Origin of the sequence: Kaistella yonginensis, from assembly GCF_030409525.1 — a bacterium.
In the GTDB taxonomy this organism is placed as follows: domain Bacteria; phylum Bacteroidota; class Bacteroidia; order Flavobacteriales; family Weeksellaceae; genus Kaistella; species Kaistella yonginensis.
In genome coordinates this window covers 115344-173014 of sequence record NZ_JAUFQB010000007.1, presented here as the reverse complement: position 1 = coordinate 173014, position 57671 = coordinate 115344, and the positions used below count along the sequence as shown (strand labels likewise).

Annotated in this window: 52 protein-coding genes (2 of these 52 cut by a window edge); 33 read left to right on the top strand and 19 right to left on the bottom strand. The window is 36.0% G+C overall.

Annotated elements, in window-relative coordinates:
- The 7 genes from QWY78_RS02965 to QWY78_RS02935 form a co-directional block, all read left to right on the top strand.
- On the top strand, positions 1-80 hold the 3' portion of the coding sequence (locus QWY78_RS02965) for a VapE domain-containing protein (protein ID WP_290216429.1). The gene continues 2101 nt to the left of window position 1, outside the view; the window shows 80 of its 2181 coding nt (coding positions 2102-2181); its start codon lies beyond the left edge, outside the window; it ends in the stop codon at positions 78-80.
- 346 nt (positions 81-426) lie between these two features.
- Positions 427-4956, top strand: a complete 4530-nt coding sequence (locus tag QWY78_RS02960) for a sacsin N-terminal ATP-binding-like domain-containing protein (RefSeq protein ID WP_290216427.1) — start codon at positions 427-429, stop codon at positions 4954-4956.
- Between the two features lie 115 nt (positions 4957-5071).
- Positions 5072-7081: a type I restriction-modification system subunit M gene (locus tag QWY78_RS02955; protein WP_290216425.1), complete on the top strand. Its 2010-nt coding sequence runs from the start codon at positions 5072-5074 to the stop codon at positions 7079-7081.
- Positions 7082-7083: 2 nt separating this feature from the next.
- The gene (locus QWY78_RS02950; protein WP_290216424.1) at positions 7084-8361 is read left to right on the top strand and encodes a restriction endonuclease subunit S; all 1278 of its coding nucleotides are present in this window, start codon (positions 7084-7086) and stop codon (positions 8359-8361) included.
- Positions 8362-8367: 6 nt separating this feature from the next.
- Positions 8368-10026: an AAA family ATPase gene (locus tag QWY78_RS02945; protein WP_290216421.1), complete on the top strand. Its 1659-nt coding sequence runs from the start codon at positions 8368-8370 to the stop codon at positions 10024-10026.
- Entirely contained in the window at positions 10010-10729 is a 720-nt protein-coding gene (locus QWY78_RS02940) for a retron system putative HNH endonuclease (RefSeq protein WP_290216419.1), read from the top strand. Before QWY78_RS02945 ends, QWY78_RS02940 begins: the two co-directional genes overlap by 17 nt.
- Positions 10726-13746 (top strand): type I restriction endonuclease subunit R, encoded by a 3021-nt coding sequence (locus QWY78_RS02935; RefSeq protein WP_290216417.1) that lies wholly within the window; start codon positions 10726-10728, stop codon positions 13744-13746. The genes QWY78_RS02940 and QWY78_RS02935 overlap by 4 nt, the downstream gene beginning before the upstream one ends.
- Before the next feature lie 15 nt (positions 13747-13761).
- Here the strand turns inward: QWY78_RS02935 and QWY78_RS02930 are convergent, their stop codons facing one another.
- The gene (locus tag QWY78_RS02930; RefSeq protein ID WP_435389036.1) at positions 13762-14061 is read right to left on the bottom strand and encodes an AAA domain-containing protein; all 300 of its coding nucleotides are present in this window, start codon (positions 14059-14061) and stop codon (positions 13762-13764) included.
- Positions 14062-14426: 365 nt separating this feature from the next.
- Here QWY78_RS02930 and QWY78_RS02925 point away from each other — a divergent pair, with 365 nt between their 5' ends.
- Complete coding sequence (locus QWY78_RS02925; protein WP_290216415.1) at positions 14427-15536, top strand: Fic family protein; 1110 nt, start codon at positions 14427-14429, stop codon at positions 15534-15536.
- Positions 15537-15897: 361 nt separating this feature from the next.
- Here the strand turns inward: QWY78_RS02925 and QWY78_RS02920 are convergent, their stop codons facing one another.
- Positions 15898-16173 (bottom strand): hypothetical protein, encoded by a 276-nt coding sequence (locus tag QWY78_RS02920; protein WP_290216413.1) that lies wholly within the window; start codon positions 16171-16173, stop codon positions 15898-15900.
- A gap of 286 nt (positions 16174-16459) precedes the next feature.
- On the opposite strand from QWY78_RS02920, the gene QWY78_RS02915 reads away from it, so the two are divergent.
- Genes QWY78_RS02915 through QWY78_RS02905 form a run of 3 tightly spaced genes read left to right on the top strand, consistent with a single transcriptional unit; the run spans position 16460 to position 18445 of the window.
- Positions 16460-16750 carry a hypothetical protein gene (locus QWY78_RS02915; protein ID WP_290216411.1) on the top strand — a complete coding sequence of 97 codons (291 nt, stop codon included), beginning with the start codon at positions 16460-16462 and terminating at the stop codon, positions 16748-16750.
- A complete protein-coding gene (locus tag QWY78_RS02910; RefSeq protein WP_290216409.1) occupies positions 16751-17299 on the top strand; it encodes a YqiA/YcfP family alpha/beta fold hydrolase in 549 nt (182 codons plus the stop codon).
- A 24-nt stretch (positions 17300-17323) separates the two neighbouring features.
- A complete protein-coding gene (locus QWY78_RS02905) occupies positions 17324-18445 on the top strand; it encodes a PDDEXK-like family protein (protein WP_290216407.1) in 1122 nt (373 codons plus the stop codon).
- A 61-nt stretch (positions 18446-18506) separates the two neighbouring features.
- On the opposite strand, the gene QWY78_RS02900 is transcribed toward QWY78_RS02905, so the two are convergent.
- A complete protein-coding gene (locus QWY78_RS02900; RefSeq protein ID WP_290216406.1) occupies positions 18507-18860 on the bottom strand; it encodes a DUF2493 domain-containing protein in 354 nt (117 codons plus the stop codon).
- Between the two features lie 109 nt (positions 18861-18969).
- Here QWY78_RS02900 and QWY78_RS02895 point away from each other — a divergent pair, with 109 nt between their 5' ends.
- The 3 genes from QWY78_RS02895 to QWY78_RS02885 all read left to right on the top strand — a co-directional run bounded on the left by QWY78_RS02895 (position 18970) and on the right by QWY78_RS02885 (position 20831).
- Positions 18970-19905 (top strand): helix-turn-helix transcriptional regulator, encoded by a 936-nt coding sequence (locus QWY78_RS02895; protein ID WP_290216404.1) that lies wholly within the window; start codon positions 18970-18972, stop codon positions 19903-19905.
- A 115-nt stretch (positions 19906-20020) separates the two neighbouring features.
- Positions 20021-20503: a hypothetical protein gene (locus QWY78_RS02890; protein WP_290216401.1), complete on the top strand. Its 483-nt coding sequence runs from the start codon at positions 20021-20023 to the stop codon at positions 20501-20503.
- Positions 20493-20831, top strand: a complete 339-nt coding sequence (locus tag QWY78_RS02885; RefSeq protein WP_290216400.1) for a cyclic-phosphate processing receiver domain-containing protein — start codon at positions 20493-20495, stop codon at positions 20829-20831. Before QWY78_RS02890 ends, QWY78_RS02885 begins: the two co-directional genes overlap by 11 nt.
- Before the next feature lie 705 nt (positions 20832-21536).
- On the opposite strand, the gene QWY78_RS02880 is transcribed toward QWY78_RS02885, so the two are convergent.
- The 4 genes from QWY78_RS02880 to QWY78_RS02865 form a co-directional block, all read right to left on the bottom strand.
- On the bottom strand, positions 21537-21800 hold the full coding sequence (locus QWY78_RS02880) for a hypothetical protein (RefSeq protein WP_290216398.1): 264 nt from the start codon (positions 21798-21800) through the stop codon (positions 21537-21539).
- A complete protein-coding gene (locus QWY78_RS02875) occupies positions 21790-22056 on the bottom strand; it encodes a hypothetical protein (RefSeq protein WP_290216396.1) in 267 nt (88 codons plus the stop codon). The genes QWY78_RS02880 and QWY78_RS02875 overlap by 11 nt, the downstream gene beginning before the upstream one ends.
- Before the next feature lie 9 nt (positions 22057-22065).
- Positions 22066-22518: a DUF5675 family protein gene (locus tag QWY78_RS02870; protein ID WP_290216394.1), complete on the bottom strand. Its 453-nt coding sequence runs from the start codon at positions 22516-22518 to the stop codon at positions 22066-22068.
- A 90-nt stretch (positions 22519-22608) separates the two neighbouring features.
- Positions 22609-23412 (bottom strand): hypothetical protein, encoded by an 804-nt coding sequence (locus QWY78_RS02865; RefSeq protein ID WP_290216392.1) that lies wholly within the window; start codon positions 23410-23412, stop codon positions 22609-22611.
- Between the two features lie 108 nt (positions 23413-23520).
- Between QWY78_RS02865 and QWY78_RS02860 the strand changes: the two genes are divergently transcribed.
- Both QWY78_RS02860 and QWY78_RS02855 read left to right on the top strand, forming a co-directional pair.
- Positions 23521-24078, top strand: a complete 558-nt coding sequence (locus tag QWY78_RS02860; RefSeq protein ID WP_290216390.1) for a thermonuclease family protein — start codon at positions 23521-23523, stop codon at positions 24076-24078.
- A 123-nt stretch (positions 24079-24201) separates the two neighbouring features.
- Positions 24202-25236 (top strand): acyl-CoA reductase, encoded by a 1035-nt coding sequence (locus tag QWY78_RS02855; protein ID WP_290216389.1) that lies wholly within the window; start codon positions 24202-24204, stop codon positions 25234-25236.
- A gap of 4 nt (positions 25237-25240) precedes the next feature.
- Here QWY78_RS02855 and QWY78_RS02850 read toward each other — a convergent pair whose 3' ends face one another.
- Positions 25241-25555, bottom strand: a complete 315-nt coding sequence (locus QWY78_RS02850) for a DUF4286 family protein (protein WP_290216387.1) — start codon at positions 25553-25555, stop codon at positions 25241-25243.
- Between the two features lie 146 nt (positions 25556-25701).
- On the opposite strand from QWY78_RS02850, the gene gyrA reads away from it, so the two are divergent.
- The 3 genes from gyrA to QWY78_RS02835 all read left to right on the top strand — a co-directional run bounded on the left by gyrA (position 25702) and on the right by QWY78_RS02835 (position 31814).
- The gene (gene gyrA, locus QWY78_RS02845) at positions 25702-28296 is read left to right on the top strand and encodes a DNA gyrase subunit A (RefSeq protein ID WP_290216386.1); all 2595 of its coding nucleotides are present in this window, start codon (positions 25702-25704) and stop codon (positions 28294-28296) included.
- Positions 28297-28326: 30 nt separating this feature from the next.
- On the top strand, positions 28327-29715 hold the full coding sequence (locus QWY78_RS02840) for a tetratricopeptide repeat protein (protein WP_290216384.1): 1389 nt from the start codon (positions 28327-28329) through the stop codon (positions 29713-29715).
- Positions 29716-30038: 323 nt separating this feature from the next.
- A complete protein-coding gene (locus tag QWY78_RS02835) occupies positions 30039-31814 on the top strand; it encodes an aminopeptidase P family protein (protein ID WP_290216382.1) in 1776 nt (591 codons plus the stop codon).
- Between the two features lie 347 nt (positions 31815-32161).
- Here the strand turns inward: QWY78_RS02835 and QWY78_RS02830 are convergent, their stop codons facing one another.
- Positions 32162-32506: a nucleoside deaminase gene (locus QWY78_RS02830; RefSeq protein ID WP_290216380.1), complete on the bottom strand. Its 345-nt coding sequence runs from the start codon at positions 32504-32506 to the stop codon at positions 32162-32164.
- A 113-nt stretch (positions 32507-32619) separates the two neighbouring features.
- The gene (locus QWY78_RS02825; RefSeq protein WP_290216378.1) at positions 32620-33600 is read right to left on the bottom strand and encodes a dipeptidase; all 981 of its coding nucleotides are present in this window, start codon (positions 33598-33600) and stop codon (positions 32620-32622) included.
- Positions 33601-33954: 354 nt separating this feature from the next.
- Here QWY78_RS02825 and mnmE point away from each other — a divergent pair, with 354 nt between their 5' ends.
- Complete coding sequence (mnmE, locus tag QWY78_RS02820) at positions 33955-35421, top strand: tRNA uridine-5-carboxymethylaminomethyl(34) synthesis GTPase MnmE (RefSeq protein WP_290216377.1); 1467 nt, start codon at positions 33955-33957, stop codon at positions 35419-35421.
- 93 nt (positions 35422-35514) lie between these two features.
- On the opposite strand, the gene QWY78_RS02815 is transcribed toward mnmE, so the two are convergent.
- From QWY78_RS02815 to QWY78_RS02800, 4 genes are all read right to left on the bottom strand, one after another.
- Positions 35515-35949 carry a cold-shock protein gene (locus QWY78_RS02815; RefSeq protein ID WP_290216375.1) on the bottom strand — a complete coding sequence of 145 codons (435 nt, stop codon included), beginning with the start codon at positions 35947-35949 and terminating at the stop codon, positions 35515-35517.
- A 147-nt stretch (positions 35950-36096) separates the two neighbouring features.
- Positions 36097-38883, bottom strand: a complete 2787-nt coding sequence (gene acnA / locus QWY78_RS02810) for an aconitate hydratase AcnA (protein ID WP_290216373.1) — start codon at positions 38881-38883, stop codon at positions 36097-36099.
- 428 nt (positions 38884-39311) lie between these two features.
- On the bottom strand, positions 39312-41486 hold the full coding sequence (feoB, locus tag QWY78_RS02805; protein ID WP_290216371.1) for a ferrous iron transport protein B: 2175 nt from the start codon (positions 41484-41486) through the stop codon (positions 39312-39314).
- A complete protein-coding gene (locus QWY78_RS02800) occupies positions 41483-41734 on the bottom strand; it encodes a FeoA family protein (RefSeq protein ID WP_290216369.1) in 252 nt (83 codons plus the stop codon). Before QWY78_RS02800 ends, feoB begins: the two co-directional genes overlap by 4 nt.
- 388 nt (positions 41735-42122) lie before the next feature.
- Here QWY78_RS02800 and QWY78_RS02795 point away from each other — a divergent pair, with 388 nt between their 5' ends.
- A complete protein-coding gene (locus tag QWY78_RS02795; protein WP_290216367.1) occupies positions 42123-42665 on the top strand; it encodes a tRNA methyl transferase PRC-barrel domain-containing protein in 543 nt (180 codons plus the stop codon).
- A gap of 11 nt (positions 42666-42676) precedes the next feature.
- The gene (locus QWY78_RS02790; protein WP_290216366.1) at positions 42677-44443 is read left to right on the top strand and encodes an endonuclease; all 1767 of its coding nucleotides are present in this window, start codon (positions 42677-42679) and stop codon (positions 44441-44443) included.
- An 88-nt stretch (positions 44444-44531) separates the two neighbouring features.
- Here the strand turns inward: QWY78_RS02790 and QWY78_RS02785 are convergent, their stop codons facing one another.
- Positions 44532-45080, bottom strand: coding sequence for a DUF4256 domain-containing protein (locus QWY78_RS02785; protein WP_290216364.1), 549 nt, complete (start codon positions 45078-45080; stop codon positions 44532-44534).
- A gap of 304 nt (positions 45081-45384) precedes the next feature.
- On the opposite strand from QWY78_RS02785, the gene QWY78_RS02780 reads away from it, so the two are divergent.
- From QWY78_RS02780 to QWY78_RS02760, 5 genes are all read left to right on the top strand, one after another.
- Complete coding sequence (locus tag QWY78_RS02780; protein WP_290216362.1) at positions 45385-46296, top strand: universal stress protein; 912 nt, start codon at positions 45385-45387, stop codon at positions 46294-46296.
- A gap of 9 nt (positions 46297-46305) precedes the next feature.
- Entirely contained in the window at positions 46306-46752 is a 447-nt protein-coding gene (locus QWY78_RS02775; RefSeq protein ID WP_290216360.1) for a GNAT family N-acetyltransferase, read from the top strand.
- Position 46753: 1 nt separating this feature from the next.
- Positions 46754-47875 carry an alanine racemase gene (locus QWY78_RS02770; RefSeq protein WP_290216358.1) on the top strand — a complete coding sequence of 374 codons (1122 nt, stop codon included), beginning with the start codon at positions 46754-46756 and terminating at the stop codon, positions 47873-47875.
- A gap of 75 nt (positions 47876-47950) precedes the next feature.
- A complete protein-coding gene (locus QWY78_RS02765) occupies positions 47951-48841 on the top strand; it encodes an AraC family transcriptional regulator (RefSeq protein ID WP_290216357.1) in 891 nt (296 codons plus the stop codon).
- Positions 48842-48858: 17 nt separating this feature from the next.
- On the top strand, positions 48859-49029 hold the full coding sequence (locus tag QWY78_RS02760) for a hypothetical protein (protein ID WP_290216354.1): 171 nt from the start codon (positions 48859-48861) through the stop codon (positions 49027-49029).
- Between the two features lie 80 nt (positions 49030-49109).
- On the opposite strand, the gene QWY78_RS02755 is transcribed toward QWY78_RS02760, so the two are convergent.
- The 3 genes from QWY78_RS02755 to QWY78_RS02745 form a co-directional block, all read right to left on the bottom strand.
- Positions 49110-50552 (bottom strand): aminoacyl-histidine dipeptidase, encoded by a 1443-nt coding sequence (locus QWY78_RS02755; protein WP_290216352.1) that lies wholly within the window; start codon positions 50550-50552, stop codon positions 49110-49112.
- A gap of 85 nt (positions 50553-50637) precedes the next feature.
- On the bottom strand, positions 50638-51132 hold the full coding sequence (locus tag QWY78_RS02750; RefSeq protein WP_290216351.1) for a ligand-gated ion channel: 495 nt from the start codon (positions 51130-51132) through the stop codon (positions 50638-50640).
- A 33-nt stretch (positions 51133-51165) separates the two neighbouring features.
- A complete protein-coding gene (locus QWY78_RS02745; protein ID WP_290216349.1) occupies positions 51166-51771 on the bottom strand; it encodes an LURP-one-related/scramblase family protein in 606 nt (201 codons plus the stop codon).
- A 72-nt stretch (positions 51772-51843) separates the two neighbouring features.
- Between QWY78_RS02745 and recR the strand changes: the two genes are divergently transcribed.
- From recR to QWY78_RS02720, 5 genes are all read left to right on the top strand, one after another.
- Positions 51844-52458: a recombination mediator RecR gene (gene recR, locus QWY78_RS02740; RefSeq protein ID WP_290216347.1), complete on the top strand. Its 615-nt coding sequence runs from the start codon at positions 51844-51846 to the stop codon at positions 52456-52458.
- 18 nt (positions 52459-52476) lie between these two features.
- The gene (locus tag QWY78_RS02735) at positions 52477-53640 is read left to right on the top strand and encodes a hypothetical protein (protein WP_290216345.1); all 1164 of its coding nucleotides are present in this window, start codon (positions 52477-52479) and stop codon (positions 53638-53640) included.
- A complete protein-coding gene (locus QWY78_RS02730) occupies positions 53637-54449 on the top strand; it encodes a glycosyltransferase family 2 protein (protein ID WP_290216344.1) in 813 nt (270 codons plus the stop codon). The genes QWY78_RS02735 and QWY78_RS02730 overlap by 4 nt, the downstream gene beginning before the upstream one ends.
- Positions 54450-54638: 189 nt before the next feature.
- On the top strand, positions 54639-55772 hold the full coding sequence (locus QWY78_RS02725) for an NAD-dependent epimerase/dehydratase family protein (RefSeq protein ID WP_290216341.1): 1134 nt from the start codon (positions 54639-54641) through the stop codon (positions 55770-55772).
- On the top strand, positions 55769-56812 hold the full coding sequence (locus QWY78_RS02720) for a WaaS/CpsH family glycosyltransferase (RefSeq protein ID WP_290216340.1): 1044 nt from the start codon (positions 55769-55771) through the stop codon (positions 56810-56812). The genes QWY78_RS02725 and QWY78_RS02720 overlap by 4 nt, the downstream gene beginning before the upstream one ends.
- Positions 56813-56888: 76 nt before the next feature.
- On the opposite strand, the gene secG is transcribed toward QWY78_RS02720, so the two are convergent.
- Positions 56889-57236, bottom strand: coding sequence for a preprotein translocase subunit SecG (gene secG / locus QWY78_RS02715; protein WP_290216338.1), 348 nt, complete (start codon positions 57234-57236; stop codon positions 56889-56891).
- A gap of 190 nt (positions 57237-57426) precedes the next feature.
- Between secG and QWY78_RS02710 the strand changes: the two genes are divergently transcribed.
- A protein-coding gene (locus QWY78_RS02710) for a PAS domain-containing sensor histidine kinase (protein ID WP_290216336.1) crosses the window boundary here: on the top strand, positions 57427-57671 show its beginning. 1603 nt of this gene lie beyond the right edge of the window; the window shows 245 of its 1848 coding nt (coding positions 1-245); the start codon lies at positions 57427-57429; its stop codon lies off the right edge, out of view.

The window sequence follows — 57671 nt, the reverse complement described above, 5'->3', positions numbered from 1 at the left end:
ATAAGAGAGCCCGGCAAAAAGAACAACCTAAAAAAGACAATTCTACACTCACGAAATTACCTTATAATTTCGAAAACTGAAAGCGGTGCGGTGGTTCCTGAGCGAAGTCGAAGGATGCACCGCTTTTCTTTATTTAATGGGTGTAAGGGGTGTAAGCACTTTTCGGTAAAAAACTTTTTAGTTTTTTTTCTTCAAAAAAAATAGATGAATCGAAATTAAATGAATGCAAACAAAAACGATCACTTCTGCAATTTGCATTCTTCGTTATACCATTAATGGAAAAGTTTTTACTCCAAAATTTTTAAATTTTCTTTTGCTAAAATTTGCTTACACCCTTACGTCTTTTTTTTACTTCCTAATTTTTCTCTCTTTTGCAATATTGATTTTAATTACTGATATTTATAGCAATAAACTAATTACGACTATATGATGAAAAACGACCTCCTTGATTTGATAGTAAAAGAAAAAGAAAATAAGGCAGACACATATGTGAAAAAGTATGCTGAGATGGTAGCAGACTATCAAAGGGAAATAGAGACGGTGATGGGCTATAATGGGAGGCAGATTCTTGAATTATTACAAAACTGTGATGATCAGGAATCTAAAATTGCAGTACTACAGATTAATACCTTAACTAAAGAATTTTCAATATCAAACAATGGTATTCCTTTTTCGGCAACAGGATATCGATCCTTGTTTATTGCAAACCTATCTTCGAAAGTAAATAATAAGAAGTTTATTGGAAATAAGGGGCTTGGGTTTAGGTCTATAATTAATTGGTCTGAGACGATCGAAATTATTAGCAATAATTTATCGTTATTATACTCGCCAGAACTTATAACAGATTTTTACAGCAGCAACTTTAGTGCAGAGAAACAAATTAATATTCGAAATGAATTTCAACTTTCTGATGACGAAATACCGGTGGCATTATTATCAATGCCCGAAATTCAGTTAGCAGCCAGTCATGATTATGCAACTACAGTCAAAATTAAATATAGGGAAGATGAACAGGATAAAATTTTAGAGCAGATAAACTTAATTTCATCTGATATACTACTGTTTTTAAACCATTTAGAAGAGATATTAATTATTATTGATAATCGAGAGGTCGTTTTCAAAAAGGCCATACTAAATACGGATGTAACAAATGGGATAACGGTCACCACTCAGTCTATTAATGATGTGGTATGGAAAGTTTATGGTGTAGAGAAGAAGATAGACAAGGACATTGTCAAGAGCGACAAAGACAAAGATTTATATTATCAGGTCAAGATTGCAATCGCCAATGCTTTTACACATACAAACCCTTATCTGTTTTCCTTTTTTCCAACGAATATAAAATTTAACCAGGATTATATCCTTCATGCAACTTTTGAACTTGACTCTACGAGGAATCAAATTGTTGACTCAGACAAAAATAGGTTCTTGCTTAAAGAAATTGTTGATTTTACACTAAATGTCGCGAAGATTCAAAGTAGCGACGGCGTAAATTTTAATGCGCTAAGAATACTTAATTATAGCGACAAAGCTGATGTACTGGATAAATATGGTTATTATGAACTTATAGAAGAAGCATTGGAAACTGAGGAGATATACCCTTGCTTGGACAATGTTTACAGAAAGATGGCCGAAATAATTCATGTGAATGATTTCCTGCCAGAATTATTGATGAAATATAATGCAATAGAGTATTTACCAATTCATACAATTTCGATTAATGGCGATCTAGAAGTTCAAAAAATATTTGAAAACCAGGAAGTGGATAAAGATCTTTCACTTATTACTGACCTGGAAGAAGTTGTAAATAAAATTTCTGCTTTAAATTTAAGGCCCGCCGAACGCATCGATTTTATTGATACGGTTACTGCGAATATTGATAAAAATAAGAGATACAAATTTAACTTTTTGATTGACGATGAGGGAATTATAATCAATTCTAATGAAAATATTTATACAAGGCCATCTAATTCAAATAAATTAATAGTTCCCTCCTTTACGCACATTAAGGCCGTAAATGAGGTGTTTTACCATAGATACTTAAATAAGAACTATAACCCTACTGCCGGTTCGCGAACTAGATTTTTCTATGATGTATTCAAATCCTATTGCAATATTCATGAATATGACATTGTTCCCTTAATTAACAGAATAATCTCGAAAACAAATGAGATTATGGTTGATAAAGCAATAACCTTCGAGGTAAAGAAAATTAGACTACAGGAATCCATAGCCGCCATATACGCCAATTACAATCAATTAAAAGATAAGGAAACTGACAGAGAGATAAATGATTTGAATGTTCTCACGAAAACTAATGCCTTTAAGCCAATTAGCAACTTGTTTTTGTCAGAAACCTATCCTTCAGGTATCCTTACCGCAAAAATATTTGATGGGATATATTTTAACAATGTGTACATAGCAGATGTTAAAATCTTGCTGGGTGAAACTGATGTATATGATATTGCGGATTTTGAAGAATTTCTAAAATGGATGGGTTGCAATCTTCTCCTTAAATACCAGGAAAGATCTATCGAGGATAGTCCTGGTTACGGTACTCAGTTTAATGAAATTCCCTACATAAAATATGTACGAGATAAAACGAACGACCGCGATAACTACACGGGTTATAAAATCAATTTTAAGGAGCTTGATCAGAACATAATTTCAAATTTAGATATACATTCATTAATTGCGCTTTGTGTGTTGGATACACAACTCAATAATCAAATTAGTGATCGGAAAAATTCAGACAGTTATAAATACTCCTATCGTGGGTGGTCTAAAAAATATGAACACCCCTCATACATGAAATTTCAAATAAATAATGCTTTCAACTTTGAGAGCTTCATTCTTGATGAGAAATTCTCTTGGATGAATACTGTATTTTTTGATTATAACCATCAGATTTTCAAAGATCTAAAAATTGGTCCTTCTGCAGTAAAAGGTATTCTTGCAGATTTAGGAGCCATTGAAAACTTTGAAGAAAGTCCATTAGAAATATTAAATAGTGCATTTCATCAGTTTAATGAAGTATTTCCTGATGGGAAGGGATCTGCGACATTTTATAATAATATGGTAAAGATCCTTGCAAAAAGAAATTACTTTCTGGAAGCCCCAATCAAGTTGTTTGCTTATAAGAATACTACCTTGGAGTTATTAGATCAGGATAAGATTTATTTTAGTGATAATAACATAATACCGGCTCAATTGTCAGATGATTATCCGATACTTAATTTTCCATCTCGTGCCGGAGCTAAGGAGGCAATAAAGAGATTGAATATTAACGACTTAGATGACTTAGAGATAGAAATTGAAAATTACGATCTTAACGCTACAGTTAATGAGGAAATGCTCCGGTATTACGATTCTATCAAACCTTATATTTTAGCATATAGGTTGGAAGCTCTGGATAAAAATTCATCAATCAATGCAAACATAAATTTTACGAATTCTTTTAAGTTTATTTTGTGTAACCATCTCGAATGTCGTTTAAATGACAGAATATTTAATCTTCAAAATAACTCTTACGTATATGATTCAAGTAGAAAAATTTATCTTCTCAAAACTTCGAATGTTAGCAGTTTAGAAGAATTTCGTAATGACCCGGGATTTGCGGATGTCTTTTCTGATGTTTTATGTAATGTCTTCTCAACCAAAAGCGAGAAGTCAACTTTTGAATCTTTAATTCGTGATTCTTCCAAAGTGATTAACTATAACTTAGAAAAAACATTAGGTATTACCGCATTAGAAGAAGCAAAGAGGCACTTGGGACAACTTTCTTCAAAAAAATATTTTTGGAATATCATTTTTTCATTACTAGATACAAATATTGAAAATACCGACGAGGCTATAGATGATTTTATTAAATCTCGTTTTAGCGGATTTGAAATGGATTTAGATTACCATCACTTTAACAATCCTAAAAACATAAGTCAGTTTAAAGCCCTTTTTGAAACATTAAATATTAGCCTCCAGGACTTCAATGCTTTGGTAATAGAACAAATTGATGTTTCTGACTATAATTTTAGAGCTTTAGAGAATGAGTACCTGAAATTTAACAATAAATTCAAGCAGCTTGTATATCATCAGTTATTGGATAAAGCTCTAAATGAGAAATCTCAGTTAATTGACTATTTCAACCGCTACAACAATTTGATTACTGAACTTAAAACTCTTGCTCATGAAAATTCATACACTTATATTGAGGATAGCAAGCAATTCTTTTTCAGTCTGGTTTCGGGTAGTTTTCATGAATTTAATTTCGATTTAGAAATTCATGATTTAGATATTAATGAAATTTTTAAAAACAGTAAATCAGAATTTACCGGCGACGAAAATCTCAGAATAAGACAAAATGCTGCTTGGCAGAGTCTGTTATTCTTTGCCGAAATAGAAATAGTACGGCAGGAATTGGAAGCAAAATTACCCGCGTCGGAAATCGCTATCGAAAGTGATACCGATGATGCAGATGGTTTAACAATGACAACTGCGGAAGTCACTACGCTTTCAGCATCAATGTATAAAACCACACAATTGAAAAAGAGTATCTATTCAAAAAACACGTACAAAGGTGATTCCAAAGATTCCTCCGGCTTAAAGATAATTGGTAATAATGCAGAGGATATTGCCTACAATACCTTGGTGGCTTTATACACTGAAGAATATGTCCAGTATAAAGCTGCTGAAAATGAAGCTCTTCACTACGATCTTGCTTATTCAAAAGACCAGGGAATAACTTGGACTTATGTGGACGTTAAAAATTCATCATCTGGAAAATTTTATATTTCAGAACCTGAAAGACTTTTTGGTTTGGCACACAGAGAGAACTATGATATTTGGATTTACATCAACAAAAATTTTAGGGTACTGGAAAAGTTTTTTCTTGCTACCCCGATACTAAACTCGACCGAATATGAAGTGCAACTGGATTTTATTCTGGAAAACAATGACTGACATATATTTCGGATAATGCTTTTTTATTGGCGAATCGCTTCATTTAACGCTAAAAAATGATAATTTTAACGATTGGTATTTAAACCAAATTTTTACCAGACCTTAAAAAACAATAATGACTACACATCAACAACATATTAAATTCATTTGGGACATTGCAGATCTGTTAAGAGGACCATACCGCCCCCCTCAGTACGAACGTGTTATGTTACCTATGACGGTTCTTCGTCGTTTTGATTCGGTGCTGGAGATTACAAAAGAGAAAGTGTTGGCCGAATATGAAAGCTTAAAAATCAAATATAAAAACGAGATACCACAATCTATTCTCAGTTCGAAATTAGAAAAGATTACAGGGCAAAAGTTTTATAACACTTCACCTTTTACCTTCGAAAAGCTAAAAGGTGCTCCAGATACAATTACGCAGGATTTAGTAAGCTACATCAACGGCTTTTCGCCAAACGTGAGGCAAATTTTTGAGTTCTTCGAATTCGAAAAAGAAATCTTTGCTATGAACGATGCAAATATTTTGTACCTAATCATCTCAGAATTTACAAAAGTGAATCTGCATCCTGATTTCGTTTCAAATAGAGACATGGGATTAATCTTCGAGAATCTAATCCGTCGTTTTAACGAATTAGCAAACGAAACCGCCGGGGATCACTTTACGCCAAGAGAGATTATCAAATTGATGGTAAACCTGTTATTTATCGACGACGATAAGTTTTTAGCAGACAAATACCAAATGCGTAAAATTTTAGATCCTACCTGCGGAACCGGCGGGATGTTATCAGAAGCTAAAAACTACGTAAAAAGTTTTAACGAAGATGCTATTCTCTTAACCTACGGGCAGGAATACAACAAACGTGCATTTGCCACAGCTGCTGCTGATGCGCTGATCAAAATGGATAAATCTGAAACGCTTGGGAAATATGAACAAAACCAAGGCGAAATCAAATTCGGAGATACGCTTATTGACGATCAATTTGCAGATGACACCTTCGATTATTTAATCGCAAATCCTCCTTTTGGCGTTGATTGGAAAAAGCAAAAACCTGTTTTAGATCGTGATAAAACAGGCCGCTTTTCAGCCGGACTACCCCGGGTAAACGATGGGGCTTTGTTGTTTTTACAGCACATGATTTCAAAGTTTGAAACCTATAAACCAAATAATAAAAAATTCGGTTCACGTATTGCGGTGGTTTTCAGTGGATCTCCGATGTTTTCAGGAGGTGCAGGTTCCGGGGAAAGTGATATCCGTAAATGGATCATTGAAAATGACTGGCTGGAAGGAATCGTAGCCTTACCGGAACAAATGTTCTACAACACGGGTATTGGTACATACATTTGGATCGTAACGAATCGAAAACAAAATCATCGAAAGGGAAAAATACAGTTGCTGGATGCACGCGAATACTACATTCCTATGCGCAAAAGCCAGGGAAGTAAGCGCCGTAAAATTGGTGAAGGGGAAATTAACGATGGAATTATCAATGTAGTAGAGCCTAACCAAATCGAAAACATTGCTGTGGAATATGGTGATTTCTCCAATGCAGGAAATTCTAAAATATTTGATAATGAAGATTTTGGTTTTACGCGGGTGACCATCGAAAGACCATTGCGTTTGCGTTATGAAATGTCGCTGGAACGTAAATCAGCCTTCTTAGATGCTTGTCCGCATTTGTTAGATGACGTTCAACGCATAGACAAAAACTTAGGTCGGGAACCCTTGATGGACTGGAATCAGGCTTTGAAAAAAATCAAGAAAATTAATACCTTAAAATGGTCGGCTAAAGAGTTGGCGCTGTTCCGCTCGGTATGCACAGATAAAGATCCTGAAGCTGAACGGGTCTTAAAAGGAAAAGATTCGTATGAGGCAGATGCTGATTTACGCGACTTTGAAAATATTCCATTGAAGATAGACATTAACGAATACTTCCAAAACGAAGTATTACCCTTTGTGCCCGATGCGTGGATGGATAATTCCAAAGACAAAATAGGCTACGAAATAAATTTCAATCGATATTTCTTTAAAAATAATGCAGCTCGCTCATTAGAAACCATCAATAAAGAGTTGAATGACGTGGAAAAGGAAATTTTAGAAATGATTCAAAACTCATTATTATAACTATGCATAATAAATATCGATTAAAACATTTATTTGTTAAAAGAATTGGTGGTGCATGGGGTAATGAACCAGATAAAAATAATGAAGGTTATGCTTGTTTAAGAGCTGCTGATATTTTAACTGACCAAATGCGTCATAAGTCTGAAGATTTAACATATAGAGTTTTTTCAGAACAAGAAATCAAAACTCGTAAATTACTTAAGGGTGATTTACTAATTGAAAAATCTGGTGGTGGTGAAAATCAACCTGTTGGAAGAATTGCTTTATTTGATCTAAATGAAGAACAAGCTTTGTGTTCGAATTTTCTTGATTTATTAAGACCTAATAAATCAATCGTGAATTCTGCATATATTGCGTATATATTATATTATTTATGGAAAACGAAAGTGGTCAACTTATCAATAAAGCAAACGACAGGGATTCAGAATTTAGATATCGAAGATTATTTTAATAATGCAGTTTTTATTCCATCTCTAGAACAACAAAACAAAATAGTAGCTTACCTAGATAAGGAAGTCGACAAAATAGATTCCTTGATCGAGAAGAAAACCAAACTTTTAGAGCTCTTAGAAGAAAAGAAAAAAGCAACGATCAGCCAGGCAGTAACCAAAGGTTTAAACCCTAATGCAAAAATGAAACCTTCAGGTATCGAATGGCTAGGTGATATTCCGGAACATTGGGAGCTTACTAAATTTAAATATATAACATCTAAAATTGGTAGTGGTGTGACACCATCTGGAGGTGCAGAGATTTATAAAGATGAAGGTATTCTTTTTTTGAGAAGTCAAAATATATACAATGAGAATTTAAGACTTGATGATAGAACCTATATACCGGTGGAAATTCATGATAAAATGAAATCATCTCAGTTAATAAAAAATGATTTATTGTTAAATATTACAGGAGGATCAATAGGTAGATGTTTTTATTTTGAATTAAATGAAGAAGCTAATATAAACCAGCATGTTTGCATTATAAGGTGTAATGAGAAAGCATATTACAAATATTTACACAAATTTCTAATTTCCGCATTTGGCCAATATCAAATTGATAATTTACAATACGGAGGGGGTCGTGAAGCAATTTCTTTTGAAAATATAAAGAATTTTGTGATACCTATTCCAAGTTATGAAGAGCAACTAGTCATTTGCAATGATATAGATAATACTTTGGCAGAGTTCAATAGTATATTAAATAAAACCACTTATTCAATTAAGCTATTGAAAGAAAAACGTACTGCGATTATTTCAGCTGCGATTAATGGTGAATTAAACCTATAATTATTTATGAAAATTAACACTTTAGAATTAACCAATGTTCGTGGTTTTACCCATGCAAAACTCGAGTTTCAACCCGGTTTTAATTTAATCGTGGGTATAAATGGTGTGGGTAAAACTACAGTGCTAGAGAGTTTGCGTATTGTATTGTCACATATTTTATCTGAAATTAAAGTACCTGTAGTAACAGAGGAAAATTTTAAAAAATCAGATATAAACATTAACACCAATCAATTACAGGTGAATACCAATTTCAGTATTGACAATGTAGATTATGAGTTTATATATTCTAAGTCAGCTAAAGAGGTGTATTTTAAAGAAGTAGAATCTAATACTAGTCAAAACAAGGATTTAAGAAGGAAAATTGAAGCTCAAAAAACGGATCTCGCTCAATTGGTGGTAGATCAAAAAAAGTATGAAGATGCTTTAAATATTAAGAATTTGATCAATCATTTGGTTGTAAATAAAATAATTAAAAAGGTCAATTTCAGTAATTTAAAAGAAACGATTATAAATCTAAAACATTCCGAATTAAAAAAGATAGCTCCTAATAATGGCTCTGAAATAAGGGAAGTTTTTGAATTATTACAGTTTGTCACGGAGGATGAACTATCTGCAAATTTGCAAATATTAAATGATAATCCTGATATTGAAAATACCCTGGCTTTTACAAAAGAAGAAATAAACAAACTAGCTGGAAAAGAAAATACTTCTTCAACAATCCCTTTCAGAGTAGAAGGAATTCAACAAGAAGATATCATCGATTTTAAGACGCCAATTAATAGAAAAGAAAAAAACAATTTGTTAGGTATTTACTTTTCTACAAGAAGATCTTTAATGGTTAATCAAACTTCTAAAGTAATTAAGTCTAAATTATTTCACGCTGCAGCATATGTTGATACTTTGTCAGAAGTAAGAAGTTTCAATATTAAAATGTTTGCCGAGTGGTTTAATGTTCGGAAAACTTTAGCCTCTGAAAACTCGAAAAACGTAAATTATAATCGTGTAATAAAGTTGATTGAAGAGACAATCTATACCTTCATACCAGCTTTTACGGATTTAAATTTAGTTAAAGATAAGATTTCAAATGAACTTACATTTTCGATAGTTAAAGAAGGTAAGAAATTGTTATTTTCTCAATTGTCCGACGGTGAACGAGGTGTTTTGGCTTTAGTTTTTGATATTGCTCGAAGATTAATAATTGCAAATAATGATGCAGAAAATCCATTAGAAGGCCAAGCAATCATTTTAATTGATGAATTAGATCTGCATTTACATCCAAAGTGGCAAAGAACTATAGTGAGTGATTTGGTTCGCACATTTCCAAATTGCCAATTCATAGCGACTACGCATTCACCTCAAATTATATCTTCGGTACTTCCTGAGAAAATAAATATCATTAAAAACTTTGAAGTTGATCAGACCGTCAAAAGTTATGGTTTAGATATGAATTACATTCTTAAATTTATAATGGAGGATGATGATCGCCTAGATATTGCTAATCAAGCGATAGAAGCTGTTGAGGAATTAATTAATGATATTGAATTTGAAAAAGCACGTGATTTAATTGCAAAATATAAAGCTGATAATTTAGATTTATCTGAGTGGGTTGATCTTGAAGCTCGAATGTCGCATCTGGAAATGTTTGGTGATGAAGAGGATAATTAAACGTGATGAGCCAGCTAGTTATATTCAAATAAAGCTAAAGAATGAAAAGGCTGGTGTAAAAATGCGATATGATAAGAGTCTTGGTGCTGCTGAAAGAATTCCTATTAAAAATGCTTTACTAAAAGAACAAGGTTTCATCTGTGCCTATACCTTAAAAAGAATTGAATTAGATTCTTGTCATATAGAGCATTTAAAACCAGAAGAATTATGTCGTAAGCATCTTGAAGAAGGAATTGAAACCGTTTCCGATTTAGATTATTCAAATATGGTGGCTTGTTATCCAAAAGATGCTCCTAAAGGTGTTGCAAAACAAAAATATTTTGGAGCTATTAAGAAAGATGACTATTGGTCAAACGACGGAAAAGATTATATTTTGCCATTACATCCAAATTGCGAGAACCATTTTACTTATAATAAAAAAGGAGAAGTAACTGGAAATACAGCTAATGGTAAAAATACAATTGAATTGTTAGCTTTAGATCACAAACAATTAGTTTATGACAGAAAAAGAACAATTGATAATTTTATTGGAGTAAAAGATCCTATAAAAAAAGCGAAAACAATTCAGGCGTTATCCGAAATAGATAAATTACAAAATGGAAAATTTGTTGAATATTGCATTCCAATAAAACATGCTCTAAAAGAACATCTTAATTTTTTACAAAGGTTAGAAAAAAAGATGAAATACATGAAAAAATCATGAGTAATACCCAAACCAAAGAAATAGCATTTGAGAAAAGTATTGAAGAAGTATTACTGAACTCAGAATACCAAGCGATACACAGTAAATCATTTGATAAAGAAAAGGCAATTTTTCCGGACCAAATCATTGCATTCATCAAAGATACGCAGCCAAAAGAATGGACCAAGCTTGAATCTGTTCTGAAAGAAAATACTGCGACTCAAATTATCTACGACCTTACCAAATGGATCGAGTTACATGGCGTATTATCTACCTTACGTCATGGTTTCAAATGCTATGGCAAACAATTGCAAATGGCCTACTTCAAACCTTCACATTCTATGAATCAAGAGGTATTGGAAAAGTATGAGAAAAATATTCTGGGTATTACGAGACAGTTATATTACAGTACACGCAATCAAAATTCAGTCGATGTGGTATTGAGTCTTAACGGTATTCCTTTAGTAACTTTAGAGCTTAAAAATCCATTATCGCATCAGAATATCAACCACGCCATACAGCAATACAAAGACGATCGTGATCCTCGTGAACTGATCTTCGAATTCAAAAAACGTACTTTGGTTCATTTTGCAGTTGATACAGATCTTGTGGAAATGACAACGCGTTTAGCGAAAGATGCAACGCATTTTCTTCCATTCAACAAAGGAAATAACGGAGGGGCAGGGAATCCTGTAGATTTTGAAGGTTTAAGCTATAAAACGGCTTACTTATGGAAAGAAGTACTGCAAAAAGACAGTTTACTCGAAATTGTTTCAAAGTTTGTTCATTTGCAAATTGATGAAAGAATTACAGAAGAGGGAAGAAAAGTAAAAAAGGAAACTTTAATCTTCCCTCGGTACCATCAGCTTAAAGCGGTTCGTAACATGATTCAGACAGCTTTACTGGATGGTGTTGGAACAAATTATTTAATAGAGCATTCTGCAGGTTCTGGTAAATCAAATACCATAGCTTGGGTGGCTCATAGATTATCCTCTTTACACAAAGCTGACAATACAAAATTGTTTGATTCTATAGTAGTAATTACAGACCGTGTTGTATTAGACCGTCAGTTACAGGATACCATTTATCAGTTTGAGCATAAGAATGGGGTTGTTTTAAAGATTGATAAAAATGCCAAGCAATTGGCGGAAGCTTTAGAAAACGGAATTCCAATCATCATTACAACGATTCAAAAGTTTCCTTTTGTAACGGAACAGTTAAGGAAACTCGCTGAAGAACGTGGTGAAGACGGAAAAGGGATTTTAAAAACACGTAAATATGCCATTTTGGTTGACGAAGCCCACAGTTCGCAATCTGGTGAAACAGCGGCTGATCTAAAAGAGGTTTTAGGAGGTGAAGATTTGGCGAAAGAGGCAAAAGCAAGAGCCACCGAAGAAGGTGAAACAACGCTTGAAGCTTTATATCGTAATATGGCAAAACGTGGCCAACAAAAAAACATTAGTTTCTTCGCATTTACTGCCACACCAAAACATAAAACAATCAAATTATTTGCTACCAATGGTGAAGCTTTAGATAAATACACCATGCGCCAAGCCATCGAAGAAGGTTTTATTTTAGATGTATTAGAAAACTATACTTCGTATAAAACATTCTATAAATTAGTAAAAGCTTCCGAAGACGACCCCAAAGTTGAACGTAAAAAAGCGGCCAAAGCATTAGGACGTTTCATGCGTTTACATCCGCATAATATTGCGCAAAAAACAGAAATTATGATCGAACACTTCTACCAATCGACAAGACATAAGATCGGTGGAAAAGCAAAAGCAATGGTGGTGACAGGATCCCGTTTAGAAGCTGTAAAATACAAGCAAAGTTTCGATCAATTAATTAAAGCAAAAGGCTATAAAATAAAATCCTTGGTAGCTTTTTCTGGAGAAGTTAAAGACGACAAATTGCCCGATACCGTATACACGGAGGTGGAAATGAATAACGGTTTGAAAGAAAAATTATTACCGGAAGTGTTTGCAACCGCAGAATATCAGGTATTGTTGGTTGCAGAAAAATACCAGACAGGATTCGACCAGCCTTTGTTGCATACCATGTATGTCGACAAAAGACTATCGGGTATTCAAGCGGTACAAACACTTTCAAGACTAAATCGTACACACCCATTAAAAGAAGATACTTTTGTATTAGATTTTGTAAATGATCGGGATGAAATTCAGGCAGCATTTAAAACCTATTACGAAGGTGCGGTACTGGGCCAGGAAGCAGACCCAAATAATTTGTATAGAATTCAGCATGAACTTCTTTTAGAGGATATTTATTCCGCAGAAGATATTAATCAATTTGTCGCAGTGTATTTCAAACCTAGAGAAAAACAGAGCAACAAGGACCATGAAGCAATTAATTTTATCCTGGATTCTCCGGTAGAAAAATTTAGAAATTTCTTAATAGTTAACGAAGATGAAGCTGAATTATGGAGGGGTAAAGTAACGGCTTTTAAAAACTTATATATGTTTTTAAGTCAGATTATTCCATATCAGGATACGGATTTAGAAAAGCTGTATATTTTCTTACGTCATCTTTTCGAAAAATTACCAAAACGTAATAATGGGGCAAGCTACAATTTCGATGATACAGTTCGTTTAGAATACTACAGACTACAAAAAATTAGCGAAGGTTCAATCAGTTTGAACAATGACAAATCTTATAAATTGGATGGTCCAACAGATGTGGCAACTGGGTTAGTGCGTGAAGAAGAAGTTCCGTTTTCTAGAATCGTAGATGTGGTAAACAGTCGCTTTGGTACAGAATTTAATCAGGCTGATCAATACTTTTTTGATCAAATTGTGGAAACAGCAATAGCAGATGAAGACATCATCAAAGCTGCACAATCTAATCCGCAAGATAAGTTCACGTTGATGTTTAAAAGTGTTCTGCAACAGTTATTTATTGAACGTATAGACCAGAATGAAGAAATCTTTGCCCGCTATATGGATGAAAAAGATTTTAATAAAACCATCACAGATCTCCTTGCTAAAATAGCGTACAAAAAAATTACAGAGAATAATTAAACTGGTCGAAAACTGCTATATTACACACTTCGCTACTTCCAAATATCCACAGAAAGGATTCGCAAGTTTCATTTGGCTGGGCGAATGGCAGTCGGGTTCAAAAAGTCTCGCACTGCCTACTAGAATAAATAAGGCTCTCGCCCTAGAAATTGCTACATTAAATCGGTTCGGGCTGTATAGAAAATCCATGCCTCTTGGTGCATCTTCAGGCGTGGAGCTGGCCATACTGTAAATGATGATGGGCGACTCCTGCCCTTGGAATTTGTCAACAGTTCCAATTTCATAATTTGGTAACCTTTTCTGAAGTTCAAACACATTGTTGTTGTACGGGGTATAATCTTAATATCTGTCGGCTTAACTTGTTTTTTTTGTTGCTTAGCATCAATATAAAAAACATCCCCCGCTGCCGCACGAATCCTTTCGTGTGGTCATCATAAGTTTGTGCAAAGCCCCTTGTGGTAGTCTATGTATAGAGAGATCCATCCACTTTGTATTCTATCAATAGTTTGCAGTCGCAGCCTGCTCCTGCAAACTTTTTTCATAAAATACTTTCCTTGTGACTTGGCTAGAGTAATTACTGTCTCCGAAACAGCAATTCAAAATAAAGTGAGCCGATTATTTTCTGTAATCGGCTCAATATTTTCACTATATTTGAGCCGAATAAATAATGTAATCGGCTCATGAAATACATCTGGCAATCGGAAAAATTTCCTCAGTTTACCTTCCAAAAAGATAAAATTCATACTTTGGTAGAGAAATTTGCTCTGGAATTAGGCGAGGCAAATGGAATGATCAGTAGTTTTCGCGAGGATATGAAACAGGAAGTCTTCACCGAGATTATGCTTTCCGAAGCCTTGAAAACCTCCGAAATTGAAGGCGAATTCTTCAGTCGCGAAGAAGTAATGTCTTCTTTAAAAGTAAATTTAGGACTCAAAGATTTTCATCAGAATACCAAAAACAAAAAAGCAAATGCAATTGCTGCATTAATGATTGAAATCCAGAAAAAGGATACCAATCCACTTTCAGAAAAACAAATCTTACATTGGCATCAAATCCTGATGGGCAATGAAAAACGCATTAATGCTGGTCAGTTCCGAACAGGACAGGAACCGATGCAGGTGGTTTCCGGTCCGATAGGCAATTTTACCATCCATTATGAAGCACCTCCTTCCAAAGATCTTCCTTACTTAATCCCTCAGTTTTTAGAATGGTATCATCGGTTTTCAGAAAAAGGCTGGGGAAGAATTGGCGAGGCAATGCTCTTTGCGGCCATAACCCATCTCTATTTTGAAACACTCCATCCTTTTGAAGATGGAAACGGCCGAATAGGTCGTGCCTTAGCAGAAAAAGCTTTAGCCAACAAACTCGAAACTCCCATTTTTATAAGCATTTCAAAAGCCATTGAAAAAGATAAAAACCGATACTATTCCGAACTCAAAAAAGCCCAGCGGGATTTACAAATCACCGATTGGATCATCTGGTTTTTCGAGGTCCTCCAGAACGCATTGACCGATACGAAAAAAGTCGTTCTCTTCACCCTGAAAAAAACAAATTTCTTTGACCGCTTTAAAGAACAGTTCAATGAAAGACAATTAAAAGCCATCCATAAAATGATGGACGAAGGAGAATCGGGCTTTAAAGGAGGAATGACCGCCAAAAAGTACATAGCGATCAACAAAACCTCAAAAGCATCAGCCACCAGAGACCTGCAACATTTGGCAGAAATCAGGGCATTCATCCCAACAGGTGCAGGACGGTCGGTTTCGTACCATCTCAATCTGGAGGGATAAAATTTAAATCCCGCTGCCGTACAAATCCTTTCGTGATGATCAATAGACTGAACTCTATGTCGCAGATTTATAGTTAATGACCCTTGCATCCTAACAACAGAAAAATTATTCTAAAACGAAGATTTTTTTAGGACAGATATGGATAAGAAAAACCGATCTAAAAACCCACGCCCGGCCGCAGCAAATAACATAATCGCAATTATACGCAAATGGCCAGCGCGAACCGTTGTATTCCGCTCCACTTCGTTGCGTTCCATACAATCCAGCAGCATCTTCGCCTATAATTGAAGATTATGCTAAATGCTTTCCTTTTGTTTGGGCAAAGCCCGCACAAGCCAACGCCATCCAGCCGCCAGGTCAGTTATAATTTATTAGGGCAGGACACCAATTGAATACCTTCTAATCCCCATTCAGAAATTGATGTGCCATCCTGAGCGAAGTCGAAGGACACAAAAATGGTGCAGAGAGTTTCGGGATTGGCCATGTGGTTCCAGTCAATAAACTGCTTTTTTTCAGCGGAAACTTGTAGTGGCAGTTTATTCACTTTCACCACCGCGCACAGCAGTATTCCTTGCTGAGAAAAATTGCTCTTGCCACCTCTTTTTTCCAGCACACAGTATTCATACTTTAGTTTCATAGGCTAAGATTTTCAGTGTATGAATACCGCGTTCTGTAAAAGCCAGCGCGCAGCAATTTTCCCCATCAATCCAAACCGCTGCCTCTCCAGCCGCTTGTCACGTTCAGGTATCTGTTCACTATTATTGCTTATAGTACAATTGGTAAAGCACCATTTTTGTGCGAGTTGTTACCCCCATTTTGCCATTTATAGTGAGTCTTGTTAAAGGACAAAAAAAATATAAATCTTTAGGATCAAAAAATTTATAACGACATCGATTGTCGCCCAAGAGCTATACATTTACAATATGACAAAACAGAAATTACAAACAGAAAGTAAAATACCCGTTGATAACGGTACGACGGTCTTATTTCGTGAAACAATAAAGTTTGGTTCGCTGGATGCCACTTGGGAAAGTTGGATTTGGGAAGGCGTCCAGGCTTTTAGTGTGATCTTTAAAGTTGATGACATAAACAAATATTCTGATAAAAAATTACTGGAAATGACAAAGCACATCGTAAAAGATAGTAAGCCAAATATCAGCAGGAATGGCCAAGGGTTTGTTTTCGTAAATTATGGGTTTTCAATTACAAAGTAAATGTACATAGACAAGAAAAAACTCCTTTATATCCATGGCTACGGCTCAAACCGACAGTCTGCAAAGTACAGAGAGATTAAAAATTATTTTGAACATATCTACGATTGTAATATAATGGAATGGCAGGAAGACTCGATTATTTCTCTACTTCTTAGTAATACCGTAAAGCAATTTAAAAATTGTGAAGAACTAATCATCATCGGAGACTCTACAGGGGCAAATTTCGCCTTTCAGTTAAAGGAGCTCCGCCAGAATGAAGAAGACATCCTAATACTAATGAGTCCCTTATTAAATATAGAACAGAAAAATTTTGATATTTTATTTCCTATAACTTTATCTGCCCAAATAAAAAAAATGGTACCTTCGAAAAATTCTCTGATTATTGCGAGCCGGACTGATGAAGTCTTAAATCAGAGCATATTGTTCGATGAAAATACTTCACAATCTTTTACGCTATTAGAAGTTAATGATTCTCATTGTCTTGAAAATTTTCGCAAATACTTGCCCGCAATCAGGGCTTTTATATTAAATCAATATTTTAAATCTTAATTTTAATTCTATAATCTATTTTTTATGAAGTATAATTTTATCAAAGAAATTTCACGAATTACAGAAATGTACGACAGACATCGGAAAATGTCAGGCGAAGAGTTCAATATTTTTTCAATCATGAGCATGGAATCAGATGAAGTTTTCACTCATTCAGCACTGCTTGCAGAACTGCTCCATCCAAGAGGAACCCACGGGTTAGGTACTAAACCACTGGAACTTTTTGTTCAAAAATTTTTAGGCGCAGATTTTAAAATGAACTTTGAAAATGCAGTTTGCAGAAAAGAAGATCATATCGGCTTTACCAATGCCGATAAAACCGAAGGAGGCAGGATAGATATTGTCATTAAAGACCTCGAGGGCAATGTTATTCTTATTGAAAATAAAATATACGCGGCTGAACAACTGAATCAGCTGAAGCGCTACAAAAAACAATTTCCTGATGCTGAACTGTTCTATTTAACATTAGACGGTAAAGAAAGCGACCAAATTTCTATTGGGGATGATGAATTAAAAATCTACAGAAACCTTTCCTATAAGGATCATATTATAGAATGGATTTCCGAATGTGCAAAGTGGGCTTTTGATAAGCCTATGCTGCGCGAAATACTAAACCAATATACTTTTCTTCTTAAAAAACTAACAAACCAAACTACAAATAAAGAAATGGCAGCATTAATAAAAAATATCATTACCGATAACTTCGAAGCATCTTTTGAAATATATAAAAATTTCGAAGCGGTAAGTACTGAATTAAAAAGAAATTTGTTATTGGATTTAGTTAAAAAGTTAACTTCAGCATATCCTCTACTTAATTTTGAAATAATCGAATTTAAAGATTTTCCTGCAATATTGGGAACGGGTTTTCATAATAACAGGGAATTTAAATTTAGATTTAAAAACAATAAGTTACCCGTAATAAGTTTTAGGGTATTTGATGTTGAAGAGCGGAAAAATTTTTCAAATTCTTTCAAAATGGACATTGTTAATGACCAAATTGCTGCGTTCTGGAAAACATTACCTGTTTTAACTGATAATAAATTGTTTCCTGAGGAACTTGCAAATACCCTTACATTCTTCGAGAACGAGATTGTCAAAGTGATTAATGTAATCATACCTGCAAATTCAGAAGCGGTTTCACAATAAAAATAACTTTCTTAAAAAAAAAACGGAATGCGCACTGCATTCCGTTTATATAAACTGGCATTTAATATTCAACAACAAACAGTTTACGATGCATTTTTTTAGCTTTATTAATGCTATCCATAGTACCCCGGGATTTACCATCCCAAAAAGCAAATACAATATCGGACTTTTCAACGATTTCCGTATTTCTCAGCAATGCCGCAGACCTACCGTATTTTTTGTAATCCGGCCGGTAAACAATCAGTTCAATTTCCATTTCGGCAGCATATTTCTCAGCGAGAGTATCCGTTCCGGCTGCACCCCCCGTAACAATAGCATTGATAAATGTTTTATTATCAATATACTCATTTAAAACTTTTTTCATCAATTCATAATCGTTGAAATCGCGGCCGCCAACAATAGCAATATTTAGCATAACATTTAATTTTAGTCAAAACTACCGTTGGGGCGCGTCAAAGAATGTCGTTACAAAAATTATTGCTATTTTTAAAAATATTTTTTTCTCCATTAAAACAGTTCCGCGAATGTCATTACTTGAAACTTTTACCCGTCACCGTATCATCATTCAGAAATTACGGATGAAACCCTTTACATTTGAGGAACTCAAAGCCAAACTGAATATAGAATCTGACATTATTGGGGGTAATTATGATATTTCAATACGAACTTTCCAGCGCGATATTCGAGATATATCGCAGTTGTACAGCATCGATATTTCCTACAATAAGTCGACAAAACGATATGAGATTTACTCCGCAGAGGATGATCAATATTCCGAACGGCTTTTTGAAGCGTTTGATGTCTTTCAGGCCCTGAAAGCCCATCAGGAATTCTCGGATTATGTTCAATTTGATACAGGAAAACCTGAGGGAACAGGATATATGGCAGACCTCCTTGTTTCAATAAAAGACCGAAAACAAATTCAAGTTACCTACCAGAAGTTTTGGTCTGAGAAACCTGAAATAAGGGTGCTGGAACCTTATCTACTCAAAGAATTTCGCCGGAGATGGTATGTTTTTGCGTATGATTTGAAGGTGAAAGATTTTCGTGTTTTTGGGTTAGACCGAATAAACAACTTGCTGGAAACAGGAGTTAAGTTTCAATACCCACAATCCATCGACCCCAAAGAGCAGTTCAAAGAGGTATTTGGTATTATCGGTTCATCGGCCGATTTTACAGTTCAGGTGGTGACGCTGTCTTTCCGTAAAAGTCCCACAGATACCGTCGATATACCTAATCAGGGCGAATATATCAAATCAATGCCACTCCATGCTTCTCAAGAAATTGTAAAAGATACCCCAGATGAAATAGTGGTAAAAGTTAGTTTGAAACCTAATTGGGAGTTCATCATGGAAATCCTTTCTTATGGCGAATATGTTGAAGTCTTAGAACCTCAATCACTGCGTGTAATTATTCAGCAAAAATTAATGACCACGTTGTCCATTTATAACAAGAAGTAATCTCCGGCATCCATTACACACCGTTTTCTTCAATTTTTATAAACCATATCAGTCTGCGTCATATTTTGTCGTCCTTGAGCGCTATTTTTGCTTCTAACTATTAAAAATTACAGATATGATGACAGAAGAGCAGATTAAAAAATTTTCTTTAATTAATGATAAAATCAGAGCAGAAGAAATCAGGGCAAGGAAATATTTGATCAAACTTTGTGATGTACTTGATTTACAGGTGAAGAACGATTTAATGGATGACTACGAGTACGAAACTCATTTTTCTGTTTTTAGTTATGACGAAGAGTTTTGCCAATCGAGGCGTATAGAAGTAGGAGATCCCTTTTGTCAATCAAATATTTATTCCCTTTCACCCAATGATCCAGAGTTTTTTTATATGGATTGGTTTATACATGGTTGGATGGGATTCGAACAGTTGAAAATCTTTCATTTCGGCTATCTCATGCACTGCCTGATAGACCATAGTGGTCTCTCATTTGAAGAAATTTTGGCAATTGATGATGTGTGGATTGAAATAATTGTGCGTCATCAATTTTTTAAAGATAAAACAGACCTTAACCCTTCTAAAATTATAAATGCAGAATAAATCAATAAAACTTTATCTGGATGATATGCGTTCCACTCCAAAAAATTTTCATCGAGTTTATGATTATGATGAATTTGTGTTATTTGTCAATGCTCACGGCCTTCCAGCTTTTATAAGTTTCGATCACGATTGGGGTTTGGGAAAAACAGGTTACGATTGTGCAAAGTTTTTGGTTGACTACTGCCTCGATAATAAGATAAATACAATTAATTTTACGGTTCACAGTCAGAATCCGGTCGGTAAAGAAAACATCGAAAAATTACTTAGTAACTTTAATAAGTTAAAATTTTTTGTTCATATCCATCGCTTTCCCATGTTCCTCCAGTAACTGTCCGGCGGAGCCGTACAGTCACTGAGCCTGTCCTGAGCCCGCCGAAGGATCACCGCGCGCAGCAGAATGCCGGTACATCGGGATTGCGTTATTGAATTTTAGTTCCGGTGTACAGTCATACAGCTGCCTTTCCCAACGCTCGCAACCGCTTTGAATAATCGTCTTCGAAATAAAACAGTTTATAAAAAAACGATCTCGACGGTTATCAATCGGAAGACCCGACCATAGAAAAAAATAAAAAAAAGAAAGTAAAGATATACCGTCAGGAAAATGTGCTGTCAATATCAAGCCCTGGCGGGTTTTTTGCAAAAAATATAGCCGTCTAAAATACTACGTCTATATTTTTTGCAAAAAAATATTGCATCGCATTTTCCTTCCAGAAGGGTATTGCACTTTCTTTTTTTTCCTTTTTTCTTTTGAAAAATTTTCAACGAAAGATCGTTACCAAATCCAAAGTTTAGCTTTAAGAAAGTACAGTCTGGAATTCCAATCAGTTTGGTAAATCCAATTTCTAAATGTAAATTTTTAATTTATGTCTCCTACTTAAAGGCTGTTCAACCGACCCTTAAAGGCTATATATTCCACCTAATTAAACAGACCGAAGCAACATAAAGCAAAACACAGAAAAACCTGCCTAAAAGACAGGTTCTCACAAATAACCAAATTACACAAACAGTCTTTAACCAGCCTATCAGGTGTGTTTTATTTGAAGTTTTCGCCAGGTTTGGAAACGTTTTTTCCGTATTCTTCTGAACTGACAGCGGTCTGACTGACCGCACCGATGATGGTTCCACCCAAAAACAAATAGCCGCCTATAGAAATAATTCCTGCAGGTAAAGAAACTGGAGAAGCAATCAGAGCACCACCAACGGCAGAGAGGGTAAGACCCAGATTTCGCATAATCCTAAACCATTTTGGTGTAGGTGCTTGCATTCTTCTGACTAGATTTAGATTTCTATTTTTCATAGTCTTGATTTTTAATTTGTGTAAATTCAATTTTGTTAATCCTTTGTTCTAAATATTCGACTTTTTGATTTAGAAGTTCATGACCATTCTTAAACTCTGATTTGATCAGTAGGGCAGTAGTTTTGACTTCTGTCAGATTTTCTCCCATCTTTCGGAAATCATTGTGAAGCTGCCGTATAAAAAAAGCAACAACTGCCAAAAGAACACTACTTGTAAAGCCAAAGAAGATGCTTACTGTAATTTCATTTTCCATCATTTCATGTTTTTAAAATTGGAAAATATTTTCAATCACAATACCAGAATCCTTGCTTTTTGTAATGGATAAAAGTTTTGGATAAATCATTTTGTAAGCATCAGTGCTTTGCAATACCTGAAAATTGCCATCTTTTTTAATCCAGGAAAGACCGCAAAGTGGACAACCTGCGGTTTCGCTGATTACATTTCCGATATGAATGTAAACTGCGCTGAAAGTGGGAAGTCCGGCAATCTCAATCATGCCTTTATGATTGGTGCCAAATTTTTGTGAATATTTGGTGTTCATTCCGCCAACCGTATTAACCTTTAAAGCAAATGATCCAATAGGAATAGCAGTTTGTTTCATGATTTTTACTTGTCGGATTTTATCCTCCAATAAAAAACACTGGAAAATACCATCGATATATAAATGGGAAAGAGTGCTGTTTTTGCCTTCGGCAACTCTAATTATTTTTGTTCTCATTGTGTTGTATTTAAAATGTTGAGTACACTATTTAAATTGATTCAATCAAAAAAGCCTTCTCTTTTGAAGAAGGCTTTGAAAGATTTATTATTAAAATACTTCTTCGATACGCAAACAGTTTCCACTGGCAAACGGATAATATTGGCCGTTGACTTCCTGATAAAACTCGATGCCAATACACTGAACTACTGAAACGTCAGCACCTAGTACGGGAACACCAGGAAGTGCTGCATTGATTGTTCCTCCGGCATAAGATGCATTCATGGGAATGTATGTTGAGTAAGCAATATCACTCAATTCATTATTCACGTTGTCATCCGGATCATAAGTTCCGGTAGTTGGATTGTATGAAAAATCAGACAGGACTGCCAATGCATGCAGAATGCGGAAGTGAGTTGCCCCTCCGGGAGCAGAAATCATTTCAACGGGATTAAATGCAGGAAGAATCAAATCGCCCTCATTTCTATCTACGGTATGATTAACGTCGTAAGGCGCGTTAAAAACACCATTGATGGAAATGTTTTTATCGAACTCGAATCCTTCAAGGTATTTTCTTTGCGAAGAAATTTCAATCTTACGGTAACCTCGGGCTTCAGTTCCATCTTCCAGATTGATTTTCTTCATTACTGAAGTTAATCTTCCGGTAACCTGCGGATCCGTAAACGTTCCCATTAGTGAGGAAAGAGCCGTTCTAAGAGATTTTCCTGCTTTTGCACTGCCTCCGAACTCATTCATGTTTTCACGGGTTCTTTCGAACTCTGGTGCAGTTTTAACCTGCTGCGCAGTAGGACCACCTACCATTCCAGCGAAAAATCCTCGCTGACCTTTAATTTTGAAGTGTCTCACGTCGCCAATTGTGCCAACGTATTTCATAAGACCTTTTTGTCTTGCCATTGTTTTAAGTTTTTAAATTGAGAAAAGATAGTATAACACTGTTGTCTAGACTATTACAAATTTCAATCATTATCTTTATAAAAACAATAGATAAAATACTGTAAACCAATGAAATACAACGCAAATACACCAAATGGAACAGAAACTGAGAGTAGTACCGCCGAACATCCTTCTGCGAAATATTTTAGAATCCCCAACATAAGAACAGAAACTTTCTGGCTCATCGAAAGAGTGCTGGACGGTGACAGTTTAATTGTAAAAGAAGAATTTGGTCAATACCAAAAAGAAATAAGATTGTACGGCCTCGATGCGCCCGAAATACACCGGAACAGAAAGATCCGTGAAGATGAAGCCAAGAGTCATATTCCTGCGAGCCTATTACTTCAATATGGTCGGATGAGTTTGGATTATCTGCTGCAAGTAGCACCTCCGGGAACCAGGGTAACAATCTTAACAGAAAAGGAAAATCAGTTGGACTTTTGGAAGCGCCAATTAGACTATATCATTCTACCTTCGGGCGAATGTTTGAATGAATTATTAATAAAAAACGGGTGGGCAAAACCCAGCAGTTCATACTATTGCTTTAGTTTGCATTACTTTCAGGAATTGAGTACTTTAGCGAGAAGAAATGACGCAGGAATCTACGGCTTTAATAAAACATTTTAAAAAGTTGTACTCATGTTGTACTAAGCAAAATAAAAAAGTAAGTGAACCCAGTAATTTAGGTAGTTTACCGAGAATTGTTTTATTTTGTACAAAATTACTAAAAATACCTCAATTTTCCATACAATGATTATAGAAAAGCAAATTTCGGGACTTTCTAAATTAAGTGCTTATATTAAAGATTTTTTAGAAAAGAATCCTGATATTTTTAATGAAGATGATGACCTATTTTACGGAGTTTTACGGAAATCTCAAAATGAAAATTCATGGTTCACCCTCGAAAATCAAAAATTTGCCCTGAAACAATGGGCAGATCTGCTGGATGATCGCAATATAGAAAAATGGATTTCTGCCTATGAAACTGCGACTACTCCTAAAAAAGTGGGTTTGATTTTAGCGGGAAATATTCCGATGGTAGGTTTTCACGATGTAATTTCAGTGATCTTGAGTCAGAATATTCCATTGATTAAATTATCTTCAAAAGATAAAACGCTATTGCCTTTTTTACTGGTCAAATGGAATGCGTTTTCAGAAGGAAATATTCGATATGAATTTACCGAAAGATTAACTGATTTTGATGCTGTGATTGCGACAGGAAGTAATAATACCGCGCGATATTTGGAATATTATTTTAAAAACTCATTGAGTATTATTCGTAAAAATAGAACCTCGGTTGCTGTTTTAAAAGGAGATGAAACCCTGGAGGAACTTGAGCTTTTAGCCGAAGATATTTTCCATTATTTTGGGTTGGGTTGTCGGAATGTTACGCGGCTTTTTATACCGAAAGACTTTTTAATCGATCGTTTGTTTGAAAGTTTTCTTCATTATAAAGAAGTCATCAACCATCACAAATACGCCAATAACTATGAATACAATCGTGCCATTTATTTGCTGAATCAAGATGCTTTTTGGGACAATAATTTTGTGATGCTTAAAGAAGATGACGCTTTATTTTCGCCGCTTTCTGTACTGAATTTCAGTCGCTATGAAGACCTGGAGGAAGTACAGCGTTTCATTGATGAAAACGAAAAAGAAATTCAGGCAATTGTGGCAAAACCAGACTTGGGATTTGACTCCATTTATTTTGGTGAAGCACAGCATCCAGGCTTAGATACTTATGCCGATAAAGTGGATACGATGAAGTTTTTAGAACTAATCTGATGACTTAAAATCGTGATTTTTTTGGATTTAAGTACGTTTTGAAAATCATGACATTTTCTCCAAATTCTTTTAGAATTCTTTCCGTAATATTCGTTAATTCAATTTCTACAAAATCCTGGCGCTTTTCTTCATCCTGAAAAATCAAGAGCAGGTTGGTATTTTTGCCTTCCGATATCATTTCGCTTTCAACTTCAGAAAGAATGTATTTTTCTGCATCGATTAAATTTTCAATCATTTGGTGCAACTCATTTTCCAAGTATTGATCCCATGCATTACTGATGGATTCTGTGGTGTGAAAGGTGATACTTAAAACGCTCATTTATTTAACTTTTTTTATGATTTTCTGAAGAAATTATTGGGCAAAAATCGGTATTTTTTTCGTAATTTAGCACGTTATTAAAATCAGAATTATAAGAAAGATCAAGTGTAATTATAACTGCTTGATTTTCATTTTATTAAAATATTATGCATACAGAAGGAGAAAGGTTAATTCCTATCAACATTGTTGATGAAATGAAATCCTCTTATATCGATTATTCGATGTCGGTCATTGTTTCCAGAGCGTTACCCGATGTAAGAGATGGCTTGAAGCCGGTTCATAGAAGAGTATTGTACGGAATGTACGGCTTGAACGTTTTTTCAAATAGAAAACACTTAAAATCAGCGAGGATTGTAGGGGATGTTCTCGGTAAGTATCACCCACACGGTGATAGTTCCGTTTACGATGCTATGGTAAGAATGGCGCAACCGTGGAGTTTGCGTTATCCGCAGGTTGATGGTCAAGGTAACTTTGGTTCCGTTGATGGTGATCCGCCAGCGGCCATGCGTTATACCGAAGCAAGATTAAAAAAGATTTCTGACGAGATTTTAGCAGATCTTGATAAAGATACGGTTGATTTTCAAAATAACTTCGATGATTCCATGACGGAGCCCACTGTTATGCCAACCAAAATACCAAACCTTTTGGTGAACGGAACTTCGGGAATCGCTGTAGGGATGGCCACCAACATGGCACCACATAATTTGTCGGAATCCATTGATGCCATTTGCGCTTATATCGACAATCCTGAAATTACCATCGATGAGTTGATGCAACACATCATTGCCCCAGATTTCCCAACCGGTGGAATCATTTATGGCTACGATGGTGTTCGTGAAGCTTTACATACGGGACGTGGTCGCGTAGTGCTTCGTGCAAAAGTTGGTTTCGAAGAAATAGGGAATAGAAATGCAATTATTGTTACCGAGATTCCTTATCAGGTGAATAAAGCAGACATGATTGCCAGAACTGCAGAATTGGTTAAGGATGAAAAAATCCCGGGAATCTATGAGATCCGCGATGAATCTGACCGCCAAGGAATGCGGGTGGTTTATGAATTAAAACATGATGCGATACCGAATGTGGTTTTAAACATGCTTTATAAGTATACTGCGTTACAAACTTCATTCAGTGTTAATAATATAGCCTTGGTAAAAGGGCGTCCGGTGCAGTTAAATGTGAAGGACTTGATTCTTCATTTCGTAGATCACAGACATGAAGTAATCGTTCGCAGAACAAAATATGATTTAAGAAAAGCCAGAGAAAGAGCGCATATTCTTGAAGGTTTCATGAAAGTGATTGGTACACAAGATGATTTGGATAAAGCAATTGCCATTATCCGTCACAGTGCTAACCCAGCCGAAGCGAAAGAAGGCTTAATGAAAGAATTCGATCTTTCTGATATTCAGGCGCAAGCCATTTTAGATTTAAGATTGGCTCGTTTGACTGGAATGGAACTCGACAAAATCCGTGCAGAATATGACGAAATTATGGCATTGATTAATGATTTGGAAGATATATTGGCAAATGAACCAAGAAGATATCAAATCATCAGAGAGGAAATGATCGATATGAAAGAAAAATACGGCGACGAAAGACGTACGGAAATTGATTATTCGGGTGGCGAAATGTCCATTGAAGATTTAATTCCAGACGAAAAAGTAGTATTGACTATTTCTCATGCAGGATATATTAAAAGAACTTCACTTTCAGAATATAAAGTACAAAGTCGCGGCGGCGTAGGAAACCGTGCTGCAACAACCAGAGATGAAGATTTCTTGGAATATATCGTAGCGGCAACCAACCATCAATATATGCTTTTCTTTACCGAAAAAGGAAAATGTTTCTGGTTAAGAGTATTTGAAATCCCGGAAGGATCCAAAATATCTAAAGGGAGAGCGGTGCAGAATTTAATTAACATCGAACCAGATGATAAAATTAAGGCCTACATCAGAACCAATGATTTGAAAGATTTGGATTATGTAAATCAAATGAATGTGGTGATGATTACCAAAAACGGAACCATCAAAAAAACTTCATTAGAAGCCTATTCTAGACCGAGAACCAACGGAGTAAATGCCATTGAAATTAGAGAAAACGATCAATTGTTAGGAGCACGATTAACAGATGGAAATGCTGAGATTATGATTGCCACTAAGAATGGTAAATGTATTCGTTTCCCAGAAGAAAAAGCCAGAGCAGTCGGAAGAGGTTCCATCGGTGTTCGTGGGATTACTTTAGATAAAGATGATGAGGTAATCGGCATGATCGTTGTCAATGATGTAGTGAATGAAACCGTTTTGGTAGTTTCTGAGCGAGGGTATGGTAAACGTACCGCCGTAGAAGATTATAGAGTAACCAATCGTGGTGGTAAAGGGGTGATTACTTTAAATGTTACCGAAAAAACCGGTAAACTCATCGCTATTCAAATGGTAACTGATGATGATGGTTTAATGATCATTAATAAATCAGGGGTTGCTATCAGAATGGGTATGGATGAAATGCGCGTGATGGGCCGAAATACACAAGGAGTGAAAGTAATTAATCTTAAAAAGAATGATGAAATCGCTGCCATTGCAAAAGTTGAAATGGATAAAGAAGTGATTGTTGAAGAAGCAGAACTTGTTGAAGGGGAAGAAGGTACAGAAGTATCGCCAGGCAGCGATGCCGACTTAACTATTGAGCCAGAAACCAATCAAACCGACGAAAATTCGGATTCAGAAGACGAATCTGAAGAATAATAAATCAACCAAATTTTTAATTAAAATAAAATGAAAAAAATATTTTTAAGCGCAGCGCTGCTAGCAGTTGCTTTCGCATTTGGACAAAAAAAGGAAATCGCAGCCGCAGTAAAAGCAATTGATGCGGGGGACATCGCGACCACCAATGCACAAATTGCACAGGCAGAAAGCGCAATGGGAAACAAAACCTATCTTTTGGAACCAGCTCTTTTGGAACAATACTATTATGCAAAAGGTTTAGCCCTTTTAAAAGCAGGTAAAACAGCAGAAGGAGCTACCTATCTATCAAAGATTAATGATCTGGCAAAAAACAAAATATTTGTAGGTAAAGATGATTCTAAAAACAAAGTATATTTTGTAGGAAAAGCTGCCGCGGATCAATCAGGTATACAAGGTTTAAAAGAAGAGTCCTACGTGCCAACATTGACTAATAAACTAGCGGGTGCGGTTAATCCTGTCATCGAATCTGCAAACAAAGCCGCTTTAAATGCATATAATGCAAAAAAATATGGTGAAGCTGCCCCCAAGTTTCAAGAGGTTTATAACTTGTTAAAAGCTGCTGGTCAAGATAATAAGAAATATTTGTATTATGCCGGACTCACCTATGCACTTGCAGATAAGAAAAAAGAAGCCAGTGAAATTTATATGGATTTAATCAATTCTAGCTACACCGGAATTGAAACAACCTACACTGCTAAAAATAAAAAATCCAATGAAGTTGAAAATTTAGAAAAAACAACTTGGGAGCTTTATAAAAAAATGGGAGCTACCTCAGACTACACTGAATTTAAAACAGAAACCTCAAATAGTTTAGAGCAGGAAATTTACGAGACCACTGCAGCTTTACTTAATGATATCGATAAATCTGAAGAAGCGTTGTCGGTTATTGAAAAAGGATTGAAAAAATTCCCGGCAAGCACCAAATTAACAGAACTTCAGGGAACTGCTTATTTTAAATCTGGAAAAACAACCGAATTTGTAAACAATTTGAAAGCGCAGCTCGCAAAAAATCCTAATGATGCAAGCAATTGGTACAACTTAGGCGTTTTGCAAAGTAAAGATCCGGCGACGGAAGCAGATGCCTTGGCTTCTTATAAAAAAGCCGTGGAAATAAATCCTAATCTAGCAGTGGCTTGGCAAAATCTAACGTACATGGTCATGGGTGATGATCCAAAAGCAGTTGACGATTATAATGACGCCAGAAAAGCAGGTAAAATTGAGCAGGCCAATAAAATTATTGAGGCCAGAAGAGCGCGCCTCGCAGCAACTTTGCCTTACGCAGAAAAATGGTATGAAAGTGATTCTAATAATATCGATGCAGTCAGCTTATTAAGAGGATTGTATTTGTCAAATAAAAAGGATGCTAAATATCAGGAGTTCAAAGCAAAAGAAGAGGCGATGAAAGCCGCAAAAAAATAGCCTTTTAATCAATAGATTTTAAAAGTATATCGAATTCAGTTTCGGTATACTTTTTTTTTGAAGTAAAGGTGGTTTTTAGAACCAGAAGTTTCCGGTTTTTATCTATAAATAATTCCGGCTTTCCCATGCAATCCCCTGAAAATTCGCGGCGCTCCTTCAAATCCTTTCGTAAGGTCAACTTCAAATCCTCATCCGTGACAAGGTTATTTGTAAAAGCTCTGTACTCATCCGTAAATTAAAAATACCTATTTTTATAAAAACTTTAAGACCCAACTTTTTCCAGACCTCTAAATTCTTCGTAAATTCACCTCAAATTTATATGTATGACTTCATCAGAAAAATTAGGCACACTTCGCCAAAAAATGGCAACCCACACAATAGATGCTTTTATTGTGTATTCTGCAGATCCACACATGAGTGAATATTTGCCGGCAGAATGGCAAGAAAGAACTTGGCTCTCAGGCTTTACAGGTTCGGCAGGATTTGTTGTAATCACAAAAGATAAAGCAGGTCTTTGGACCGATGGGCGCTATTTCGTACAGGCACCCAAAGAATTGAAAGGCTCCGGTATCGATCTATTTAAAGATGGAATGGAAGGAACACCCAATTATATCGATTGGATCAATGCTGAAATACCGGAAAACGGCGTAGTTGCGGTAAATGCCATTGCTACCTCCCATGCAAATTGGGAATTGTTGACCGAAAAATTAGCCGCAAATGGCAACAAATTGGTCGATTTACCTTTATTAAAAGATATTTGGACCGATCGCAAAGATCCAAATGCTAAAAAAAATCCCATTTTTATACAACCTGTCGAAAGAGCCGGAAAATCGGTTACGGATAAATTACTCGATATTCGGACCAAAATGGAAGAGCAGAATGCTTCCGTTCATATCATCTCTAGTTTAGATGATGTCGCCTGGACGTTGAATTTACGTGGTAGTGATGTTCAATCTAATCCCGTATTTTTAGGATATATTATTTTAACTAAAAATGAGGCAAAATTGTTTGTTGATTTGGAAAAGCTCGATGTTGATTCCAGAAAACAAATGGAGGAGTCGTGCGTAAAAATGCTTCCGTATGAAAATTTCTATCAAGAATTAAAAACCTTCAAAAACGAAAAGGTATTGGTTTCGCCGACCAGTAATCAATCTATTTTTGAAGCATTGAAAGAAAATAACACCTTCATTAAAGCACCAGTGCCAGGAAACTTAATGAAAGCCATTAAAAATGAAACCGAACTTGCTGGTTTCCGCACCGTCATGCAACGGGATGGGGTGGCGATGGTGAAATTCCTGTACTGGATAACGCATCAAGCGGGTAAAGAAACCATGAATGAATTTTCGATCGGCGAAAAACTAAGAGGATTTCGTGCAGAAGGTAAAAACTTCGTCGGCGAAAGCTTTGGCAGCATTGTGGGTTACAAAGAAAACGGTGCGATTATGCACTATTCGGCACCCAAAGAAGGCAGCAAAGAAGTGACCAATATCGATACGATTCTAGTCGATTCTGGTGGTCAATATTTAGAAGGAACCACTGATATTACGCGGACTTTTGCCTTGGGAACACCTTCCGCTGAGTTTAAAACCGATTGCACTTTAGCACTGAAAGGAATGATTCAATTGTCGATGGTCAAATTCCCAAAAGGAACGCGCGGTGTGCAGCTCGATGCATTTGCACGCTTGGCACTTTGGCAAGAAAGCAAAGATTACAATCACGGAACGGGTCATGGCGTCGGCAGTTTTATGAACGTACACGAAGGTCCTCAGAATATTCGCAAAGACATGAATTTTCAGGAACTTATTCCGGGAATGGTATTGTCTAATGAACCAGGTTTCTACTACGAAAACCACTATGGAATCCGGCATGAAAATTTGATTGCCGTACGGGAATTAGAAACCACTGATTTCGGTACTTTCTACGATTTCGAAACCTTAACCATTTGTCCATTTGACCACAAGGTTATTGCCACAGAATTATTAACGCCACCTGAAAAAGACTGGCTCAATAATTACCATCAGTGGTGTAAAGAAAAATTAGTAAACGATCTGGAAGGCGAAGTCAAAGACTGGTTCCTAGAGCAGGTGAAACCATTATAAAAAGTAAAAAGTGTAGATTTTTCTACACTTTTTTTATTAGGGCGTGTCCCTTGCCACTGCACTGCCCTAGGCTTGGGTCGGGCTATTCATTACAATTTTTTTGTTTTCCATCAGCAACTTCCAACGCAACAAACAAAAAAGATTTTCATTACTATCCCTCACGCAGAGCAGTAATGCTAACAAGCTTATTTATTCTAAAAGGAAATATTGATCAAAATCTTACTAACATTTTAATCTATTTTTTCGACCAGTTCAATTGATGCAGTTTTTTGATCTCTTCCAATAAATCACCAGTTGCGGGACTACGAACTTCTATATTTTTAATTAGATCTTCCACTGGTAAGAAGTTAATTAGGAGAAAGTATTCTATCAAATTCTTTTTGCCATGCTCCGAACTGCTTAGCAGAACTCAAATAAACCAGTGCGCCTAAACCAACCCAGCCATGAGCAGCGGCGCACATCGGGCAATGTTCACCAGTCGTGTACATGGTTGTTTTCGCTCGTTGTTCTTCAGATAAATGCTCTGCAGCCCAATAAGCCAAGTCAATTTCCGGATGGGCCAGAATCGTTTTTTCATTACCGCGGTTTCTTGCCTCTGCAATGAATTCTGCGCCTTCGTTGACCAGTACAGAACCGAAAGCTTCATCGCCAGCTTCCATAGCTTCTTTCGCCAATTCCAGACATCTCCGCAAATATTTTTGATCGAATTCTTTTAATTTTTGAGCCATCTTATTTTATTTTGAAATTAATAAATCACCACATCATCCTATCACCAAATCAACAGATCATCCTATCATCACATCAACTACTTCCAAAGTCTTGCAATAAAATCCAGAGCATTCTTACTGCTTATTTTATTCGCCTGTTCAGCTCCAAATTGATTTTCAAAAACCTTATTAATTTCGGGATAACAACCCGCATTATCATGCTCTTTAAAATAGAAAGGAATCCTTGATTTATCCGGATGGCTTTTGGTGTAAAAATAATCCGCACCATAACAGATCGTATTTTCACCGCCCAATTCCAAACCATGTGCCACGTGTTCTTGCAGGGAATTTACCTTTTCTGGATTCACAAAAGCCCGCACAAAGTTAAGTCCGATCAATCCTTTTTGATGAATGATTTCTGTGGCAACATCATCGGGTAAATTCCGCTTATGATCATAAACCGGACGGTAATTAGAATGACTTGCAATTATTGGAACGCTGATGTTTTCTTTCGAAATATAATTCAGAATATCGTATGCCAAAGCATCACTCGTATGCGAAAAATCGATGGCGATATTTCTTTTGTGTAGATAATCAATTAATGCTTTTCCATCATTTTTTAAGCCAGCGGTAGAAAAATTACCACCACCAAATCTATTTTCTGCATGATGCGTAAAACTGATGTACATGATCGAGCCCGCATTTTCGATAATTCTTTCCAAATTTTCAAAGCCTTGTTTCAGAGGGATGTTTTCATCGCAAAAAGCAGATCCACTTTCTACCGAAGCCAACATTCCGATATTTTCGTTGCTGCGTAAATTTTCTAAATGTTTTTTTTCAAAACGGTAGAGTTCATTTTTTTCATCATTTAATCTTTTAAATAGTTCACTTTGTTGCAGTCCATATTCATGGCTTTTTTCTACGGTCGGTGCAAAAATTGCCATGACTTGCAATTTTACATTTCCCTCTTTTAAATAAGGAATAGCACAACCCATATCTTCGGTATTGTAAATGCTGGAGTTTGATCTGGTAAGATAACTGAGTAAGTCACAGTGAAGATCGATAACAGGTTTTTTCATTATTTCAGTCGTTTATTTTAAAGTTGATCAGATTTAATTCCCATCGTACGCAATAAAATTAAAGTGGTCTAAAATTACGATTTTTAAATTCAGCTTAAAAACACATTTTAAGAATGTTTAAAATACTTTCACCACGTTAAATACCCGTGTGAGTCTGTATAAATTCATGTGCAAATTATCTCAAATATTTTCAATGGTCTATTATTAATTAAAACATAAAAGAACGATCAGTAAGTCGGTGTGTAAAAATGTCACACCGATTTTCACCGATCAATTCTTAATTCAAAGCATGAAATAAAAAAATCGGTATCTATCCGTGCATATCTGTGTGCCAAAAATCCTAACTTTGCATTTATGAATCAAGATACCATTTGTGCAATCGCCACTGCAAACGGAATTGGCGCCATCGGAATTATCAGAATTTCGGGAAATGATGCTTTCAAAATCGCCTCAAAGATATTTGATGGAAAAAACCTGGAGAAAGTAGATTCTCACACCGTTCATTACGGATATATTGTGGATAGAGAGATGGAAGTGGGGAGTGGGAAGATGGAAGAAGTGCAAACTGATACTATCAATTATCAATCATCATCCACCAATTATGAAATAATCGACGAAGTAATGGTTTCCGTTTTCAAAGCGCCAAAAACTTTTACCTCAGAAGATTCTGTAGAAATTTCTTTTCACGGATCACCACATATTGCAAAAAAAATCTTGGAAGTTTTAACCAAAAATGGAGCGAGATTGGCAAAAGCCGGAGAATTTACGATGCGCGCTTTTATGAATGGCAGAATAGATTTGTCACAAGCAGAATCCATCGCAGATTTGATTGCATCCGAAAATGAAGCATCTAGAAAAGTTGCATTAAACCAATTAAAAGGCGGAATTACCAATGAAATTTCAATTTTACGAAATGATTTATTGAATTTTACATCATTGATAGAACTGGAATTAGATTTTGGCGAAGAAGATGTAGAATTTGCAGACCGAACTGCAATGAATAAATTATTACTGAATTTAAGAACAAAATTATCCGCTTTGATCGAGAGTTTCCAGTACGGAAATGCCTTGAAAAATGGAGTAGAAGTAGCCATAATCGGGAAACCAAACGCAGGAAAATCTACCTTATTAAATGCATTATTAAAAGAAGAAAGAGCCATCGTTTCGGAAATTGCGGGAACGACGAGAGATACGATTGAGGAAGTTTTGCACATCAAAGGAAATGCTTTTCGCTTTATTGATACTGCTGGTTTACGAGAAACCACCGATGAAATTGAAAAAATTGGCGTTCAAAAAGCCAAAGAGAAAATCGCATCTGCAAAAATTTTGTTATATCTCTACAATCAGAATGATGATACAGCCGAAGAAGTCATCAATTTCATTCAAGAATTCTCTCGAAAAGATTTAAAAATCATCTTATTGCACAACAAAATTGATTTAGTCGGAGGATATTTTGAAAACCCAATCGATCAAAAAATAAAAGAAGTTTTATTCCCAGAATATTCCGATACCATCCTCGGAATTTCCGCAAAAGACCCGCAAAGCATAGAAATTTTAAAAACCGAACTTTCCAACTATTTTGAAAACCTAAAAGACCAGGAAAGCAATGTAATCATTACCAACCAACGCCACTTTGATGCTTTGCAAAAATCTTTACAATCTGTTTTTCAAGTTGAAGAAGCCGTCAGTTCTGGCATCCACACAGAATTGCTCGCTTACGAATTGCGTAATGCTTTAGAGCATCTTGGTGAAATTTCGGGAGAGTTTACAAATGATGAAGTTTTGGGGAATATTTTTTCAAAGTTTTGTATTGGGAAATAAACAAAAAAATAACGCTCAAAAAATGAGCGTTTATTGAACCCACCAATTTAGTGGCAAAATAAAAAAAGCTTCGGAGGAAGCTTTTTTATGGGGTTATTTGACCAATTTAATATTGATCGCCGATAATCCTTTGGGGGATTTCTCTATTTCGAAAGAGACTTTATTGCCTTTCTTGATCATCTCTTCACAATTGTTGCTGTGGAAAAAAATGTTTTCTTTGCTTTTATCCTCGGTGATAAAACCATAACCCTTTTCACTGAAGAAAGTAACGATTCCTGATTTTATCGGATTTTCTGCTTCAATAGGTGCTGCTCCCAACTGAATGGTTCCCAAATCAATTTTGTCCTCATTATTCCTGTCGGGCGGAGTACTCGTAAATTGACCATTGGCATCAACGTACATAATCATGTCGTCAAGACCTTTACCTTTGTCATTGCTTTCTTTACGCTCCTCACGTCGTAGCGCCTTTTCTTTCTGTTTCTGAAGTTTTTTCTTAAAGTTTTCCTTTTTTGAAAAAGAATCTGCCATATATTATATTCTATTTTTAAATTATCTGATAAGGTACAACTTAATTCAATACAATGCAAGATAAATCTTAATTATGCTTTTTATCCGCCAATTATTTGGTGGTTGTAGAATCTTGATGAGGTGTTTCCATGCGTCTGTATTTACGAGTTATTTTTCTAAAAATTGCCTCAATACATATTGTAAAATACCTCCATTACGGTAATATTCAATCTCAATGAGAGAATCCAAACGGGCAATCACTGAGAAATTAATTTCGGTACCCATTTCATTTTTAGCCACAATCTGAATTTCTTTCAAAGGTTTGATATCATTTGCAATTCCGGTCAAAGAAAAGATTTCTTTACCTGTTAGACCCAAACTATCAGCGGTTTCTCCGGGTTTATATTGGAGCGGTAAAACACCCAGCCCTACTAAATTGCTGCGATGAATACGCTCGTAACTTTCTGCTAAAACGGCTTTTATACCCAGCAAGAATGTCCCTTTTGCTGCCCAATCCCTAGAAGAGCCGCTACCGTATTCTTTTCCTGCCAAAACCAATAAGGGCGTGTCGTTTTGTTTATAACGAATCGCTGCATCATACACTGACATTTCTTCACCACTCGGCAAGTAAGAAGTATAACCACCTTCTTTCTGCGCTAATTTATTTTGAATGCGAACATTGGCAAATGTACCTCGCACCATCACTTCATCATTTCCACGGCGTGATCCATAAGAATTGAAATTCTCTTTTTCTACGCCTTTACTTAAAAGATATTTGCCTGCTGCTGAACTTTCATTAAAAGCCCCTGCCGGAGAAATATGATCGGTAGTCACGCTGTCCCCCAAAACCAGTAATGCGCGAGCGCTCGGAATATCTTTCAATGATTCTGCTTCATGTGAAATATTATGAAAAAAAGGAATTTCTTTGATGTAAGTGGAGTTTTCATCCCAGTCATATAGTTTACCCATTGGCACTTCCAGATTTCTCCAGATCTCATTCCCATCGAAAATTTCATCATAATTTTTTGCAAAATCTGTCGGCGATAAAACACGGTTGAGTAGTTCATTAATTTCATCGTCGGTCGGCCAGATATCTTTTAGATAAACCGGTTCTTGATTAGAATCATAACTTAAAGGTTCGGTCGTTAAATCAATGTCAACCCGCCCCGCAAGTGCATAAGCTACGACCAGCATGGGCGACATTAAGAAATTCATTTTGACCTGCGGATGAATTCTAGCTTCAAAATTCCTGTTTCCAGAAAGAACGGAGGTTACAATTAAATGATGATCATCCACCGCTTTGGAAATTTTCGGTGCTAATGGTCCAGAGTTTCCAATACATGAAGTACACCCATAACCTACAAGATGAAATTGTAAGGCTTCTAAATCTTTCATCAGATCTGCTTTTTCTAAATAATCGGTAACCACTTTGGAGCCAGGTGCAAGCGAAGTTTTTACCCACGGTTTTACATCAATCCCATGTTCACGAGCTTTTCTTGCAACCAAACCCGCCCCGATCATCACGAATGGGTTGGAAGTATTGGTACAGGAAGTGATTGCGGCAATGGCTACCGCACCGTCGGATAACATGAATTTTTCTTCGCCACGTGTAATCCATACTGTTTTGAGACCGTCTTTTTCTTTGGTCTCTATTTCTGTGTTCATCTCTTTTGCTACAGCTTCGGGAACGGGTAAATCGCCGCCCTCATTGTCAAAACGTGTAATTGATTTTTCAATTTCACGGTCTTCCTGTGAGATGTATTTTCTGTTGTAAGAAGTATGCAAAAGCTCTATAAATGTATTTTTGAAATCTTTTAAAAGGATTTTGTCTTGCGGACGTTTTGGGCCAGCAACCGTTGGTTCAACCGTAGAAACATCCAGTTCGACTACATCAGTATAGGTAATCTGATCTTCATTTTCCCGCCAAAGCATATTGGCTTTGCAATAGTTTTCAACTAAAGAAATTTGGTCTTCGGAACGGTTGCTTTTGCGCATATATTCCAGTGTTTTATCATCGATAGGGAAATACGTAATGGTACAGCCAAATTCGGGTGACATGTTACCGATTGTTGCCCGATCTGGAACAGATAAATGATCTAAACCAGGCCCAAAAACTTCCACAAATTTGCCTACCACGCCAAATTTCCGTAGTAGATTTGCAATGGTTAAAACCAAATCGGTTGCGGTTGAACCCAACGGAAGTTTCCCTGTGAGTTTTAAACCAATCACTTCGGGCATAATAAAATAAAGTGGCTGACCCAGAATTGCAGCTTCCGCCTCAATGCCCCCAACGCCCCATGCAACCACTCCAATTCCGTTGACCATCGGCGTGTGACTGTCGGTTCCCACCAACGTGTCTGGAAAAACTTCGCCATTTCTCTCAATAACTCCTTTGGATAAATATTCTAAATTAATTTGATGACAGATTCCCATTCCGGGCGGTACGACGCTGAAATTATCAAAGGAATTCTGGGCCCATTTTAGAAATTGATACCGCTCTTGGTTGCGACCATATTCTTCCTCCATATTCCGTTCGTAGGAATAATCGGTCCCGAAATAATCAACCTGTACAGAATGATCGATGACCAAATCTACGGGAACAAGAGGGTTAATATCATCTGGGTTTTTTCCTTTTCGTGCCAATTCTGACCGAAGTGCTGCAATATCCACCACCGCTGGAACACCTGTGAAATCCTGCATTAGTACCCGTGCGGGTTTAAACGGAATATCCTTGTCGGATCCTTTTGGTTGCCAATGTAGAAGCGTTTCTATATTTTCTTTGGTAACGGCAAAGCCATCATAATTGCGTAGGGTGTTCTCTAAAAGTATTCGAATGGAGAATGGCAGTTTGGCGATATTGTAACCTTGCTTTTGCAAATCTGGAAGACTGTAAAAGGTGAAATTGCCTTCCTTGGTTTGAAGGTTTTTTTTAATCTGAAAAATATCGGTTTCCATAATTTTATTTTAAGAATGTATTAGACTGAAATATTAGCTTTCTACCCTTTGAAATTGAGATTATAGAGACCATAAATCCTCATCGGCAAGAATTTGCACGGGGTATACTAATCCTCTCAAAGTTAGCAAATAAAAGAAGACCGTGGGCTGATCTTACCAATTATCTTAGAAAATCGACGAGATTAAGCAATATATAAAGTTTCCAAATGATTTAAATAATCGCTGGAACATACAATTTCGAAAGGTTTTCTATTCGTTTAAATATAAAAAATTTTCTGCATAACGAACCAGATATTCATTAATTATATTAATTCTTAGACGTTTTTTTTTAACCTTCTCAATAGCGTATGCAATTGCCTTAATCGACTAGCAATGACTTTTATTTTTATTGAAAGTTAATATCATGCCCAATAGAGATTATTTTAATATCAAGCGAAAAAATGCCAAATTCTCGCTACTAAAAAGCAGACAATAATGCCGTAAACAATAGGTAAAACAGTGGCAACAAAAGTCCATTTTCGGCTGCCGGTTTCTTTGTAGATGGTATAAATGGTTGTACTGCACGGATTATGAAGCAAACTGAAAAGCATTAGATTTACGGCGGTAAGTGTGGTCCATCCTCCGGCGTGCAGTAAGTTCGCTATTTCCATATCAGTTCCTTCAAACATAACGCCAGCACCGGCACCCAAAGCAGTGTTACCGATCGTCAAAGTCGTTAACATTAAAATTGTAGGAATTACAATTTCGTTGGCCGGAATTGCAACGATATAAGCCAACAGGATTACCCCGTTTAGACCGATGAACATTCCGAAGGGATCTAGTCCATGAATCATCCATAAAGCCAGACTCTGATCGGCGATTTTCAGATTAGAAATCAACCAGATTACTGCGCCAGCAGGTGCTGCAAAAACAACAGCACGCCACAAAACGATTAATGTGCGGTCAATTAAAGAAGTATAAACGGTTTGTAAAACATTGGGTGGGCGATAGGGTGGAAGCTCTAATGTAAAAAAAGAAGATTCTCCTTTTAAGAGGGTTTTTGATAAGAGCCACGAAGTGAAAAAAGTAAACGCAATACCCAAAATCGCGATACTAATTACCGCTAACATCGAAACGGTGCCTGCCCATTGACTCGGTACCAAAACTCCTAAAAATAAGGTAGCGATAATAATTTGAGTGGGCCATCTTCCATTACATAGTGAAAAATTGTTGGTGATAATTGCAATTAATTTTTCTCTAGGACTGTTGATAATCCTGGTGGCCACCACACCAGCAGCATTGCAGCCAAAACCCATGCTCATGGTTAAAGCTTGTTTGCCGTGCGCCCCAGATTTTTTAAAAATACGATCTAAATTAAAAGCCACTCTCGGAAGATATCCAAAATCCTCTAATAATGTAAACAAGGGAAAGAAGATGGCCATTGGTGGCAACATGACCGCGACCACCCAAGCCGTTGCAAGATAAACGCCGTCTACCAAAAAACCACTGAGCCACCAAGGAAAGTTGAGATTCACTGCGCCGTTTTTCAAAAAAGGATGAATGGTGTCCAATAGTAGTGAAGCTAAAAGCTTGGAAGGATAGTTTGACCCTACGATGGTTATCCAAAGCACAACTCCTAAAAGTAAAAACATAATTGGAAAACCCCAAATTCGATGCGTTACCACATTATCAATAGCGCGATCCAACCGGAATGAACGACGAGATTTATCAGATGAAACAGAATCTTTAACCAACTGCGCTGCTTTGGCATAAATACTTTCAACCAAATCATTTCGGTACTCATCGCCAAGTTCAAGTCGTAAATCCTTAACGGTTTTTAAAATTGGACTTAATTGAGGCTCAGAAATTTCTGTGGAAAGTCTGCCTTCATTTAGACCAGCAATAATGCTTTCATCATCTTCCAACAAACGTATGGCCAGCCAATTTGAATTTTGTACGGCCGGATCTAAACCCAACAAAGCATTTTCAATAGTACTAACCGCTCTACCACTTGCCGCAGAAAGTTTCAATAATTTTTTAGAATATGCCTCAAAGTTTCCAGTGGCAACCTGTCTAATAGCTGCCAGTAATTCTGGTATGCCTTCCTTTGATCGTGCGCTGGTTTGAACCACGGGAATTCCCAGATCTTTTGATAAAGTTCGCACATCTATTGATATTTGATGGCGCCGAGCTTCATCCATCAAATTAAGACAAAGAACGACCTTATTGGTGATTTCTAAAATTTGTAGAACTAAACTTAAATTTCGTTGCAAACGACTTGCGTCAACTACCACTACGGTGACATCGGGTTGCCCAAAGAGAACAAAATCTCTGGCAACTTCTTCATCTTCTGAAGTAGATAAAAGCGAATACGTTCCCGGTAAATCCACAATTTTATAATGGGCTTCTTGATAGGAAAACTGTCCCTCTGCGCGCACGACGGTTTTGCCTGGCCAATTTCCGGTATGTTGTTTTAAGCCCGTAAGTGCATTAAAGACAGTGCTTTTTCCGGTATTTGGATTTCCGGCCAAGGCAATGGTATAGTCTGAATTGCCCACAGAAATTCCCATTTTTTTGAGTTCTGCAGCTGGATTTAATTCACAAGTATCACACGCGGTTTTCATAGACTCTCTTTTAATTCAATTAAAACGTTGGCGGCATCTTCATTTCGCAGAGAAATTAAAGTATCATGAATGTTGTATGCAATAGGATTTCCAAGCGGACTAATATTTTGAACGGTAATTTCAGCGCCACGAACAAAACCTAGATCCAGTAAACGTTGTCGCACTTCGCGACTACAATTGGTTGATAATCCAACGATGACCGCAACTTGATTTTTTGTTAAGTTTCCTAAATTTTGACCTGTTCCCATTTTGTTTTTTAAAATAATAAAACCTTATATCCGTACAAAAATACAAAATTAGACTGACCTAACAATATAATTATGTGCAGCTAACAAAAATATATATATTTATTTTTATTATGAATTTTAAAATAATGGTATAGGTTTATTGCAAGAATCAGTCAATTCAGAAAAAAATGCAAATCAAGTTACAAAATAGTCTTGTTTTATGGTCTAAAAAATAATTGTTCACCTATTTTTCACAAAAAATTTTTCGCTTAGGCCCCATCGTTATTGGATTGTTCGATTTATGATTTTTATTACCTGCTTTCTGAAAAAATAGCTATAATTTAGCCCGCCCTAAACGATGGTAAGCTGAATTACCTAGACGAAGTCGGGGACTTAAATCATTATTAAAATGACCCAAAAAGGACAAATAGTTGAAATTCCCTCAGATTCCGCGCTTTACGGTAGAGTCTGTCCCGAATTTTTATCGAAAGAAGAGGCGTTGATTTGGAAAAGTCAGAAGATTGCCTATTCTCTTTTTGATGGTTTCCTCGTGGGTGGTCATTCTGGGATGGATCATTTTAAACTGGGTCAACGAAGAGGAATTAATGTTGGCGGGAAAAAGCAACCTCTTTATGTAATTCAACTGGATCAGGTGAATCATCGATTGTTTGTTGGGGCAGGAGACGATCATCCGGGGCTTTGGGTAGAGGTGTTGTCTTTTGCAGAAAATATTTTGCAGTGGGCTCCGAATTTTACCATGAACCCTGAAGTATTAGAACTTGGGGTTCCCGTAGAGTTTTTATCTTTTAATGATGTTGAGAAGATTCCGGCTTTACTTTATGTTTTTAATGGAAAAGTTTATGTAGAATTTGAAAAGCCTATTTCAATCACTTTCGAAGAAGCTCCTTTCAGTGTATTTTACCAACATAATAAAATAGCAGATTTTAATTAAATAAATGTATCATGAAACTTAAATTATCTTTTTTAACAAGTATTTTTTCGTTTTTCTTGTTGGCTCAGTCCGCTCCGGCGTATTACTCCAGCATTGATTTCAACAAAACCAAGAACGAACTAAAAAATGAACTTGCAACATTAATCACCACAACCCACACGAAAACAATTTCATATAGCGAATTGCAAACGCTGATGAAAACCAGTGATGTAGATCCAGAAAACCCAGCAAATCTTCTTTTGGTTTATGGTTCACAATCTTCTGGACTTCACCAAAGAAGCCGACCAATCAGCGGATCTTGGAATCGGGAGCATGTGTATGCCAAATCAAAAGGAACACCCAATTTAGGAACGTCTGGTCCAGGAGCAGATGGTCATCATCTACGTCCCGCAGATACGCAGTTAAACAGCACTAGAGGAAGTCTTTTATTTGATGATGGTACAGGTTCTTTAGCTTATAAAACCAGCCGAGGTGGTTGGTACCCGGGGGAAGAGTGGAAAGGAGATGTCGCCAGAATTTTGATGTATATGTACGTTCGATACAACAGCAGATGTTTGCCTTTAAATATTACCATGAATCCGAATACCTATTCACAAGATTTTCCCGATATTTTATTAAAATGGAATGTTGAAGATCCTGTTTCAGCGTTTGAAATTCAAAGGCAAAATGTAGTGGCAAATATGCAAAAAAATAGAAATCCATTTATAGATAATCCTTATTTAGCGACGGTGATTTGGGGTGGGCCACCGGCACAAAATAAGTGGCCAGATACCTTTTCAGGAGGAGGAACAATGGATACAGAAGCACCTTCAATACCAGCAAATCTTGCAATTTCAGCGACCACTACTACAAGTATTTCTTTGAATTGGAGTGCTTCTACAGATAATGTTTCCGTGAGCAGTTATGATTTTTTTGTGGATGAAATCTTTCATTCCAATATTTCAACAACAAATACAACGATTAATGGCTTGAATCCGGCAACCACCTATTCTTTCTATGTTGTGGCAAAAGATGCTGCAGGTAATAAATCTGCAAATAGTAATGCGGTGCAAGGAACAACTGAAATTGGCGGCGGAACCAATACTGGAACAACTTGTGGCACCGAAGATTTTGAAAATATTCAATCAACAGGAAGTACACCTCCAGCTTCATCCTATAACGATAGAACCTGGTCGGCCAATGGTATTGTTTGGACGGCAACAAACGCACGAACGGATAAACAAATCTATATTGATGGTGACGCAAATAAAGCGATTTGCATCAGAAAAGGAATGTTGAAATCTTCCGTCATTGCGGGTGGGATCGGAACATTAACCGTGAAAACATACCTTCCTTTTTCAGATAGTGCCGGAAATTATATCCTGAAAATTAATGGTATTGTCAAAGGCTTAATTCCTTACTCGAAGACTGCTCAAACACAAACCATTGAAAATATCAATGTGGAAGGAAACGTAATTATTGAACTTATTGATGAAACTTCCAGCAACCGTGTTTCGTTTGATAATCTTTCATGGACGTGCTACGCTGCTTTGGCGACTGAATCTTCGGTCGTTAAAAACCAGAAAGTGACCATCTATCCAAACCCAGTTAAAAATAACGAATTTTTCATTAGTGGAATTCATCAAAATGAAACAGTGAGAATTTACAGCTTAACGGGTCAGCTGCTGCAAACCATTAACAATGTTAATAATCAAGAAAAAGTAAACCTTAATCAATTACCGAAAGGTGTTTATTTTGTGACTACAAAAACCCAGTCTGCTAAAATTATAGTAGATTAAGATGTAGATTTTTTTTAGTGGAAAATAATGATAAGGTCGGAAGCAGGTGCTTCCGACCTTTTTTTATAACTGATTTTGAGGGTGAAATTTAAACCCATAAAACGCCCCGAAATCCTCTCGATGCATAATACGACTCTGCACCGCTATGATAAATAAAAACAGTTTTAAAGCGTAAATCTGCAAAAATTGCCCCACCAAGTTTGCGTATTTTTTCAGGAGTTTTCAACCAACTTGAGGTTTTAGAATCAAAGGTTCCATGTCTTTGTAATTCACGGTATTCTTCTTCAGTAAGAAGATCGATGCCCATAGATTTCGCAGCATCTACGGCATTATTATTTGGCTTATTTTCTTTTCTTTTTTCGAGTGCGGCTTTATCATAACAAAAACTTCTACGACCTTTCGGGCTTTCTGCAGCACAATCGAAAAATAAATATTCGCCGGACTTTTGATCTATCGCAATAACATCTGGTTCGCCACCATTGTCCTCCATTTGACGTAATGATTCCAATTTTTTGGAGTCTTTACTAAGCTTTTGCTGAATATCTTCCCAATTTAAATCAGGATGTCGGGATTTATTATCGTCAAATCGCTGCTTTATAATCTGGAAAAGGTCGTCGTAATTATTTTCTAAGGCCATATTTTTAAAGGTTAGATTTTTAAATTGAAGTACGAGGCAAATAAAGTTTGGATGTTTAAAAATTGCTTTCTTTATGAAAAATACAATGTTTTTTAGTGAACCCATGGCTTTTATTACTGAATATTTGTAATTAATTATTGATATTAACATTTGAACACATTGATAACGCTAAGAAAATAATTGTACGAAATATTTTTATATCATAAGTAATTGGTACCACGATTAAGCGTATAACTCACACGTTTAATGAACTTCTCTTTGTAATTTTGCCATACGAAATGTTATGAACAGTAAATAAATGAAGATGAAAAGTGAAATCAAAACCATATTAGTACCGACCGATTTTTCCGATATATCAAAAAATGCTTTGAAAGTTGCAGCGAAAATGGCGCAGCGTCATGAGGCAAAATTGATTGTATCGCACACGGTTCAATCCTATTATGTAATTGGTCGCGGCGGAAAGCAAGTGATCGGTTCAGAAGTCGTACAGGATAGTATTAATCTTGCCAGTGCAAAATTAGAAAAGCTTAAAAATTCTTTTCAAGAAAAATATAATCTAACAGTGGAGACCAGAATTTCCAGCGAGAATATTGTAGAAACGATTAATGATCTGGTCGCGACCGATCAGCTAGATTTAGTGGTCATGGGAACAGCTGGTCGACAAAAGATGAAGCAGTTTTTATTGGGCTCAAATTCTTATAATGTACTTTTACATGCAAATTGTTCCGTGCTTTTAATTCCCGAGAAATTTAAAAAAACATCCTTCAAAAAGGTTCTTTTTCCGGTAAGAGTAGAACAGCAGCTGGATCACAAAGCAGATTTATCAGTTTTACTGGCGCATAAAAACAACGGCGCGATTATGCTTTTAGGAGTTGGGGCGGTTGATGAAATGCTTAACATTAAACAAGCTTACGTCGAAATGAAGAAAAATTTGATGTTCAAATCTGCGAATTATCACTCAGAGTTTCAGTTGTCTTATGATAATGCGGAGCTTATTTCGAAGGCAGCCATCGATAAAAAGTGCGATATTATTATGTTGGCCAATAAAGATGAAAATTCCTGGAAATCGTTTATGGCAGACAATTTCTTTAAAAAAATGATTAATGGATCAGATATTCCGTTATTCATCGTGAAATCAAAACGTAAGAAAATTAAAATTAAAAATAAAAAGGAACATACTATTGGTTACGATTTAACCATGCCGATTCCTGGATAAAATTCAAATATGATTCAAATAAATACTTATTCAGCTCAAAATAAAGCTCCAGAAAATACAAAGAAAGAAATCATCGATTTTCTTTTTGAAAGTTTAGATCAATATGGCGATCCGAAAGAAGATATCGAAAAATGCCTTGATTATGCTTTTGGAAAAGATGATAAACCAGGTGGCTTGGTCATTTCAGCCATCGACGCTGAAACCCAGAAAATGGCTGGCGCGGTAATCATTAATAAAACCGGAATGAACGGTTATATCCCAGAAAATATCTTGGTTTATATCGCCACTGATAAAGATTTTCGCGGAAAAGGAGTTGGAAAAAAAATGATGCAAACCGCCATAGATCTGTCTGAAGGCGATATGGCTTTGCACTGCGAACCCGATAATCCGGCCAAATTTTTATATGAAAAGCTGGGCTTTACCAGTAAATATCTCGAGATGAGATTAAAAAAATAACATGTCATACATTACTTTACATTCCACGAAACTACGTCATAATTTTAAAGTGCTCAATCAGGTTTTTGCGCAGAATAAAATTGAATGGGCGATCGTTGCTAAACTTTTATGTGGGAATGAAAAATTCTTAGAGGTTCTGCTGAACTTGTCTGACAAAGAAATTTGTGATTCCAGATTAAGCAACCTGAAGACGATCAAAAAGCTGTCGCCCAGCACGCAAACCATTTATATTAAGCCGCCAGCAAAGCGCTTGGCCAAAAGCATTGTAAAATTTGCAGATGTAAGTTTCAATACAGAAATCGCTACTTTAGAATTGCTATCAGAAGAAGCTGTAAAACAGAATAAAATCCATAGGGTAGTGCTCATGGTTGAAATGGGAGAATTGCGCGAAGGAATTATGGTCAGAAATCTTATGCAGTTTTACGATGAGGTTATTGCATTACCCAATATTGAAGTTGTCGCCTTGGGTACCAATCTGAATTGTTTGAACGGTATTTTGCCCGACGAGAAAAAATTGGTAAAACTCAACCGTTTTAAAGAAATAATAGAAGAACATTCTGGCAAAACCATTCCCTATATTTCGGGTGGATCTTCAGTGACGATTCCGCTGATTTTTAAAAATGAAGTTCCAGATGGAATCAATCATTTTCGGGTCGGAGAAACCCTGTTTTTTGGGACGAATGTGTACGAGGATTCTTCATTAACAGGAATGTACCAAGATGTTTTTACCCTCACTGCCGAAATCATAGAAATGCAGGAAAAGCCCACCATTCCCTCGGGAACGGTGGGAACTAATCTTACCGGCGAAACTCCAACGTTTTCGGAAGAAGAAAAAGGAAAATCTTCAATAAGAGCTATTGTTGATGTTGGTTTGCTGGATATTGATCATAAAGATATTGCCGTATTATTGCCTGGAATTGAAATTATAGGAGCAAGTTCAGATATGCTGATTTTAGATCTGGGTGAAAACACAGAACATCTGGAAGTTGGCGATACGATTGATTTTAGCATGAATTATATGGCCGTTTTACGCGCCATGAATTCTGATTATGTTGATAAAAAAGTAGATACAGAAATGATTCCCATAGAAGGTAGGGCTGACGAATATGTCTGTTTAAACTAAAATATTTCACTCAAAAATAACGTTTATTAGTGGTTTGTATTATCTTTATATCATAATTAAAAGATACTTTAGTTTATGACAAATTCATTCATTAACAGAATGACAATCAGCTCCTTAAAACGGCCTTTTTCTTTTGATGGAGAATTGGTCTATTTGAGTCCATCAGATTTGATTTCCGTATTTAGTGCGCAGAATTCTTATAAAACAAAATTCTATACGCTACTAATCGTGCAAAGCGGTTCCGGGAATTTAATAATCGACCAAGAAGTACATGAGCTCAAAAAAGGAAGGGTGTTTTTTGTGAATTACAATCAGGTCTTTCTCTTTTCGAAAGTTGAAAATTTTTCGGGAGAAGCGGTGCTTTTTACAAGATCATTCTATAATTTAATCTACACCGGAAACAGAAAAATAAAAAATGATACTGCCTTTGCGAATTTGCCTTCATCTCTTGATTTTTCGAAAATTGATTTGGCCAATTTCAGACTTGGAATAAGCGATATTAAAAAAGAATTTGATCAGCCAGGAATTTTAAGCAAAGAAATTATCTGTTTATTATTAAAAACATCGATGTTGAAATACATCAGAAAAACCGATCATCCGGCTTATAGTGACTTTAGTACAGACCGGAAAAGTTCATATGTAGACCAGTTTAAGAATCTGGTAGAACTTCATTTTAAAGAACTGAAAAGAACCTCTGATTATTCAGAAAAATTAACAATTTCTGCTAACTATTTGAATGCTTTGGTTAAAGAAAAATTAGATATTTCGGCAGAAAATTTTATACAAAATCGAGTAATTCTCCAGGCAGAACGACTGCTATTAAATACCGACTTATCGGTCACCGAAATCTCCTACGAATTAGGCTTTTCTGATAAATCACACTTTGGAAAGTATTTCAAGAAAATTGCACAGGAAAGTCCAAACAATTTTCGAAAAAAATTTCGAGAGACCCACTCAACTTTATAAACTTAAAATATATTACAATGAAAATAATTAAACCAAATTTACCAATCGATCAATCAGTAAAATTTCACACCGGCGTAAAAGCGCTAGTCGACCGAAAGATTGGTGGCATTAATGTCTTAAAAAACGATGAAATTTTAGAGGAACAAACCAAATTGAAGAACATGAGAAATGGGAAAGTCCGTCCTTGAAATATACAGGATTCAAGTTTAATAATAAAAGACAAAACACGATGACCGTATTTTGTCTTTTATTAGGTGTTTGTTTAAAATTATTTTGCTGGAATATTGGCTAAAATCTCTTTTAAGAATCCCCAGAATTTCTGAACTGAAGGAATATTAGCCCTTTCATCAGGCGAGTGAGCACCGCGAATGGTGGGCCCAAAACTCACCATTTCCATATCGGGGTAATTGGCACCGATGATGCCACATTCTAATCCTGCATGGCAAGCCACAACCTGCGGCTTTTCACCGAAATCTTTTTCATAGATTTTCTCCATTACTTTTACGATTTCAGATCCTGGTTTTGGCTTCCAACCGGGGTAAGACCCACCAAATTCTACCTGCATACCCGCTAATTCATAAACCGATTTTAATTGTTCTGCCACGGCATATTTTGTAGAATCAACCGATGATCGCGACAGGTTTAAAATCTTTAATTCTCCATTTTTCAAGGCTACTCTCGCAATATTATTAGAGGTTTCCACCAAATTGGAAACATCCGGAGACATTCTGTACACGCCATTGTGCGCAGATTTTAAGGCCAGAATAATTTTTTTTGAATCTTCTTCAGAAATCGCTTTTTCTGGTGTTGAGAAATTTTCGATATTGATATGGAAATCCTTTTCAACAGAAGCAAATTCTTCTAAAATCGCAGCTTTCAAACTGTTAGCTCCATCAATAAATTCAACTGAATTTCTGACGGATAAAATCACGTTTCCTTCTCTTGGAATAGCATTGCGTAAACCGCCGCTGTCCATAGAAATCAACTGTATATTTTGGTTGTAAAGACCGGTGTATAAAAGCCTGCCGAGCAAAACATTTGCATTTCCAAAACCTTTGTGAATATCCATTCCAGAATGTCCACCTTGTAAACCTTTCACGGTAATTTTTACGATTTGTCCCTTGGAATGTTCTAAACCATAGGTTTGCGAAGCGGTAACATCTACGCCACCAGCACAGCCGATGTCGATTTCGTCATCTTCCTCAGTATCTAAATTCAGCAAAATCTCGCCTTCCAATTGTCCGGGTTTTAATCCTAGTGCGCCCGTCATTCCTGTTTCTTCATCAATGGTAAAAAGAGCTTCTAACGCGGGATGGGCAATGTCATTGCTTTCTAAAACACTCATGATCGAGGCGACACCCAAACCGTTATCAGCACCCAAAGTTGTGCCTTTTGCTTTTACCCAATCGCCATCAACTTCCATTTGAATTCCCTGGGTTTCAAAATCGAAATTTACGTCATTGTTTTTCTGACAAACCATGTCCAGGTGAGATTGTAAAACAATAGATTTTCTGTTTTCCATCCCAGCAGTGGCAGGTTTTTTAATGATTACGTTCCCGACATCATCTACGGTGGTTTCTAAATTTAATTGTTCACCAAAGTTTTTAATAAATGCGATGACTTTTTCTTCTTTTTTTGAGGGACGAGGAACTGCATTCAACGCTGAAAAATTTTTCCAAACGATTTGCGGTTCGAGATGTGATAATTCCATTTTAAAAATTTATTTACCTCAAAAATACAAATAAAAAAACGCTCCTGAAATTTTCAAAAGCGCAATATTTTAATTTTAAGACTATTTAACAGCCACATTCGCCATAAATAGGCGTGATTGTTTTTTCTCCGTTTTTATTCTCTACGGTCATGGTTCCTTCAAACATCATCACTTCTTCTAATTCATTTACTTTTTTTCCTTGAATGCTAATGGTGAAATCTTCATTTTTAATGACTTTATTGAAATTGTCGGGATCGAAATCACCTTCTTCCATTTTAATCTTGGCCATCTTTCCATCGATTTTTAAAAATGCGCTGTTGCCGTAATCATCAATGTATACATATTTCTCATCTTGAAAATCCTGCTTATTTTTAGAAAAGTAACAGGAGCATCCGCTAACTTCGGCTGGGAAGCCAAAGGTTTCCAGCTTAATTTGATTTAATGGTTCCAGGGAGGCTGCCAACGAATCATTTGCGAGCAAGATGGAATCTGTGCTTAAGGGTTTTGTTTCGGAAACTTGTTCTTCTTTTTTACACGAGAAGAGTATTATTAAAGAGGCGATCAGCAGAATTTTCTTCATTATCATAGGTGTTATTTTAAAATATAAGTTGGCTTATCCCCGTGCTCTTTCCAATAAAACCATCATTAAAAATGATAAAACTACCAATGATTCATCTTGATCATCAATATCTTTTATTCGATCCAGTTGAAATCTTCTGCCAAAAAGAGAGGGCATTTTTTTTAACTTAAAATACGCGTTGCCATTTGCATCTTTTACCGTATAGGACGGGTTTAAGATATAGCCGGTAAACATTCCGATGATGGGTATTTCGCCAACCATTCCGTCCATAATTTTCACCCAAGCGTTGTCTTCGCTGATATTAAATTTAAGCTGGTCATTTTCATCAAAGATTTCATAATGTGATTTCCAAAAAGAGCGCATTCCTTTTCGTGCCAAGCGACCGTAATTTTTATTGTTCAAAAGATCGTTGATGGAATAACTCGCATTAAAGTCTAACCACCGGTCTGCTTTTATTCTAAAGAGTTCCTGCGATTTCGATTCATCATTAAAAACGATGACGTCTTCTTTGAGTTTAAACATTTTTTGGCGAACATAGGCGACGTAATTGCCATCCTTATCCGTAATATTAAAATCACTGGAAAGGGTGGAGATTTTAAATTTAAAATCAAGCGGGTAATTTAGATTTTTTAGGACCATTTTATATTTTTTTTAAAGATAATAAAATCCGCGAAACTTGTAACTTCTGTTTTTAAACTTTATTTTTGTGAAATGGATTATCCGAGTAAAGTATTAGCAAAAGCGGTTGATGAAATATCGGGATTACCGGGAATAGGTAAAAAATCTGCACTGCGTTTGGCATTGCACCTGCTGAAGCAACCCGAAAGCCAGGCGATTACGTTGGGCGATTCCTTAAAAAAATTAGTGGTCGATATTAAATATTGTAAAAACTGTCATAATTTTTCAGATGCTGAAATGTGCGATATTTGTGCAAACCCAAAAAGGACAGAAGAGCTCCTGTGCGTGGTTGAAGATGTTCGCGATGTCATGGCCATTGAAAATACCGGAAAATTTCGTGGAAAGTACCTGGTCTTGGGCGGTAAAATTTCTCCGATGGAAGGTATTGGCCCCAATAAACTTAATATCTCATCCATCGAAAAAAAATTAGAAAATGGCGTTGTTAAAGAATTGATTTTCGCGTTAAGCGCCACCATGGAGGGCGATACAACCGCTTATTATATTTACAAAAAATTTAAAGCTGCTCCAGTCCGGTTTTCAACGATTGCAAGAGGAATTTCGGTGGGCGATGAATTAGAATATGCCGATGAGATTTCTTTAGGAAGATCCATTCAGAACAGATTGCCTTATAGTGAAAGCAGTTCTTAATCCTGAAGATTACCAGCCATGCAAATTTCAGAATACACCCCACCAACAATTTTAAACAACCTTGAAAAATGGGCTGTTTTTTTTATTTATCTTTTCGTAAATGGCTTGTTCATAGTGAAATATGGGGGTCGGTTTTCGTTTTATATTTTTCCGGTTTATCTGGTGTCACTTCTTGTTTTCGCGGTTTTCTACTTTAAAATAAACCTTAGAAATAGCGCTTACCAGTATTTGTTTTGGGGGTTAGTAGCATTATTTTTTATCTTTAGTGTGGCTGTAAACTATTATGTTGATGGGAAATCCTTAAATGTGGATCGCTGGGATGCGATGGAAATTGGTATAAAAGCAATCTTTAATAATGAATACCCCTATAATATTAGAAATTATTTGGGAAGAGAATCTTCAAATTTACCTTTCCTAATTGTTTTAGGAATGCCGTTTTATGTGGTTTTCGGCAGCGTGGGCTTTTTGCAATCATTTAGTTTTCTGCTATTTTCATATTTAATTTTTAAAATTTTCAAAACCTATAAACTGCGCTTGGCTGCAATTGTTTTGTTCATTTTATCACCAAGTTATTTATGGGAGGTTTACACAAAAAGCGACCTTTTTTCTAATTTTATTTTGGTAACAGGTTTTTCTTATTTGGTTTGGACAAAATTATTCGTGCAAAATAAATTAAAAATAGAGTGGCTTTCCGTGATGACTGCACTTGTTTTTCTTACCCGTTTATCAGTGATCATTCCTTTAATAATTCTTTTAACTAAAGCCTTTTATAAGTTTTCTAGCCAAGAAAAATTACGGTTTATCTCCGTTTTTGTTGTAGTGGTTTTTGCGATGTTATTTTTGTTTTTCCGAAATGCAGCGGATTGGGAAATGATTTTATCGCACAATCCATTGACCATTCAAGGGAGCAAGCAACCGATATTTCTAAGTGTTTCTTATCTCGTCTTGGCCATAATTCTTGCGTTTAAAGTAAAATCGTATGCTAACAGTGTTTTTTTCTCCGGGTTCGTTTTATTCATTGCGGTAGTAATTCCGTACTTCTTACATTTGGTAGAATATGGTTATCAAAATGTAATGGTGAACTCTTATTTTGATTTGAGTTTCTTTAATATGTCAATGCCATTTATAATCTTAAGTTTGGTTTTTAATTTTAATACTAATTTTAAAAGTAATCTGAAATGATTTCGGTAATTATTCCCATGTTTAATGCAGAAAATAGTATTAAGAATGCTTTGGATTCTGTTAAAAATCAATCTTTCCCCACCGAAATGTTTGAAATAATCGTGGTTAATGATGGTTCTACAGATAAAAGTTTAGAAATCGTTGAGAATTATATTTTAGATCATCCGGAACTGAAGATTTCACTAATTAGTCAGCCAAATAATGGCGTCTCGAACGCACGGAATACCGGATTAAAATTAGCTGCTGGTGAGTATATCGCTCTTTTAGATGCAGATGACGAATGGTATCCGCAGAAAACAAAAAGACAAATTCCTATTTTGGAAACTGGTCATTTGGAGGTCGATTTTTTAGCATGTCGCAGAAAAAATCACGAAATTCTCTTTCCGTATACTGTTGGTCCAGATAATCTTGCTGCGATTTCGTTTCGAAAATTGATGATCCGAAATGAAACACAACCTTCAACCGTTATTTTTAAAAGAAAAGTGCTAGCTAATGCAGGATATTTTGATGATAATCAGCGATATGCAGAAGACTTAAATTATTGGTTAAAAGTTTCGGAACACCATAAAATGTTTATTTTGAATGAAGAATTGGTTTTGACTGGCGGTGGGAAAAGAACGTTTGGTGTTTCCGGTCTTTCCGCAAATTTAGAAGAAATGGAAAAGGGATTTCAGAAGAATTTAAAAGAAGTTTTTCAATTCAGAAGGATCGGAATACTACGATATATTGGTTATTTTATTTTTTATAAACTGAAATATATTCTTAGAATTAGCCGAAATAAAATTTTAAATTGGCAAGGAAAGTACTAGGCAGCCTGGCAAAACCTTGTTTTTAAATTTCATATTTTTGAATAATTTAAAGAATTTTTATACTCCATTCAGATTTCATTCAGAAATTTTTGATCTTAAAAAAACAGAGAAGTTTTAAATATTATAGTTAAAAGAAAGTGATGGTATCATAATAAACCCGAAATTTGGGAAATTATCAAAAACATTGATTTGAAAAATATTTTAATCACCGGTGGTGCCGGTTTTATCGGGAGTAATTTAGCTTTGAAACTGAATGATCTGGGCTATAAGGTGACGGTTTTAGATCATTTATCTCCACAAATTCATGGATTGAATGATGAAGATTCTGTCCTTTATCAAAGTATTTCAGGAAAAGTAATTTTCATTAAAGGAGATGTTACCAACAGAAAAGAGGTAGAGAAAGCGCTTCACGGTCAAGATGCGGTTATACATTTGGCCGCAGAAACCGGAACTGGTCAATCCATGTATTCCATTGAAAAATATGGTCAGGTAAATATATCCGGAACGGCGTTGTTATTAGATGTTTTGGTAAATCAGAAACACACAGTCAAGAAATTCATTTTGGCCTCATCCAGAGCGGTGTATGGGGAAGGAAAATATATTAACGCACGCTCAGAAGCTGTTTATCCGAAAAGTAGATCGGTTGCGTTTATGAAGCAAGGATATTTTCAAATGCTGGATGACAATGGTCAGCCACTGGAACCAGTAGCGACCGATGAAGACTCGAAATTACATCCCACTTCTTTCTACGGGTTAACCAAACTCCAACAAGAACAAATGGTAAAATTGGTTTGTGAATCAATCGGGCTGGCCTACGTAATTTTGCGTTACCAAAACGTATACGGAGCCGGACAATCCTTACGCAATCCCTATACGGGAATTTTATCCATATTTTCAACCCAGATATTAAACGGAAATTCCCTTAATATTTTTGAAGACGGTCTGATGACTCGGGATTTTATTCATATTAAAGATACCGTTGAGGCAACAGTGAAATGTTTAGAAATGGAAACCGCAAATAATGCAATACTTAATATTGGAACAGGCATCGCAACCCCTGTTTTATCGGTGGCTAAACTTCTAATGGCGGCGTATCAAAAAAATGTTCCAATGGAAGTTTCCGGTGATTTCCGAATCGGTGATATCCGTCATCATTTCGCCGATTTAACAAAAATGAACACCTTGCTGAATGTACAGCCGAAAGTGAATTTGGATGAAGGCATACCAGAATTTGCGGATTGGGTGCTAGAACAACCACCTGCAGAAAATAACTTACTTCAATCGCTGCAAGAAATGAAGGAAAAAGGTTTTTTGAAAACATGAATTTAAGTGGCAAGAAGATATTATTTCTTTCTGCAAACTTTTTCGGTTATGAAAAAGCGATTTCGAACCGACTTCGGGAATGGGGTGCAGAGGTAGATTTTTATAACGAAAGACCATCTGATTCTGTTTTTTCTAAAGGAGTTATCCGCGTTAATAAAGATTTTTATTTTAAAAAGATTAACTCGTATTACCAAAAAATTTTACAAGAAACCAACGCCCATTCCTATGATTTTTTGCTTTTAATTAAAGGTGAAACGATTCCATTTTTTTTCCTGGAAAAATTTAGAGAACGTCATCCCGCGGCAGAGATGATTTATTACTCGTACGACTCCGCTCGGGAATATCCAAAATTTTTGAAACTGTATTCCTATTTCGATAAAAATTTCACCTTTGAACCGAAAGATGCGCTGCAATACAACCTACATTTTCGGCCCTTATTTTATCTGAATGAATATGGTGCATCCCTAGAAAATTCACCTCAGAAATTTGATCTTGTCTTTATCGGAACTGCACATACAGACCGTTTTGTGATTGGTGAGAAAATAGAAGAAATCTGTACAAAACAAAATCTTAGAACATATTTTTACTATTATGCTCCTAGTAAAGCAGCTTTTTTACTAAAGAAAATTTTTGATCAGAATCTAAAGAGGTTTGACGTAAAGAAATTGAGTTTTAAAAAATTGAAACATGCCGAAATTGCCACAATGTACAGTCAAACTCAGGCGGTTTTAGATATTAATAAACCTTTTCAAGAGGGATTAACGATGCGGACTTTTGAAACATTGGCAGCGGGTAAAAAACTGCTAACTACCAACTTAGATATTAAAAATTATCCACTGTATCAACCGGAAAATGTGATGATTTTGGATCGAAAAAACTTAAATATTGACATTGATTTCTTTAAATCAACTTTTAAAGAGATAGAGTCCGAAACTTTAGAAAAGATGACTTTGGATTCTTGGATCAGCTGCTTGTTTGTAAAAGACCAAGATGACTACTGGAAAAATAATCATTCGTACTTTACAAATTTTACGCCCTAAGTCACGCGTATAAATACCAAAAAGAAAGAGATCCAAATGATTGAATCTCTTTCTTTATTTTCGTTGAAAATTATTTCTATTTATCTGCTGGCGCAGGAATTGGCATTGTTACCGAATTATTCGTCCCAGGTGCAGTTTGTGGTGCCGGAGCTTCTTTTTTGGCTGGCGCTTGTTGGAAACTCTGTGTTGGTTTTGCCGTTAAGACCACACTTAATAAAATCAAAACAACAATGATCCCGCCTAAAGTCCAAGTTGCTTTTTCCATAAAGTCATTGGTCCGTTGAACGCCGAATTGGGCAGAAGAAGTTCCACCGAAAGTTCCTGATAGACCACCACCTTTTGGGTTTTGTGCCATTACCATAATAATTAGTAAGATACTCGAAATCATGATTAGAACCATGAATAATGTAAATATAGTGCCCATTTTTCTCCTGAATTTTAGTGTGCAAATATAAGATTATTTTTGTAATACTTAATAGAATTATTGCTTTAAAAATGATAATTTTTGAGATACTAATTATTTGGCTGGCGCTCAGCGTATTTTTTTAATAAAAATAGCTTAAGAAAGTTGAAGATTGGTTTGTTTTGATACTATTTTTTTTAATTTAGCCGTTATGGAAAATTTTTTCAGTAATCCTGATCGTGCAGATTCGCTGGCCTCACTTTTTAGCCAGGCTCCAATTGCTTTGGCAATGCTCATGGGCGATAATTTTGTAATAAAAAATGCAAATACACAATGTTTAAATTTTTGGCAGAAAGGGAGTGAGGTAATCGGTCTTCCAATATTAGAAGCACTTCCAGAAATTGCTACTCAGGAATTTCCTGGAATCCTTAAAAAGGTTTATGAAACGGGTACAAG

What these genes read in the sequence shown, in the direction of transcription:
- QWY78_RS02960 (WP_290216427.1), top strand. Translation starts at nt 427, where the DNA reads ATGATGAAAAACGACCTCCTTGATTTGATAGTAAAAGAAAAAGAAAAT.
- QWY78_RS02955 (WP_290216425.1), top strand. Translation starts at nt 5,072, where the DNA reads ATGACTACACATCAACAACATATTAAATTCATTTGGGACATTGCAGAT.
- QWY78_RS02950 (WP_290216424.1), top strand. Translation starts at nt 7,084, where the DNA reads ATGCATAATAAATATCGATTAAAACATTTATTTGTTAAAAGAATTGGT.
- QWY78_RS02945 (WP_290216421.1), top strand. Translation starts at nt 8,368, where the DNA reads ATGAAAATTAACACTTTAGAATTAACCAATGTTCGTGGTTTTACCCAT.
- QWY78_RS02940 (WP_290216419.1), top strand. Translation starts at nt 10,010, where the DNA reads ATGAAGAGGATAATTAAACGTGATGAGCCAGCTAGTTATATTCAAATA.
- QWY78_RS02935 (WP_290216417.1), top strand. Translation starts at nt 10,726, where the DNA reads ATGAGTAATACCCAAACCAAAGAAATAGCATTTGAGAAAAGTATTGAA.
- QWY78_RS02925 (WP_290216415.1), top strand. Translation starts at nt 14,427, where the DNA reads ATGAAATACATCTGGCAATCGGAAAAATTTCCTCAGTTTACCTTCCAA.
- QWY78_RS02920 (WP_290216413.1), bottom strand. Translation starts at nt 16,173, where the DNA reads ATGAAACTAAAGTATGAATACTGTGTGCTGGAAAAAAGAGGTGGCAAG.
- QWY78_RS02915 (WP_290216411.1), top strand. Translation starts at nt 16,460, where the DNA reads ATGACAAAACAGAAATTACAAACAGAAAGTAAAATACCCGTTGATAAC.
- QWY78_RS02910 (WP_290216409.1), top strand. Translation starts at nt 16,751, where the DNA reads ATGTACATAGACAAGAAAAAACTCCTTTATATCCATGGCTACGGCTCA.
- QWY78_RS02905 (WP_290216407.1), top strand. Translation starts at nt 17,324, where the DNA reads ATGAAGTATAATTTTATCAAAGAAATTTCACGAATTACAGAAATGTAC.
- QWY78_RS02900 (WP_290216406.1), bottom strand. Translation starts at nt 18,860, where the DNA reads ATGCTAAATATTGCTATTGTTGGCGGCCGCGATTTCAACGATTATGAA.
- QWY78_RS02895 (WP_290216404.1), top strand. Translation starts at nt 18,970, where the DNA reads ATGTCATTACTTGAAACTTTTACCCGTCACCGTATCATCATTCAGAAA.
- QWY78_RS02890 (WP_290216401.1), top strand. Translation starts at nt 20,021, where the DNA reads ATGATGACAGAAGAGCAGATTAAAAAATTTTCTTTAATTAATGATAAA.
- QWY78_RS02885 (WP_290216400.1), top strand. Translation starts at nt 20,493, where the DNA reads ATGCAGAATAAATCAATAAAACTTTATCTGGATGATATGCGTTCCACT.
- QWY78_RS02880 (WP_290216398.1), bottom strand. Translation starts at nt 21,800, where the DNA reads ATGAAAAATAGAAATCTAAATCTAGTCAGAAGAATGCAAGCACCTACA.
- QWY78_RS02875 (WP_290216396.1), bottom strand. Translation starts at nt 22,056, where the DNA reads ATGATGGAAAATGAAATTACAGTAAGCATCTTCTTTGGCTTTACAAGT.
- QWY78_RS02870 (WP_290216394.1), bottom strand. Translation starts at nt 22,518, where the DNA reads ATGAGAACAAAAATAATTAGAGTTGCCGAAGGCAAAAACAGCACTCTT.
- QWY78_RS02865 (WP_290216392.1), bottom strand. Translation starts at nt 23,412, where the DNA reads ATGGCAAGACAAAAAGGTCTTATGAAATACGTTGGCACAATTGGCGAC.
- QWY78_RS02860 (WP_290216390.1), top strand. Translation starts at nt 23,521, where the DNA reads ATGAAATACAACGCAAATACACCAAATGGAACAGAAACTGAGAGTAGT.
- QWY78_RS02855 (WP_290216389.1), top strand. Translation starts at nt 24,202, where the DNA reads ATGATTATAGAAAAGCAAATTTCGGGACTTTCTAAATTAAGTGCTTAT.
- QWY78_RS02850 (WP_290216387.1), bottom strand. Translation starts at nt 25,555, where the DNA reads ATGAGCGTTTTAAGTATCACCTTTCACACCACAGAATCCATCAGTAAT.
- gyrA (WP_290216386.1), top strand. Translation starts at nt 25,702, where the DNA reads ATGCATACAGAAGGAGAAAGGTTAATTCCTATCAACATTGTTGATGAA.
- QWY78_RS02840 (WP_290216384.1), top strand. Translation starts at nt 28,327, where the DNA reads ATGAAAAAAATATTTTTAAGCGCAGCGCTGCTAGCAGTTGCTTTCGCA.
- QWY78_RS02835 (WP_290216382.1), top strand. Translation starts at nt 30,039, where the DNA reads ATGACTTCATCAGAAAAATTAGGCACACTTCGCCAAAAAATGGCAACC.
- QWY78_RS02825 (WP_290216378.1), bottom strand. Translation starts at nt 33,600, where the DNA reads ATGAAAAAACCTGTTATCGATCTTCACTGTGACTTACTCAGTTATCTT.
- mnmE (WP_290216377.1), top strand. Translation starts at nt 33,955, where the DNA reads ATGAATCAAGATACCATTTGTGCAATCGCCACTGCAAACGGAATTGGC.
- QWY78_RS02815 (WP_290216375.1), bottom strand. Translation starts at nt 35,949, where the DNA reads ATGGCAGATTCTTTTTCAAAAAAGGAAAACTTTAAGAAAAAACTTCAG.
- acnA (WP_290216373.1), bottom strand. Translation starts at nt 38,883, where the DNA reads ATGGAAACCGATATTTTTCAGATTAAAAAAAACCTTCAAACCAAGGAA.
- feoB (WP_290216371.1), bottom strand. Translation starts at nt 41,486, where the DNA reads ATGAAAACCGCGTGTGATACTTGTGAATTAAATCCAGCTGCAGAACTC.
- QWY78_RS02800 (WP_290216369.1), bottom strand. Translation starts at nt 41,734, where the DNA reads ATGGGAACAGGTCAAAATTTAGGAAACTTAACAAAAAATCAAGTTGCG.
- QWY78_RS02795 (WP_290216367.1), top strand. Translation starts at nt 42,123, where the DNA reads ATGACCCAAAAAGGACAAATAGTTGAAATTCCCTCAGATTCCGCGCTT.
- QWY78_RS02790 (WP_290216366.1), top strand. Translation starts at nt 42,677, where the DNA reads ATGAAACTTAAATTATCTTTTTTAACAAGTATTTTTTCGTTTTTCTTG.
- QWY78_RS02785 (WP_290216364.1), bottom strand. Translation starts at nt 45,080, where the DNA reads ATGGCCTTAGAAAATAATTACGACGACCTTTTCCAGATTATAAAGCAG.
- QWY78_RS02780 (WP_290216362.1), top strand. Translation starts at nt 45,385, where the DNA reads ATGAAAAGTGAAATCAAAACCATATTAGTACCGACCGATTTTTCCGAT.
- QWY78_RS02775 (WP_290216360.1), top strand. Translation starts at nt 46,306, where the DNA reads ATGATTCAAATAAATACTTATTCAGCTCAAAATAAAGCTCCAGAAAAT.
- QWY78_RS02770 (WP_290216358.1), top strand. Translation starts at nt 46,754, where the DNA reads ATGTCATACATTACTTTACATTCCACGAAACTACGTCATAATTTTAAA.
- QWY78_RS02765 (WP_290216357.1), top strand. Translation starts at nt 47,951, where the DNA reads ATGACAAATTCATTCATTAACAGAATGACAATCAGCTCCTTAAAACGG.
- QWY78_RS02760 (WP_290216354.1), top strand. Translation starts at nt 48,859, where the DNA reads ATGAAAATAATTAAACCAAATTTACCAATCGATCAATCAGTAAAATTT.
- QWY78_RS02755 (WP_290216352.1), bottom strand. Translation starts at nt 50,552, where the DNA reads ATGGAATTATCACATCTCGAACCGCAAATCGTTTGGAAAAATTTTTCA.
- QWY78_RS02750 (WP_290216351.1), bottom strand. Translation starts at nt 51,132, where the DNA reads ATGAAGAAAATTCTGCTGATCGCCTCTTTAATAATACTCTTCTCGTGT.
- QWY78_RS02745 (WP_290216349.1), bottom strand. Translation starts at nt 51,771, where the DNA reads ATGGTCCTAAAAAATCTAAATTACCCGCTTGATTTTAAATTTAAAATC.
- recR (WP_290216347.1), top strand. Translation starts at nt 51,844, where the DNA reads ATGGATTATCCGAGTAAAGTATTAGCAAAAGCGGTTGATGAAATATCG.
- QWY78_RS02735 (WP_290216345.1), top strand. Translation starts at nt 52,477, where the DNA reads ATGCAAATTTCAGAATACACCCCACCAACAATTTTAAACAACCTTGAA.
- QWY78_RS02730 (WP_290216344.1), top strand. Translation starts at nt 53,637, where the DNA reads ATGATTTCGGTAATTATTCCCATGTTTAATGCAGAAAATAGTATTAAG.
- QWY78_RS02720 (WP_290216340.1), top strand. Translation starts at nt 55,769, where the DNA reads ATGAATTTAAGTGGCAAGAAGATATTATTTCTTTCTGCAAACTTTTTC.
- secG (WP_290216338.1), bottom strand. Translation starts at nt 57,236, where the DNA reads ATGGGCACTATATTTACATTATTCATGGTTCTAATCATGATTTCGAGT.